Origin of the sequence: Leifsonia aquatica, from assembly GCF_014190775.1 — a bacterium.
In the GTDB taxonomy this organism is placed as follows: Bacteria; Actinomycetota; Actinomycetes; order Actinomycetales; family Microbacteriaceae; genus Leifsonia; species Leifsonia aquatica.
On sequence record NZ_JACHVP010000004.1, the window covers coordinates 1 to 55,138 of the forward strand.

At 69.2% G+C, this 55,138-nt stretch carries 57 protein-coding genes, 1 tRNA gene and 1 pseudogene (1 of these 59 cut by a window edge); 20 read left to right on the forward strand and 39 right to left on the reverse strand.

What is annotated here, in order from left to right; all coding sequences use genetic code 11:
• From FHX33_RS16005 to FHX33_RS22290, 8 genes and pseudogenes are all read right to left on the reverse strand, one after another.
• On the reverse strand, positions 1–421 hold a 421-nt coding region (locus tag FHX33_RS16005; RefSeq protein WP_183428725.1), incomplete at its 3' end, for a class I SAM-dependent methyltransferase.
• A gap of 310 nt (positions 422–731) precedes the next feature.
• On the reverse strand, positions 732–1,286 hold the full coding sequence (locus FHX33_RS16010; protein WP_155829034.1) for a hypothetical protein: 555 nt from the start codon (positions 1,284–1,286) through the stop codon (positions 732–734).
• 40 nt (positions 1,287–1,326) lie between these two features.
• On the reverse strand, positions 1,327–3,180 hold the full coding sequence (locus FHX33_RS16015; RefSeq protein WP_155829033.1) for an alpha/beta fold hydrolase: 1,854 nt from the start codon (positions 3,178–3,180) through the stop codon (positions 1,327–1,329).
• 213 nt (positions 3,181–3,393) lie between these two features.
• Positions 3,394–3,561 (reverse strand): hypothetical protein, encoded by a 168-nt coding sequence (locus tag FHX33_RS16020; RefSeq protein WP_155829032.1) that lies wholly within the window; start codon positions 3,559–3,561, stop codon positions 3,394–3,396.
• A gap of 156 nt (positions 3,562–3,717) precedes the next feature.
• The gene (locus tag FHX33_RS16025; RefSeq protein ID WP_021763232.1) at positions 3,718–4,914 is read right to left on the reverse strand and encodes an ABC transporter permease; all 1,197 of its coding nucleotides are present in this window, start codon (positions 4,912–4,914) and stop codon (positions 3,718–3,720) included.
• On the reverse strand, positions 4,911–5,789 hold the full coding sequence (locus FHX33_RS16030; RefSeq protein WP_021763231.1) for an ABC transporter ATP-binding protein: 879 nt from the start codon (positions 5,787–5,789) through the stop codon (positions 4,911–4,913). The genes FHX33_RS16025 and FHX33_RS16030 overlap by 4 nt, the downstream gene beginning before the upstream one ends.
• A gap of 285 nt (positions 5,790–6,074) precedes the next feature.
• A complete protein-coding gene (locus FHX33_RS21735) occupies positions 6,075–6,416 on the reverse strand; it encodes a hypothetical protein (RefSeq protein ID WP_021763230.1) in 342 nt (113 codons plus the stop codon).
• A gap of 306 nt (positions 6,417–6,722) precedes the next feature.
• Positions 6,723–7,508, reverse strand: a pseudogene (locus FHX33_RS22290) (phytoene desaturase family protein); the annotation flags it as partial.
• Between the two features lie 38 nt (positions 7,509–7,546).
• Between FHX33_RS22290 and FHX33_RS16040 the strand changes: the two are divergent.
• A complete protein-coding gene (locus tag FHX33_RS16040) occupies positions 7,547–7,777 on the forward strand; it encodes a hypothetical protein (RefSeq protein WP_021763228.1) in 231 nt (76 codons plus the stop codon).
• A 24-nt stretch (positions 7,778–7,801) separates the two neighbouring features.
• Here the strand turns inward: FHX33_RS16040 and FHX33_RS16045 are convergent, their stop codons facing one another.
• Genes FHX33_RS16045 through FHX33_RS16065 form a run of 5 tightly spaced genes read right to left on the reverse strand, consistent with a single transcriptional unit; the run spans position 7,802 to position 12,443 of the window.
• The gene (locus tag FHX33_RS16045; protein ID WP_183428726.1) at positions 7,802–8,980 is read right to left on the reverse strand and encodes an NAD(P)/FAD-dependent oxidoreductase; all 1,179 of its coding nucleotides are present in this window, start codon (positions 8,978–8,980) and stop codon (positions 7,802–7,804) included.
• Between the two features lie 5 nt (positions 8,981–8,985).
• On the reverse strand, positions 8,986–10,005 hold the full coding sequence (locus FHX33_RS16050) for a Gfo/Idh/MocA family protein (RefSeq protein ID WP_183428727.1): 1,020 nt from the start codon (positions 10,003–10,005) through the stop codon (positions 8,986–8,988).
• Entirely contained in the window at positions 10,002–10,772 is a 771-nt protein-coding gene (locus FHX33_RS16055; protein WP_021757862.1) for an amino acid ABC transporter ATP-binding protein, read from the reverse strand. The genes FHX33_RS16050 and FHX33_RS16055 overlap by 4 nt, the downstream gene beginning before the upstream one ends.
• Positions 10,769–11,557 carry an amino acid ABC transporter permease gene (locus FHX33_RS16060; RefSeq protein ID WP_021757859.1) on the reverse strand — a complete coding sequence of 263 codons (789 nt, stop codon included), beginning with the start codon at positions 11,555–11,557 and terminating at the stop codon, positions 10,769–10,771. Before FHX33_RS16060 ends, FHX33_RS16055 begins: the two co-directional genes overlap by 4 nt.
• Positions 11,558–11,576: 19 nt before the next feature.
• Positions 11,577–12,443, reverse strand: coding sequence for an ABC transporter substrate-binding protein (locus FHX33_RS16065; RefSeq protein WP_021757857.1), 867 nt, complete (start codon positions 12,441–12,443; stop codon positions 11,577–11,579).
• Between the two features lie 208 nt (positions 12,444–12,651).
• Here FHX33_RS16065 and FHX33_RS16070 point away from each other — a divergent pair, with 208 nt between their 5' ends.
• Positions 12,652–13,719, forward strand: a complete 1,068-nt coding sequence (locus tag FHX33_RS16070) for a LacI family DNA-binding transcriptional regulator (protein ID WP_183428728.1) — start codon at positions 12,652–12,654, stop codon at positions 13,717–13,719.
• A 15-nt stretch (positions 13,720–13,734) separates the two neighbouring features.
• Here the strand turns inward: FHX33_RS16070 and FHX33_RS16075 are convergent, their stop codons facing one another.
• The gene (locus tag FHX33_RS16075) at positions 13,735–14,490 is read right to left on the reverse strand and encodes an Ig-like domain-containing protein (RefSeq protein ID WP_021757851.1); all 756 of its coding nucleotides are present in this window, start codon (positions 14,488–14,490) and stop codon (positions 13,735–13,737) included.
• A gap of 320 nt (positions 14,491–14,810) precedes the next feature.
• Between FHX33_RS16075 and FHX33_RS16080 the strand changes: the two genes are divergently transcribed.
• Both FHX33_RS16080 and FHX33_RS16085 read left to right on the forward strand, forming a co-directional pair.
• The gene (locus tag FHX33_RS16080; RefSeq protein ID WP_021757850.1) at positions 14,811–15,410 is read left to right on the forward strand and encodes a TetR/AcrR family transcriptional regulator; all 600 of its coding nucleotides are present in this window, start codon (positions 14,811–14,813) and stop codon (positions 15,408–15,410) included.
• A complete protein-coding gene (locus FHX33_RS16085) occupies positions 15,407–16,915 on the forward strand; it encodes a carboxylesterase/lipase family protein (protein ID WP_021757848.1) in 1,509 nt (502 codons plus the stop codon). The genes FHX33_RS16080 and FHX33_RS16085 overlap by 4 nt, the downstream gene beginning before the upstream one ends.
• A gap of 18 nt (positions 16,916–16,933) precedes the next feature.
• On the opposite strand, the gene FHX33_RS16090 is transcribed toward FHX33_RS16085, so the two are convergent.
• Complete coding sequence (locus FHX33_RS16090) at positions 16,934–17,374, reverse strand: MSMEG_6728 family protein (RefSeq protein ID WP_021757846.1); 441 nt, start codon at positions 17,372–17,374, stop codon at positions 16,934–16,936.
• A 34-nt stretch (positions 17,375–17,408) separates the two neighbouring features.
• Positions 17,409–18,059 carry a TetR/AcrR family transcriptional regulator gene (locus FHX33_RS16095; protein WP_021757844.1) on the reverse strand — a complete coding sequence of 217 codons (651 nt, stop codon included), beginning with the start codon at positions 18,057–18,059 and terminating at the stop codon, positions 17,409–17,411.
• 148 nt (positions 18,060–18,207) lie between these two features.
• On the opposite strand from FHX33_RS16095, the gene FHX33_RS16100 reads away from it, so the two are divergent.
• Both FHX33_RS16100 and FHX33_RS16105 read left to right on the forward strand, forming a co-directional pair.
• Entirely contained in the window at positions 18,208–19,860 is a 1,653-nt protein-coding gene (locus FHX33_RS16100) for an amidohydrolase (protein ID WP_039920995.1), read from the forward strand.
• A 65-nt stretch (positions 19,861–19,925) separates the two neighbouring features.
• Positions 19,926–20,573, forward strand: coding sequence for an alpha/beta hydrolase (locus FHX33_RS16105; protein ID WP_021757841.1), 648 nt, complete (start codon positions 19,926–19,928; stop codon positions 20,571–20,573).
• A 9-nt stretch (positions 20,574–20,582) separates the two neighbouring features.
• Here FHX33_RS16105 and FHX33_RS16110 read toward each other — a convergent pair whose 3' ends face one another.
• Genes FHX33_RS16110 through FHX33_RS22300 form a run of 3 tightly spaced genes read right to left on the reverse strand, consistent with a single transcriptional unit; the run spans position 20,583 to position 22,795 of the window.
• A complete protein-coding gene (locus tag FHX33_RS16110) occupies positions 20,583–22,259 on the reverse strand; it encodes an AMP-binding protein (RefSeq protein ID WP_039920997.1) in 1,677 nt (558 codons plus the stop codon).
• Positions 22,260–22,319: 60 nt separating this feature from the next.
• Entirely contained in the window at positions 22,320–22,514 is a 195-nt protein-coding gene (locus tag FHX33_RS22295; protein WP_021757838.1) for an MmyB family transcriptional regulator, read from the reverse strand.
• Positions 22,487–22,795: a helix-turn-helix domain-containing protein gene (locus FHX33_RS22300; protein WP_420870891.1), complete on the reverse strand. Its 309-nt coding sequence runs from the start codon at positions 22,793–22,795 to the stop codon at positions 22,487–22,489. Before FHX33_RS22300 ends, FHX33_RS22295 begins: the two co-directional genes overlap by 28 nt.
• A 103-nt stretch (positions 22,796–22,898) precedes the next feature.
• Between FHX33_RS22300 and FHX33_RS16120 the strand changes: the two genes are divergently transcribed.
• Positions 22,899–23,579, forward strand: coding sequence for an SDR family NAD(P)-dependent oxidoreductase (locus FHX33_RS16120; RefSeq protein ID WP_039922596.1), 681 nt, complete (start codon positions 22,899–22,901; stop codon positions 23,577–23,579).
• Positions 23,580–23,626: 47 nt separating this feature from the next.
• Here FHX33_RS16120 and FHX33_RS16125 read toward each other — a convergent pair whose 3' ends face one another.
• Both FHX33_RS16125 and FHX33_RS16130 read right to left on the reverse strand, forming a co-directional pair.
• Entirely contained in the window at positions 23,627–24,409 is a 783-nt protein-coding gene (locus FHX33_RS16125) for an IclR family transcriptional regulator (protein WP_021763482.1), read from the reverse strand.
• Between the two features lie 28 nt (positions 24,410–24,437).
• Positions 24,438–26,738 carry an FAD-dependent oxidoreductase gene (locus tag FHX33_RS16130; protein WP_021763481.1) on the reverse strand — a complete coding sequence of 767 codons (2,301 nt, stop codon included), beginning with the start codon at positions 26,736–26,738 and terminating at the stop codon, positions 24,438–24,440.
• Positions 26,739–26,844: 106 nt separating this feature from the next.
• On the opposite strand from FHX33_RS16130, the gene FHX33_RS16135 reads away from it, so the two are divergent.
• From FHX33_RS16135 to FHX33_RS16145, 3 genes are read left to right on the forward strand one after another with little or no spacing between them, the layout of a single operon-like run.
• A complete protein-coding gene (locus FHX33_RS16135; protein WP_021763480.1) occupies positions 26,845–28,197 on the forward strand; it encodes an MFS transporter in 1,353 nt (450 codons plus the stop codon).
• Positions 28,198–28,234: 37 nt separating this feature from the next.
• Entirely contained in the window at positions 28,235–29,215 is a 981-nt protein-coding gene (locus FHX33_RS16140; RefSeq protein ID WP_021763479.1) for an NAD-dependent epimerase/dehydratase family protein, read from the forward strand.
• A gap of 55 nt (positions 29,216–29,270) precedes the next feature.
• Complete coding sequence (locus FHX33_RS16145; RefSeq protein ID WP_021763478.1) at positions 29,271–29,867, forward strand: dihydrofolate reductase family protein; 597 nt, start codon at positions 29,271–29,273, stop codon at positions 29,865–29,867.
• On the opposite strand, the gene FHX33_RS16150 is transcribed toward FHX33_RS16145, so the two are convergent.
• The 7 genes from FHX33_RS16150 to FHX33_RS16180 form a co-directional block, all read right to left on the reverse strand.
• The gene (locus FHX33_RS16150; RefSeq protein ID WP_021763477.1) at positions 29,834–32,539 is read right to left on the reverse strand and encodes an excinuclease ABC subunit UvrA; all 2,706 of its coding nucleotides are present in this window, start codon (positions 32,537–32,539) and stop codon (positions 29,834–29,836) included. The genes FHX33_RS16145 and FHX33_RS16150 overlap by 34 nt on opposite strands.
• A 124-nt stretch (positions 32,540–32,663) precedes the next feature.
• Entirely contained in the window at positions 32,664–33,044 is a 381-nt protein-coding gene (locus FHX33_RS16155) for a hypothetical protein (protein WP_155829041.1), read from the reverse strand.
• Positions 33,041–33,325 (reverse strand): WXG100 family type VII secretion target, encoded by a 285-nt coding sequence (locus FHX33_RS16160; protein ID WP_021763475.1) that lies wholly within the window; start codon positions 33,323–33,325, stop codon positions 33,041–33,043. The genes FHX33_RS16155 and FHX33_RS16160 overlap by 4 nt, the downstream gene beginning before the upstream one ends.
• The gene (locus tag FHX33_RS16165) at positions 33,322–33,801 is read right to left on the reverse strand and encodes a hypothetical protein (RefSeq protein WP_021763474.1); all 480 of its coding nucleotides are present in this window, start codon (positions 33,799–33,801) and stop codon (positions 33,322–33,324) included. Before FHX33_RS16165 ends, FHX33_RS16160 begins: the two co-directional genes overlap by 4 nt.
• Positions 33,801–35,108: a putative T7SS-secreted protein gene (locus FHX33_RS16170; protein WP_183428729.1), complete on the reverse strand. Its 1,308-nt coding sequence runs from the start codon at positions 35,106–35,108 to the stop codon at positions 33,801–33,803. The genes FHX33_RS16165 and FHX33_RS16170 overlap by 1 nt, the downstream gene beginning before the upstream one ends.
• Positions 35,105–35,386 (reverse strand): hypothetical protein, encoded by a 282-nt coding sequence (locus tag FHX33_RS16175; RefSeq protein ID WP_155829082.1) that lies wholly within the window; start codon positions 35,384–35,386, stop codon positions 35,105–35,107. The genes FHX33_RS16170 and FHX33_RS16175 overlap by 4 nt, the downstream gene beginning before the upstream one ends.
• A gap of 268 nt (positions 35,387–35,654) precedes the next feature.
• Positions 35,655–35,744: transfer RNA gene (locus tag FHX33_RS16180), tRNA-Ser, on the reverse strand.
• A 108-nt stretch (positions 35,745–35,852) separates the two neighbouring features.
• On the opposite strand from FHX33_RS16180, the gene FHX33_RS16185 reads away from it, so the two are divergent.
• Positions 35,853–36,695, forward strand: a complete 843-nt coding sequence (locus FHX33_RS16185; protein WP_021764517.1) for an SGNH/GDSL hydrolase family protein — start codon at positions 35,853–35,855, stop codon at positions 36,693–36,695.
• Here FHX33_RS16185 and FHX33_RS16190 read toward each other — a convergent pair.
• Positions 36,637–37,560 (reverse strand): alpha/beta fold hydrolase, encoded by a 924-nt coding sequence (locus FHX33_RS16190; protein ID WP_039923372.1) that lies wholly within the window; start codon positions 37,558–37,560, stop codon positions 36,637–36,639. The genes FHX33_RS16185 and FHX33_RS16190 overlap by 59 nt on opposite strands.
• 176 nt (positions 37,561–37,736) lie before the next feature.
• On the opposite strand from FHX33_RS16190, the gene radA reads away from it, so the two are divergent.
• Positions 37,737–39,098, forward strand: a complete 1,362-nt coding sequence (gene radA, locus FHX33_RS16195) for a DNA repair protein RadA (protein WP_021764519.1) — start codon at positions 37,737–37,739, stop codon at positions 39,096–39,098.
• A 97-nt stretch (positions 39,099–39,195) separates the two neighbouring features.
• Here the strand turns inward: radA and FHX33_RS16200 are convergent, their stop codons facing one another.
• Positions 39,196–39,480 (reverse strand): helix-turn-helix domain-containing protein, encoded by a 285-nt coding sequence (locus tag FHX33_RS16200; RefSeq protein WP_021764520.1) that lies wholly within the window; start codon positions 39,478–39,480, stop codon positions 39,196–39,198.
• Between the two features lie 46 nt (positions 39,481–39,526).
• On the opposite strand from FHX33_RS16200, the gene map reads away from it, so the two are divergent.
• Positions 39,527–40,300 (forward strand): type I methionyl aminopeptidase, encoded by a 774-nt coding sequence (gene map, locus FHX33_RS16205; protein ID WP_021764521.1) that lies wholly within the window; start codon positions 39,527–39,529, stop codon positions 40,298–40,300.
• Between the two features lie 71 nt (positions 40,301–40,371).
• Here the strand turns inward: map and FHX33_RS16210 are convergent, their stop codons facing one another.
• Together FHX33_RS16210 and FHX33_RS16215 are read right to left on the reverse strand one after the other, a co-directional pair.
• Complete coding sequence (locus FHX33_RS16210) at positions 40,372–41,004, reverse strand: hypothetical protein (RefSeq protein WP_021764522.1); 633 nt, start codon at positions 41,002–41,004, stop codon at positions 40,372–40,374.
• Between the two features lie 46 nt (positions 41,005–41,050).
• Positions 41,051–41,572, reverse strand: coding sequence for an amino-acid N-acetyltransferase (locus FHX33_RS16215; RefSeq protein WP_051337036.1), 522 nt, complete (start codon positions 41,570–41,572; stop codon positions 41,051–41,053).
• Positions 41,573–41,694: 122 nt separating this feature from the next.
• On the opposite strand from FHX33_RS16215, the gene FHX33_RS16220 reads away from it, so the two are divergent.
• Positions 41,695–42,843 (forward strand): diguanylate cyclase family protein, encoded by a 1,149-nt coding sequence (locus FHX33_RS16220; RefSeq protein WP_021764524.1) that lies wholly within the window; start codon positions 41,695–41,697, stop codon positions 42,841–42,843.
• Here the strand turns inward: FHX33_RS16220 and FHX33_RS16225 are convergent.
• The 3 genes from FHX33_RS16225 to FHX33_RS16235 all read right to left on the reverse strand — a co-directional run bounded on the left by FHX33_RS16225 (position 42,831) and on the right by FHX33_RS16235 (position 47,662).
• Positions 42,831–43,901: a glycosyltransferase gene (locus FHX33_RS16225; protein WP_021764525.1), complete on the reverse strand. Its 1,071-nt coding sequence runs from the start codon at positions 43,899–43,901 to the stop codon at positions 42,831–42,833. The genes FHX33_RS16220 and FHX33_RS16225 overlap by 13 nt on opposite strands.
• Entirely contained in the window at positions 43,898–45,037 is a 1,140-nt protein-coding gene (locus FHX33_RS16230) for a glycosyltransferase family protein (protein ID WP_021764526.1), read from the reverse strand. The genes FHX33_RS16225 and FHX33_RS16230 overlap by 4 nt, the downstream gene beginning before the upstream one ends.
• A 102-nt stretch (positions 45,038–45,139) precedes the next feature.
• Positions 45,140–47,662, reverse strand: a complete 2,523-nt coding sequence (locus tag FHX33_RS16235; RefSeq protein ID WP_021764527.1) for an ATP-dependent Clp protease ATP-binding subunit — start codon at positions 47,660–47,662, stop codon at positions 45,140–45,142.
• A 173-nt stretch (positions 47,663–47,835) separates the two neighbouring features.
• On the opposite strand from FHX33_RS16235, the gene FHX33_RS16240 reads away from it, so the two are divergent.
• The 3 genes from FHX33_RS16240 to FHX33_RS16250 are packed head-to-tail and all read left to right on the forward strand — an operon-like array spanning position 47,836 to position 49,144.
• Positions 47,836–48,453 (forward strand): hypothetical protein, encoded by a 618-nt coding sequence (locus FHX33_RS16240; protein WP_039923381.1) that lies wholly within the window; start codon positions 47,836–47,838, stop codon positions 48,451–48,453.
• Positions 48,453–48,683 (forward strand): helix-turn-helix domain-containing protein, encoded by a 231-nt coding sequence (locus FHX33_RS16245; RefSeq protein ID WP_021764529.1) that lies wholly within the window; start codon positions 48,453–48,455, stop codon positions 48,681–48,683. Before FHX33_RS16240 ends, FHX33_RS16245 begins: the two co-directional genes overlap by 1 nt.
• 23 nt (positions 48,684–48,706) lie before the next feature.
• Entirely contained in the window at positions 48,707–49,144 is a 438-nt protein-coding gene (locus FHX33_RS16250) for a VOC family protein (RefSeq protein ID WP_039923382.1), read from the forward strand.
• Positions 49,145–49,153: 9 nt separating this feature from the next.
• Here the strand turns inward: FHX33_RS16250 and FHX33_RS16255 are convergent, their stop codons facing one another.
• Positions 49,154–49,582, reverse strand: coding sequence for a hypothetical protein (locus FHX33_RS16255; protein ID WP_021764531.1), 429 nt, complete (start codon positions 49,580–49,582; stop codon positions 49,154–49,156).
• Between the two features lie 68 nt (positions 49,583–49,650).
• Between FHX33_RS16255 and FHX33_RS16260 the strand changes: the two genes are divergently transcribed.
• Together FHX33_RS16260 and FHX33_RS16265 are read left to right on the forward strand one after the other, a co-directional pair.
• Entirely contained in the window at positions 49,651–50,649 is a 999-nt protein-coding gene (locus FHX33_RS16260) for a pirin family protein (RefSeq protein ID WP_021764532.1), read from the forward strand.
• Positions 50,650–50,691: 42 nt separating this feature from the next.
• On the forward strand, positions 50,692–50,865 hold the full coding sequence (locus FHX33_RS16265) for a hypothetical protein (RefSeq protein ID WP_021764533.1): 174 nt from the start codon (positions 50,692–50,694) through the stop codon (positions 50,863–50,865).
• 100 nt (positions 50,866–50,965) lie between these two features.
• On the opposite strand, the gene cls is transcribed toward FHX33_RS16265, so the two are convergent.
• The gene (gene cls / locus FHX33_RS16270) at positions 50,966–52,429 is read right to left on the reverse strand and encodes a cardiolipin synthase (protein ID WP_021764534.1); all 1,464 of its coding nucleotides are present in this window, start codon (positions 52,427–52,429) and stop codon (positions 50,966–50,968) included.
• A 92-nt stretch (positions 52,430–52,521) separates the two neighbouring features.
• Between cls and FHX33_RS16275 the strand changes: the two genes are divergently transcribed.
• On the forward strand, positions 52,522–53,415 hold the full coding sequence (locus FHX33_RS16275; RefSeq protein WP_021764535.1) for a cytochrome c oxidase assembly protein: 894 nt from the start codon (positions 52,522–52,524) through the stop codon (positions 53,413–53,415).
• Between the two features lie 12 nt (positions 53,416–53,427).
• Here the strand turns inward: FHX33_RS16275 and lysS are convergent, their stop codons facing one another.
• Together lysS and panC are read right to left on the reverse strand one after the other, a co-directional pair.
• Complete coding sequence (gene lysS, locus FHX33_RS16280; protein ID WP_021764536.1) at positions 53,428–54,942, reverse strand: lysine--tRNA ligase; 1,515 nt, start codon at positions 54,940–54,942, stop codon at positions 53,428–53,430.
• 47 nt (positions 54,943–54,989) lie between these two features.
• Positions 54,990–55,138, reverse strand: the final stretch of a protein-coding gene (panC, locus tag FHX33_RS16285) for a pantoate--beta-alanine ligase (protein WP_183428730.1). It continues 727 nt past the right edge of the window; the window shows 149 of its 876 coding nt (coding positions 728–876); its start codon lies beyond the right edge, outside the window; the stop codon is at positions 54,990–54,992.

A 55,138-nucleotide genomic window follows, 5' to 3' on the forward strand; every position in this document is an offset into this window, starting at 1 on the left:
TCTTCGCGGCGTTGACGAAGACGCGAGCTTGATCGTCCGGTTTCGTGATCATCGAGATGGTGGCGCACACGCACAGGATGATGTCGTAGTCGACGCCGTAGTGGTCGTAGACGATGTCACCGCGCGTGCCAGTGACGCGGCCGGCGGTGTCGGCGTCCTCGAGTTGGGCGAGCATCTCGGTGCTGATGTCGATGCCGTGATACTCGACGGGTTGGCCGCCTTCTGCAAGTCGTTCCGCCAAGGGCAGGGCGACGCGGCCGGTACCCACGCCCAGCTCGAGCACGCGTTTCCCGCCGCCGACGTGTCCAGAGAGCCAGGCGAGTTCGCCTGGACCGATCGTCGTCCGGGGGAAGATCGTGTCGTAGATGTCGGCGAAGTCGGCGCCGTAGTGGAGGTACGAGGGCGTGGTGCTTGCGGTCATGAGTCTCCAATTTGAAGATAGAAGGAATTGAGTTGAATTCGGGGGTTACCGTCCGCGCGGCCCGCGGCACGTCGCTCCTGCGTACTTGCCCGAGGCTGATGGTGAGCGTTTGGCTCGATGTTTCTGGCATGCTCGAACGATCGCGCCTGCCGTGTATCCGACCAGCGCGGCGAGTCCCTCGCGCCATAGCGGGCCCGGCCATCCGATCAGGATCGAAGCGGTTATGGTGAGCAGACTGGCGGCGATGAAGGCAGCGAAGGGGTACTTGATACTTGCTGGGGTTCGAGCCCATTCGTCGCGTCGAATGAGGTCAGAGAAGTAGCCCATCGCGCCCCCTTTCGCTCGCCGGAGACTCGCCGGCAGTGGGAGGAGGCGTTGGCGATGTCTTATCCAGCTGATGAGCCTTCGAGATGAACAGAATCTCGGGATCGACCGACTCGTCGTAGCCGCCGTGGAGGGTCACGAGGAACTGGACGGCAGCGATTTCGGGGTCCTCTCGTTCGCGGGCCAACCGTAGGACATAGTCGCGTAGACCGGTGTAGGCGGGCACTGTTTCGATCGCATCGACGTCCCGCTCCTGGATGAGCGGGAGGAGGTCGCTGGTCATGTCGAAGATGGACTTCCTGAGTCTGCGCTGAGGAGCCCAGATGTTGTCGAGGAGGCCGCGCTTCTGTGGCTCGATCGTGTGCATCCAGGGTGTAGGTTGACCGTCGCAGCGGATGAATCGATGAAGCGGTTCGTAGTCGTGTATGGCCGGTCGTGGTGCGAAGAAGCTCCACATGGGTATCAAGGCTGCGGAGTCTTTTGCCCGGATCCGCGCGTATGCCCCTCCGGGCATTTGCTGGAGCACGGTGATGGTCAGCATGGATGCGGCAACCCCGACGACGGTCGCTAGCGTGATGCCCTTATGCCGCACCATGTACCGGCCTGCCCTTCAAGAAGTCGATGGTGATGTTGGCCAGGTCAGCTGCGAGGTGCGGCATGGCGATCATCGAGTCGTGCTTGCCGTCGACGACGACGAGATCCAGGTCCGCGTGAGAGGGATCGCGCGTGGCCTCGACGAGCTCCTCCTGGTGCTTTCGTTGATCGTCGAGTTCGACCGTCGCCTTGGACGCGACGACGAGGCAGGGGATCGGGGTCGTGAAGAGTGGGATCGGCTGGTCGGGCAGCGATCGGAGCAGCGCCGCGTACTCCCGCTGTGCGGCCCGCCACATGCGGTGGTTGCGCTCCTGAGCTACCGCTCTTTTCCTTGAGTGAGCGGGGAGGTAGCGGGTGGGGGGAGTGCCCGGATTGAGCGGGCCGATCCCGAACGACGTGATCCTTCGCTGTGTGGCGAACGCGTCAAGGAGCTTTCGTTGCTCCTTCATGGACAGTGAGCCGTCGGTGAACTGGTTAATGTTCGTGCTGTCAATGAAGACCAACGCATCGACGAAGCCGGGATACCGGTTTACGAGGAGGCGTGCGATTTCCCCGCCCATCGAGTGGGCGGCGATGACCAGGCGCTGGTCTGGTAGTCGCAGATGGTCGATGAGCGATTTGAGGTCGTCGACCGCGGCGTCTAAGGTCCACTCGGCTTCACGTTGTGGAGAGAGTGTGCTTGCGCCGTAGCCAGCGCGCTCATACGCGACGACGCTGAAGTCCGTCTTCTGCGTGAGCGAGTCGGCGTACCACTGGTACATCTCGATCGACGCGGCCAATCCTCCTTCGAAGACGACGAGCGTGTCACCGACGCCGGAGCGGCCCTGGTAGGCGAGGGTGTTGCCCGAAGAAGCGGTGATCTGTTCCCAGCCGAGAGGAAGCTCACGTAGCGAAAGTGATCGAGCGACGTTTGCCACCGCTAGCCCACCGATCGCTACTGCGCTCGTTGCGACCGCAGCGCGCGGGACGTCTCCCGCCGGCCTGTGGACCTGGAGGCCAGGGTGAGCAACGTAGTTGATGGCCGGGTGCACACCGGCGAATGCCCATGCGAACCGGCCCAGTCCCATCGCGTAGCCGTTCACCAGGTGGAAGGCGATTGCTGAGGCGGAGTAAAGACGCGTGATCGCGGGCGCCGGAAGGAGCGCGAGCGGATAGCTCACCTCCCAGGCAACGGTGCCCCATGTCGCGGATTTTGCGAGTTTCGGGTGTCGGTCGAAGAATTTCCAGAGTCGTTCATGGCCGTATCCCTGCGTGCGGAGGACGCCCGTGATGGCGGTTCCTTCGCGCCACTCCTTCCCGAAGAGCTTGGCCACGCCGGCGACTGCGTAGGAGAGGGTTCCCTGCAACGCCGTGTACCATAACGCGGCATCTTGAACGCGTGGGTTGGTCGAGAGACGCGCTATCGCGGCAGGAGCAAGGATCTGCGTTGTCGCTTGATCCGCCCCATCGGAGCCGTAGCGGTTGTAGAAGGCCAGAAGGCCCTCGGAGACCGCTAACTGCGCGCCCGCTATGCCTCGGATGATGTGGGCTGCGCGAGATTTTGGGGTGGGGGAGACGGTTAGGAGAGTTCCGGCCAGGACTCGGCTGGAGTGCAGGGCGACTAATGCCCACTTGCGATCGAGCGCCCGGAAGATCGCGCGCCCGATCACGGTCTTGCCGGGGTCCTGGCGGTTGATCTTTGACGCGCGTCGGACACCATCATCGTTGAGTTCTCGATGGTCGGCTAACGCCTCCAGGCTACTCACGGCACAGCTGAAGCCGGCGAACCGCTCACCAGTGGTGAGGGCTCGCCGGCGACGTACACCGGAGCTCATGTCGGCAGAATTACGGAAATACAACACGACTCCGATGCTCAGTGTTCAGCCACCGCGAATGACGTTCTTGACCATCTCGCCCACGAACCATCCTCCTTGGAGGGCGCCAAAGGCCATGGCAAGAGTCGGGGTAGCCAGGACCGCCGCGTCAGGCTTCCGCGTGATCGTCATTCGCTCCAGGGAGACACCCGCGCGCGACGTCTGGTCTTCGATTGCTTGTAGCAGCATGTCAGTCGTGTCCTAGCCGAAGCACTTGTTGAAGACCGTGTACATGCCGAAGCCGATCGCGGCAAACGCCACAACCGGACATGCGAGAACGGGGGCGCTTTCGCTGGGCATGACCTGAACTCGAGACCCTCCCGCGGTGCTTTTCGCGTTGGCGTTGACGTATCCGAGTACGTTGCTCATCTTGTAGCTCCTTTCATTCCGGTGCCGATCAGGCGGACGGCACCGGTTCGTATGACTTCGTTGTGATTCGTGGATGAAGGGCTAGCCATGGCCGAGGCGGACCACGGGGGCTGCCATCTGAGGTTGTGGCGGACACCGAATTCCTTTCGCTGTGGTCTACGCGGGGCGGGAGATGAGGTCTTTGACGCGGAGTCTTTGGTCGTACTGGATGACGCCGAGTTGGAACGCGGCGATCGCCAGTCGCAGGATCAGCGCGCCGATCACGAACAAGCCGATCGCGATAAGGGCCCCGGCCCAGGGGTTGAGCGCTCCGGTCGCGTTCAGGAGCAATGCGGTCATGGGTGCAGTGAACGGGAAATAGGTCAGGATCGCCACGACGGGGCTGTCAGGTGTCATGAGGATGGTGGTGATGAAGTAGAGCGGCGCGATGGTGACGATCACGACGGCGCTGTAGAACGGCGCGGCATCTTTGGCCGACGGCATGGCTGCCCCGATCAGGACCAAGACAGCGGCAAGGGTGAGCAGACCGCCCATGAGGAGTGCGAGCCCAAGCCCGACGCGCACGGGGTCCACGACGATCGTGTCGATCCCGAGGAAGCTGAGGTCTACGGTCGGTGCGGCGGCAGCGTAGAGCAGCACCCCGGTGATGACGAAGATCCCGATCTGTACCAGACCCAGCAGGGCGAGGGCGAGGATCTTGCCCTGGATGAGGGCGCGGGCGGGGAGGGAGACGAGGATCATCTCGCTGATCCGGTTTTCCTTCTCCTCAACGGCGGAGTTCAGCATCTGGTTGCCCAGCAGTGAGACGATCAGGATCAGCAGTACGGCGAGCAAGGCGGGCAGGATCATTGCGGAGATCCCTCCGGAGGGGGCACCGTCTGTGTAGGCGTGGATCGTCGTTGCCGGCGTCGTTCGAACCAGTTCTGCGGTGCTCGGGTCGAGGGTGCTGTCGATGCTGAGGGTGAATAGTTCACGGGCGAGGGTCGTGTAATCACTGTTGCCGAATGGGCCGCGGTCAGCCGCGTGGATCTCGACGAGCTCCGTGCTGGGGTTGGTTGGATAGTGGAGGTATGCGGTGAGCTTCCCGTCCTTCGTGCGCTGTTCCGCGTCGGAGCCCGCCGGGCGCCCTCCCAGACGCGCCGCTGCGGCCTCGGAGATGATTCCCGAGTCGTCTGAGTATTCGAAGCTGACGGGCTCCGACGTCTCGGGGGTGGAGGTGCCCGCCCAGGTCATCACGGCGATCATTGCCGCCATCAGAGCGGGAAGAAGGAGGGCGGCGATCCAGAACTGTGGCCGGCGGATTGTCCTGGTGAGTTCGAACCGGGTGACGATACGGACCTGATTGGCGCTCATGCGTAGACCTCCTCGTTGGCAGCGCCATAGAGGCTGACGAACACCTGATCCATCGACACTCGTTTCGGTTCGTAGGAGACCGGGCGTGCATCGCCGGCGACCAGGGCAGCAAGGATGTCCTCATCCGTCGCGCCAGCGGTCGGAAGCAGCTCGACGACATCGCCGACGCGGCGTGCCACGGTGTAGAGCGGCGATACTGGCAGTTCTCCCAGCAGGCGAGTCGCGATCGTTCGGGCGCCGTGGACGTCCTGGATCTCCTGGATCGTCCCGTACGCGGCGGCGTGCCCGTCCCGCAGCAGGAGTGCACGGTCACACAGCCGCTCGACTTCGTCCATGTTGTGGGTGACGAGGATCACGGTCGCTCCCGCCGCCTTGCGTTCGGCGATCAGATCCATCAGTAGCTGCCGATTGACCGGGTCCAACCCCTTCGCCGGCTCATCGAGGATCAGCAGGCCCGGGTCCCCCATAATGGCTACGCCCAGCTGGACCTTCTGTTGCTGACCGCCGGAGAGCTTCTCGAGTCGCATCCGTGCCCGGTCAGCGAGCCCGACGCGCTCCAGGTAGGTTTCCGACCAGGCGCGGGCCTCCTTGCGACCCAATCCCTTGATCTCGGCGAAGTACGCCATCACATCGAGAACGGTGTCCTTGCGATACAGACCGCGCTCCTCCGGGAGGTAACCCACCCGCGCGCGATCTCCTGGACGGAACGTCTGGCCATCGATGAGCAACTGGCCCCCGGTGGGCTGCAGCATTCCGAGTAGTGCGCGCAGCGTCGTGGTCTTGCCGGAGCCGTTGCTGCCGAGAAATCCGAAGGTTTCCCCGGACGCGACCGAGAACGAGAGATCATCTATGAGCACTCGGTCCCCGAAAACCATCCGGAAATTCGAGACGTCTACTCGCATACAGCCCCTCGCCTTTGATTGCCGTTCCACAGTCCAGACCGCGATCGTGTCGCGTGTGCCAGCATGTCCGGATCGCTTTTCGAGCGTATGAGCCTTCGGATCTCACACGGGGGCAGACTGGCGATTCTGCAGTACCGGTCAGCGTCCGGTTAAGCAGTTGAGGCACGGCCTGCGTAGTCACGGCCATGGTTTACGCGTCCCGCACATGGAAGGTGGAGCACAGCCTGGACCGAGCTCAGATGTGAGGTGACGCCGGCTTCAGGTCCGCGTCGATCCGAGTGCCGGCGCGGCCAGATTGAAGTGGGTGCGGAGCGCGTCGAGGGCGGCGAGGTGGCCGACCATGCCGTGGACACCGGGGCCTGGGGCTACGGCACTGGAGCAGTGGTAAACACCGCGGACGGGTGTGCGCCAGGGCGCGGGGTGGAGAGTAGGGCGCCTGGCGAACGCAAGCCCCCGGGTGGTGCCGGCGAGGATGTCTCCACCGATCAGGCTCGGGTTGAGCGCTTCGAGTTCGGCGGGGCGAGTGGCTGTGATGGACAGGATCACGTCGCGGGCACCAGGTGCGAACTCTTCGATCCGGTCGAGGATCTGCTCCGTCATGTCGAGGGGGCAACCCGCGGGGACGCGAGTGTACGCCCAGGCCGTGTGGCGGCCGCGTCCGCGGGACGGGTCTACGACGGTGGGTTGTGTGAGCATTACAAAGGGATTTGCGGGCAGGCGGCCGGCGGCCACCTCGCGTTCCGCGTGCCGGAGCTCAGCTGCTGGGCCGCCGAGGTGCACGGTCGGGGACTGCCTCACCTCCGGGTTCAACCACGGCAGCGGCTCCGACAGAAGCAGGTCGAGCTTGAACACGCCAGGTCCAGGGAAGAGCGTCCTGCGAGCTCGCGTTCGTCGACGGGGGCCTGTGGCGACTATTCGCTCGGCGTCTCGGGCGGAAGTCGCAAGGAGGACGACGTCCGCTGGCGGCAGATCGTCCCAGTGGCGGACGGGCCGCTGGAGGTGCAAGACGCCTCCGTGTGCGCGAAGGTCAGCGACGAGAGCATCGGCCAGGCGCCCCGCCCCACCGATCGGGAGCGGCCATCCGCTCGTGTGCGCGAGGACGCCGAGCACCAGACCTACGCTGGCGGAGCTCGCCCCGCCGAGTGGCGCACCGGAATGAGCGGCGACGCCGGCGAACAGTGCTGCCGCGCGACCATTCGATGGGCGGGGATGACCGAGCAGGGCCTGCACGATTCCCTGCGCCATGGGCAGCGCAGTCCACGGCTTGAGGGCGGTGCGTAGGACGGGCTGGGTTGCAACGGCACTGACTTGGATGGGGTGGTCGACAGCGATCGAGAAGAGTCGCCGCCACGCGTCTCCGTCAGCGCCGAGCGAGTCGATCGTGCGTTCAAGGTCGCGGTAGGCGATGGTGGCGGCGCCGCGCGGGAGCGGGTGGGCGTAGGAGATATCCGGTGTCACGTATGGGACCCGTTCGAGGGCCGCCCATTCTGTGAAGAAGGGCGAAGCGGCAACGAAAGGATGCACGGCAGACCCCAGGTCGATCACTGCTCCGGTCTCGCCGAACTCCGTCGACCGCAGAGCACCGCCGTAGTCGGCGGTCGCCTCGAATACCTCGACCGGGACTCCTGCTCGAGCGAGCGTCACGGCCGCAGCCAAACCATTCGGGCCGCTTCCAACCACCACAGCATTCATATCGTGCAGAGGTTACATTGAACATCTGCTCATACGATATGAGAATTACCGCTGGCACCTGCGCTTGCCCGCTGGGTCGACGGGCACTCGAGGACCTGGAAACGCTGATCCCCGCGATCGGCCTCACGTCGGTCGATGATGTCGAGGCCCTCTACGAGTCCTTCTACCCCGGCGACGAGCTGACAGCGCGGACGGCTGCCATCATCCAGGCCGTCCTCGACCAGGGCGCCCCGAAGCCGACTGCCCCGGCGCGCCCCGATCTCGGATAGCGGCGCCGGGGCAGCCCGGTGGAGCTACTTCTGCAGCACCGGCTTCCACGCGCCCGTCGCGACAGCGTCGTCCTGTGCGTCCGCGCCGAACCGGTCGAGGCGGAACGTCTCCAGGACGGGCGACGGTGTTCCGGTGAGGATCTCCTCCGCGGCGAGCTCGCCCAGCGCGAGGCCGAGGGTCGCGCCCGAGTGGGTGAACAGGGCGTACAGGCCCGGGATCGACGGCACCGGGCCGGCCACCGGCTCGCCGTCGCCGGGGATCGGCTTCAGACCGGCGCCGATGCGTGCAGCGCTGAGGGTCGGGTGCCCGGCAAGGACCTTCGACGCCTCCCGGAGCAGGCCCGCGACCGACTCCTCCGGCACGGTGATCGTGCCGTCGTCCGCGACGGAGGTCGACTGCTCGGCCCAGTCCGCGTCGAGCACGAGACGCCCATCCGGGGTCGGCCGCACGGCGACGCGCGGGGTGTTGAGCACCGTGGTCACCCCGGCATCCACGGGCTCGGTGAACACCACGAAGGCGGTCGGGGTCGCATCCGGGACGGTCACGCCCAGAGCGGCGAGCTGCGCGGGGACGCCCGGCCCCGTCGCGAGCACGACGTGGTCCGCGGCCAGCCGGGTGCCGTCCGCCAGGATCACTCCGGCCGCGGCTCCGTCGACGACATCGACCCGTGCCTGGCCGGCGCGCTCGACGACCGTCGCGCCGTCCGCCACGGCCTCCGCGATGAGGGCGGCGATGAGGTCGGGCAGGCTCACCCAGCCCTCCCCCGCGTTGAAGATGGCGCCCTCCTCGGCGACGGACGCGGGGTCGACATCCGGCGCGAACCGCGCGATCTCGCTGCGGTCGACCCAGATCGAGTCGTAGCCGTTGGCCCGCTCGAAGGCGAAGGTGTCGCGGAAGCTCTCGCCTTCCCCGGCCCACTTGAGCGCGCCGTCGAACCGGAGGTACCCCCGGCTGTCGGGGTGCTGCTCGCGCCAGGTGCGGTAGCGGTCGAGCGCGATCAGCCGCAGGTAGTGGTACTCGGGGGTGCGATCGCCGGAGGAGTTCAGCCACGCGATCGAACGACCGGAGGCGCCGTCGGCGAGGGACCCCGCCGTGACGAGCGTCACGTCGGCGCCGCCCCTGGCCAGCTGGGCGCACGTCGAGGCGCCGAGGATCCCGCCGCCGATGACGACGACGCGGGGACGGATGGAGGGGGTGGTCATGGTGCTCACTTTCGGTTCCAGGTGTGGATGGTGTCGATCAGTTCGAGGACGGCGAGGCTGTCCCGTGGGTCGACGGGGAGCGGCGAGCCGCCACGCAGCGACTCCGCGAGCCGGCGGTAGAAATCGGCGTAGTCGCCCGGTTCGAGCGGCAGGCCGTCGTGGTGGGCGTCCGTGCCGAGACGGGCGGTCGTGCCGGCGACGCCGAGCCGCGGGTCGCCCGGCTGCATCCCGGCGCCGAGCTGATCCTCCTGCGGGTCGAGCCCCCACGAGAGGAATCCGCCGAGGGATCCCAGGGTGCGGAAACGCGGGCCCGAGAGCGGGGCCACCGCGCTCATCCAGAGATGACTCGTGGTCCCGCAGACGTGGTCGAGCACGACGAAGACGTCGTCCTCGGCCGCACCACCGCGGCGGTTCCGGACCTCGGCGTGCGCGACGGCGGCCGGCCCGAACAGCAGGAGGGCCTGGTCGATCAGGTGGGCGCCGAGGTCGAGCAGCACGCCACCGCCGTCCCCCGCCGCGGTGGTCGCCTTCCAGGAGTCGCCGGCGGAGGGCATCCACCACTCGAACCGCGACTCGAAGCGCCGGACGTCGCCCAGCGCACCCTCCGCGACCAGGCGGCGCAGCGTCACGAAGTCGCCGTCCCAGCGGCGGTTCTGGAAGACGGTGAACGGGACTCCGGCCGCGTCGGCCCGCTCGATCAGGGCCCGGCCGGACGCGGCGTCGGGGCTGAACGGCTTGTCGACCACCGTCGCGATCCCGGCGTCGATCGCCGCGGTCGCGTGGGCGACGTGGAGCGGTGTCGGCGAGGCCACGACCACGAGGTCGAGTCCGGGATGCGCGAGCAGCGCCTCCACGTCGGCGACGGCGATCGCGCCCGGGTGGTCGGCCGCGAGGCGGTCGGCCTGCGACGTCACGACGGCCGCCAGCTCGAAGGCGGGGTCCGCCGCGAGGAACGGGGCGTGGAACACCCGGCCGGCGACACCGTAGCCGATCAGCCCGACGCGGATCGCGTGCCCGTCGCTCACAGCACCTCCGACAGGAAGCGCTGGAGCCGGGGGCTCTGCGGCCGGTCGAACAGGTCGTCGGGGCGGCCGGCCTCCACGACGCGTCCCTCGTCCATGAAGACCACCTGGTCGGCGACCTTGCGGGCGAAGTTCATCTCGTGGGTGACGACGACCATAGTCATGCCGCGGCGGCCGAGGTCGGCCATGAGGTTGAGGACACCCTTCACGAGCTCGGGGTCGAGCGCGCTGGTGACCTCGTCGAACAGCATGACCTCCGGCTCCATCGCGAGCGCGCGGGCGATGGCGACGCGCTGCTGCTGGCCGCCGGAGAGGTCGCGGGGCCGGTGGTCCATCCGCTCGCCGAGTCCGACCTCGGTCAGACGCTCCTCCGCGACGCGCTGGGCCTGCTCCCGGGGGAGCTTCTTGACCGATCGCAGGGCCAGAGTGACGTTCTGGAGGGCGGTGTGATCGGGGAAGAGGTTGAAGTGCTGGAAGACCAGTCCGATCCGGCGCCGCAGGGTGTCCGGCTTGGTCGCCAGGATGCTCTCGCCCCCGAGCAGCACGTCGCCGCTCTTCGGCTCGTGCAGCCGGTTGACGCCGCGGAGCATGGTCGACTTGCCCGAGCCCGACGGGCCGATGACGCAGGTCGTGGTGCCGGGGGCGACGGCGATGGAGACGCCGCGGAGCACCTCGATGTCGCCGTACGCCATGGTCAGGTCGACGAGCTCGAGCGACGAGCCGCGCAGGTCCGCGCGGGTCTGCGCGGGCAGAGGAGAGGTGTAGGTCATGTGTTGCTCCCGAGGGTGATCGGCGCAGGGGTCTGCACCTCGTCCAGCTCATCCAGTCCGCTCTTGGGCGGGGCCGGCCGGCGGCGCCCGGTGCGGAACCGGTTGTCGAAGTGGTTCACGACATGGGTCAGTGGAACCGTGATGACCAGGTAGAACAGGCCGGCCAGCACCAGTGGGGAGAGGTTGCCCGTCAGCACGGCGGCATCCTGTCCGACACGGAAGAGCTCGCGCTCCCCGACCAGCAGGCCGAGGAAGTAGACGAGGCTGGAGTCCTTGACGATGGCGATGAACTGGTTGACCAGGGCAGGCAGCACGCGGCGGATGCCCTGGGGCACCACCACGAGGCGCATCGCCTTGCCGTAGCTCAGGCCGAGGGCCCGGCAGGCCTCCAGCTGGCCGCGCTCCACGCTCTGGATGCCGGCGCGGAAGATCTCGCCGATATACGCGGCGGCGATCAGCGAGAGCGCCAGGATCCCCAGCGGGTAGGGCGACGGTCCGAAGATCGACTGCGAGAAGCGCGCGAAGCCCTGCCCGATCAGCAGGATGGTGAGGATCGCGGGCAGCCCGCGGAACACATCGGTGTAGATGCGCGCCGGGATGCGCAGCCAGCGCGACGTGGAGATCCCCATGACCGCGAGGACCATGCCGAGCACGACGCCGAGGACGGTCGCCGCGGCGGAGATGATCAGCGTGTTCACCAATCCGACGGTCAGCAGCTGCGGGAAGACCTGCAGCATCGACGGGATGTCGAAGAAGGTGTGCGAGATGGTGTTGAGCCAGTCCATGGGGATTCTCCCTGTCGGCCTACTTGGTGGGGGTGGGGGTCGAGGTCTGCTCGGCCGTCGGCAGGTACTGCTCGGGCATCGGCGAGCCCGGGAACCACTTCTGGTAGAGCGTCTTCCAGGTGCCGTCCTCCATCGCCGCGTGCAGGGCGGTGTCGAGCGCCTTCTTCAGCGCCGGGTTGCCCTTGGCGATGGCGAAGCCGGCGGGGGCGTCGAACGACGGGATGTCCTCCGCGTCCTTCAGGTCGGGGTACTGGGCGATGTAGCTCTTCAGCGCCTCGTAGTCGAGGAAGTGCGCGTCGATCGAGCCGCTGTTGAGCGCCGAGACGGCCGCGTTGTTGTCCGGGAAACGCACCAGGTCGGCCTTCGGGAAGTGCTTGACCGCGTACGACTCCTGCAGGGTCCCCTGCACGACGCCGAGGCGCTTGCCCGCGAGGTCGGCGGACGAGTCGATGCCCGAGCTCTTCGTGGTGAGGACGCTGAGGTAGCCGGCGAGGTAGCCGTCGGAGAAGTCGACCGTCTTCTTGCGCTCGTCGGTGATGCCGATGGCGGCGACGCCGACGTCGAACTGGTGGTTGGCGACGGCGGAGAGGAGGCCGGAGAAGTCCTGGCCCGTGAAGACCGCCTTCCCGAGGTGGGCGCGCTTGGCGACGTCGGTGAACAGCTCGACGTCGAAGCCGGTGAAGTTGCCACTGGCGTCGGTGAACGTGTACGGCTTGGCGTCGCCGAGGCTGGCGACCCTGACCGTTCCCGCCTCGATCAATCCGTACGGGTTGTCCTTCGTGGCGGTGCCCGAGGCCCCGCCCGAACTGCAGGCGGCGAGGACGAGGGCGGCGGTGGCGGCGGCCGCCAGGAGTCCGGCGGGCCGGAGGAGAGTGCGTCGTTTCACTGCGGGGTCCAATCGTGCGTTGGGCGGTTCGGCGGGGACGCGAAAGGAGCGATCCTCATCGATCTGTGTGGTTGCAGAGACCGGTCTCAGTAACTTACGCTGAGACCGGTCTCAGTTGGTTTTCTGGGACTGTACCCGACACTTCGCGGGTTCGTCAATACGATGATGTTTGCGATACGCGGCGAGATGGAAACGGAAGGCGGCGTCGATGAGCCCCCAGCACCCGGCGAGACGTGCGGCGACAGTGGCGGACATCGCCCGGGTCGCGAAGGTGTCCAAGGCGACGGCGGCGAGAGCGCTCGGTGAGTACGGCCAGGTGAGCCAGGCGGTCCGCGACCGCGTGCTGGCGGCCGCAGAGGAACTCGACTACCGCCCGAACGCGCTCGCGAAGTCGATGAACACCGGCCGCTCGAACACCATCGGGGTCGTCGTGGGCGACATCGAGAACCCGTTCTTCGCCGTGGCGATGCGCGGTATCTCCGACGTGGCCAGCGAGGCCGGTTACTCCGTCATCCTCATCAACTCCGACGAGACGGTGGAGGCCGAGGAGGCTGCGCTGGACGTCCTGCTCGACAACCAGGTCGACGCGGTCATCGTGGCTCCCGCCTCCTCCGCGCACGTCGAGCACCTCGGCAACGCCGCCCGGGCCGGGCGCCCCCTGGTGCTGCTGGACCGCCGGGCGAACGGCGAGGGCTACGACTCCGTCACCGTCGACAACCGGTCGGCCGCACGTGCCGCGACCGAGGAGCTCCTGCGTCACGGCCACCGGCGGATCGCGTTCGTCTCGACCCACGAGTACCCGCAGCCGACCTACCAGCGGGGCCACGAGATCACGATGTCCTCGGTCGCCGACCGCGTCACCGGCTTCCTGGAGACGCTCGACGCCGCTGGGATCGATGACCCGGAGCGCTACATTCAGCTGGATGCCCGGAGGCGCGGCGTGGACGTCGTGACCCGCGAGCTCCTCCAGGAGGATCCCCCCGTCACCGCCATCATCGCCTCCGACAGCCTCATCGCCATGTCCGTCTTCAGCACCGTGCGCTCGGACGGTCTCCGCATCCCGGATGACGTCTCACTGATCGCGTTCGACAACCCCGCGTGGACGGCCATCACCACCCCGCCGCTGACGGTGGTGGAGCAGCCCATCTACGAGCTCGGCGCCGCAGCGGCCCGGCGCGCCCTGCAGCGCGTGCGCGACGAACGCGTCGCCGACGCCGCCCTCGTCTTCGAGACCCGGCTTCTCAGCAGGGAGTCGGTGGGGGCGGCGCCGGCGTAGGAGATGCCGTGCGTCCTAGACGCTGGTGCTCAGACTGCGGCGGCGGAGGAAGACCGCACCGGCTGCGGCCACGGCCAGGGCGAGGGCTCCGCCCGCGATGGCCGGATCGACCAGCGGAGAGGACTCCGTCTCCGCGGCGATCACGAAGTCGACATCGATGGTCTTGGCGCCCTGGGTGAACGTGACGTCCAGCGGACCCTGGGCGACATCGGTCATGGTCAGCGTCCACGTGCCGTCGTCCGCCACCACGGCGCTGCCGAGCGGCTTGCCGTTGTCGTCCATGGCGTTCACCGTGGAGCCGGGGCTACCGACTCCGGAGACGGTCGCATCGTCGACACGGAGGGTGTTCCCGTCGGCGGGCGCGGTCAAGGTGAACGGGTTGTCGAGCGTGAGGATTCCGGGTGACGCGTTGCCCGTGTCGGTGCAGACCACGGGGACGACCTTGCCATCCCGGACGGTCTTTTCCATCGTGATCGCGAACGAGCCGTCCGATCCCACACGGGAGCTGCCGACCACCGACTCGGGAGCGCAGGCCTCCTCCGTCGGGCTCGACATCGGGAAGACGTGCAGCCGGATCTCGTCGCCCGGCTGGGCCGCCGGCGGGAGGGCCTTGCCCGTGAACACCTGGCCGGGAGCGATCGTGGCACCGGCGCCGGGAGAGGTCAGAGTGAGCCCTTCGTTGCCGGCGGCCTGGGCGGCGGAGGGGACCGCGAGAGCCGCGGTGATGGCGACAGCGGCCGCGACGAGGGAGATGCGCAGGGCGCGGGACATGTGTGTTCCAATCGGGAGGGCGCAGTGCGCCTGAGCGGCGCGGGCGGGTCGGGAAACGGGATCGGGATCCGGTGAAGGGGTGGGCCTCCGGAACGAGGGGTACGTATGTGGATGGCCCGCGTTCCCACCGGACTAACTAAAATGTTGGGCCGCGCGCACCCCATCTCAGCAGCCGAGGGATGGACCTCCGTAGTCACGGCGAACGTTTCCGAAATCGTGCTCGGCTCATGACCGTGGTCGGCCCGGCTCGATTACGCAATTCCTCGGCGACAACGAACCGTCGATTGAAAAGCAAGCGCCATTCGGTTTATGGTCGACCCATGGCACGACGGGGTTCATACGCGAAGGGCGTCGCCAAGCGCGAAGAGATCCTCTCGACGGCGCTCGAGGTGATCGCCCGGGAGGGATACCGCGGCGCGTCCGTCAAGGAGCTCGCCGACGCCGCCGGGCTGAGCCAGGCCGGTCTGCTGCACTACTTCGACAGCAAGGACGAGCTCTTCACCGAGATCCTGCGCAAGCGCGACGACCTCGATCTCGAGACGTACCGCTCCGCGTCCGGCGACCCGTTCCGCGTCTTCCTGCGCGTGATGCGCCACAACGCCGAGGTCCCCGGACTCGTCGAGCTGTACACCCGCCTCGCCGCCGAGGCGAGCGACCACGCCCATCCCGCGCACCGCTTCTTCGTCGCACGACGCGCCGCGATGCACGCCCTCTTCGATGGGATGGTCGACGACGGCAAACGCGCGGGGCGGTACCCCGCCGACCTCGACACGGCGGCGTTCGGCACCATCCTGAACGCCACAGCCGACGGCCTGCAGACGATGTGGCTGCAGGATCCCACCATCGACATGGCGTCGGAGCTCGAGCGACTGCTCGTGGCCCTCGGCGTCCTCACCCCGGAACGGAGCACCACCCCATGAGCGATCCCGCCATCGACGTCGACGCGACCGATCCCGCAACGACAGGTCCGGTCGTCCGGATCGACGCCGGCGATGTCCGGGGCGTGTGGCGCGAGTCGTCCGCCGCGTTCCTCGGCATCCCGTTCGCCGAGCCGCCCGTCGGCCCGCTGCGGTTCGAGGCACCTGTCCCGGTCGCCCCGTGGGAGGGCGTTCGGGAGGCGACGCGGCTCGGCGCGACGCCGCAACGCAAGCAGCTCGCCGAGATCACCCTCATCCCCGAGCCCTCCATCCCGGGCGACTCGACGCTGAACGTCAATGTGTCCACGCCTGCACCCGGGGAGCCCGGGGCGTCGCTGCCCGTGCTCGTCTACATCCACGGCGGCGGCTACACGGCCGGCTCGCCCGCGAGCCCCTGGTACGACGGACGGGCGTTCAACCGCGACGGCGTCGTCACCGTCTCCCTCTCCTACCGGCTCGGCTTCGACGGCTTCGGCTACATCGAGGGCGCCCCCAGCAACCGCGGGGTCCGCGACTGGCTGCTCGCCCTCGACTGGGTGCAGCGCAACATCGCGGCGTTCGGCGGCGACCCGGCGCAGGTCACGATCGCCGGGCAGTCCGCCGGCGGGGGCGCCGTGCTGACGCTGCTCGGGATGCCCGCCGCGCAGCATCTCTTCCGGGCCGTGTGGAGCCTCTCCGGCGCCCTCGGCGACGTCACCGAGGCACGGGCGAAGGGTATCGCGCAGAACCTCGCGCGCCTCGCCGGCGTCGAGGCGGACCGGGGCGGCTTCGCCACGGTGCCCGAGGCGCGCATCCTCGAGCTCCAGGACAAGGCGACCAATCCCGACGACCTGGATCCCATGGCCGGCGTCAACGCGATGCTCTCGGAGGGGCTGCCCTGGGGTCCGATGATCGACGGCGACCTGCTCGCGCAGTCCACCCTCGACTCCCTCCGCAGTGGGGTCGGCAGCGACAAGCCCCTGGTGCTCGGTTCCAACGACGACGAGTTCACGATGGCCACCGACTCCGCGAAGAACAAGCTCCGCTTCGTCCCGGCCGGGATCGCCCTCGCCAAGCTGCTCGCCGACAAGGCGCGCCGCAAGGCCTACCTCGCCGCCAACGCGCCGCAGCGCCGCAAGGGCACCGCGGCCGTGCTCGGCCGGTTCGTGACCGACAGCGTGTTCCGGGCGCCGGTCGTCCGCATCGCCGATGCCCGCGCGGCGCACCCGACCTGGGTCTACCGCTTCTCATGGGTGTCGCCCAAGCTCGGCTGGGCGGCCCACTGCCTCGACGTGCCGTTCTGGTTCGACTGCCTCGACGCGGAGAAGGTCGACTTCATCGCCGGTGACAACCCGCCGCAGTCACTCGCGACCGCCCTGCACGCGGCGGCGGTCGCCTTCGTCCGGGAGGGTGCACCGGGATGGCGGCCCTGGTCGGAGGCCGAGGGCGCGACGCGCGTGTTCGGCGGGGACCCGGCCTCCCCCGACCTCCTGCCCGACGGCTACGCCTCGGTGCGCGCGCTGGTCTGAGCGATGCGGCGCGGGCGTTCAGTCCCGCGTCGCGCCCGGCCAGAGGTAGGGGAGGTCGTCCGGCACCTCCGGGAAGAACGGCCGGTAGAACTCCGGGTCCTTCCGCACGAGGTTCGACTGGTGGCTGCGGTGGAAGCCGGCGTCGCCGATCCACGGCGGCAGCTCGAGATCGTCCTGGGCGAGGTCGGCGACCTCCGGGGCGAACGCGAGCACCTGCGGGCGCACCGTGTCCGCATGCCCCTGCTCGATCCAGGCGTCCGCCGACTCGAGCGCGTATTTCGTCAGCGCTGGGAGGTATCCCCGCCACATCAGTGCGACCGGGTGGTGGCGCCATCCATACCCGGGCACGGTGATCGCCCGCAGCACCTGCAACGCCTCCACGCGCTGCTTGCCCATCCGGGCGCGGTCGAGGACGCGCACGCTCTCGGCGAAGGACGGATACGGGAGGAAGGTCTGCACGCGGCACACGGTACGCCGGGCCGCGCCGTCGCCCTCAGGGCGCGGCGTGCCGTTCGGCGGCCTCCAGGATGGACTCGACGCCGAACAGGAAGATCTCCCGGTCCCGCAACGCTACGAGCTCGCTCGCGTTGGCGGCGACGTGGGGATGCTCGGTCGGGTCGACGCGCAGCGGACCCTCCAGCCACAGGCCGTCGCTGCTGCGCGCGCGTGCGATCCCGGCCGCGCCGGAGAGGACGAGCGACGAGAACAGCGCGTAGTGGCGGACCATCGGCGCACTGTCGAGCCCCGCCTCGGCGAACGCGGCGAGGATGAGCTCGATCGTCCGCGTCTCCGCCGGCCCGTTGGTCGTCAGGACGGTGGCCTCCACTGCGATCGCGGGATACAGCGTGAAGACGTCGAGGGTGGCGACGGCCACGGAGCGGAGCCGCGAGCGCCAGTCGGCCGCGAGGTCGACGCGGGCGAGCACCCGCGTCAGCAGCTCGTCGAGGAGCGCCTGCATGAGCGCGTGCTTGTTCGGGAAGTGGCGGTACGCGGCGGTGGGATCCACGCCGAGCGCCGAGCCGATGCTCCGCACCGAGATCGCGGACGCGTCGGCACCCTGCGCGAGCATCATCCCGGCCTCGATGATGCGCTCGCGGGACAAGCGCGCACGGGGAGCTCCGAGCGTCTCGCGCGCGTGCGCCATCGATTCTCACCCTCCTCGGCGGCCCGGGATGGCCGCCGCTCACCCCACGATAGATCCTGAGGTAACCATGTCAACACTGTTGACACCGGTGTTGCGCGGCCCGTAGCATCCCGCTCATCCCGCGTTCGATGAAGACAGGAGCGATCGAGTGGCAGCAGCAGACGTCATCTTCACCGGAGGTCCCGTCTTCACCGGGGCCGGGGCTCCCGTGACCGGACTCGCCGTCGTCGTGAGCGGCGGCCGCATCGCCGCCGTCGTTCCCGAGGCCGAGGCGGAGTCGCACCGCGGCGGCGGCACCCGGTTCGTCCAGCTCGACGGGGCGCTGCTCTCGCCGGGGTTCCAGGACGCGCACATCCATCCCGTCGGCGGCGGCCTGGAACTGCTGCTGTGCAACCTCGCCGAGTCCGAGGACGCCGCGGACGCGCTGCGCCTCGTCGCTGGATACGCGGACGCCCACCCGGAGGGCTGGATCCTGGGCGGCGGCTGGGCCATGGACCACTTCCCCGGGGGAGCTCCGACGCGGCAGGCACTCGATGCCGTCGTCGGCGATCGGCCGGTGCTGCTGAGCAGCCGCGACCACCACAGCACGTGGGCGAGCACGGCGGCGATCCGGCTCGCCGGGCTGGACGCGTCGACCCCCGACCCGGCGGACGGCCGGATCGAACGGGAGGCGGACGGCTTCCCGGCCGGCACCTTCCACGAGGGCGCCGGCGACGCGTTCGACCCGGTGCTGCCGCCCGTCGACGAGGAGCTCGTCTATGCGGGCCTGCTCCGCGCCCAGTCCGAGCTGCTCGCACTCGGTGTCACCGGCTGGCAGGACGCCCTCATCGGCAGCGCCGCCGGCATCCCGGAGAACCTCGCCGTCTACCGTCGAGCGGTCGACGAGGGCGCGCTCGTCGCCCACGTCGTGGGCGCTCAGTGGTGGTCGCGCAGCGGAGGGGCCGAGCAGGTGGCCGAGATGGTCGCGCGCCGCGACGAGATCGCGGCCGTCGACCCCGACCGGTTCCAGCTGGGAACGGTGAAGATCATGGTCGACGGCGTGGCCGAGAACCACACCGCCGCCATGAAGACCCCGTACCGCGATGGCCACGGTCACGACACCGACAACGCGGGGCTCTCGTTCATCGACCCGGAGCTGCTGCGCGACTACGTCACCGCCCTCGACCGCGAGGGCTTCCAGGTGCATTTCCACGCCCTCGGCGACCGGGCGGTCCAGGAGGCGCTCGACGCGGTCGAAGCGGCTCGCGCGGCCAACGGCGCGACCGACGGCCGCCACCACCTCGCGCACCTGCAGGTGGTCGCCGAGGAGGACGCACCGCGGTTCGCCGAGCTGGACGCGATCGCCAACCTCCAGGCCCTCTGGGCATGCCACGAACCGCAGCTCGACGAGCTCACGCTGCCCTTCCTCCAAGAGGAGGCGGAGGCCCGGCAGTATCCGTTCGGCGACCTCCACCGCTATGGCGCACGCCTCGCCGCGGGGAGCGACTGGCCTGTGTCGAGCGCGAACCCGATCGAGGCCATCCACATCGCGGTGAACCGGGTCTCACCGGGCCGCGACGACGAGCCGCTCGGCGGCCCGCACCAGCGCCTCGACCTCGAGACGGCCTTCGCGGCGTACACCTCGGGCTCCGCCTACGCGAACCACCGCGACCACGACACGGGGAGCATCGCCCCCGGCTACCTGGCCAACCTCGTCGTCATCGAGCCGAACCCGTTCGACGCCCCGGCGGACGCCATCCACCTCTCCGGAGTGACGTCCACCTGGGTCGAAGGGCGGGTCGTCCACACGCAGGTCGACTGACCGTTTCGGGAGGCTCCGCGTCGCGAGCGGATAGCCTGGGGCGTCCCCCAGGCGAAGGAGAACCCGTGAACGACGTGGTGCCTGTCGACGACGCCGCCGTCCTCTGGTCCGCGCCGGAGGGGCGACGAGCCGGGCGTCCGCTCATCGTGCTCCTGCACGGCTTCGGCCACGACGAGACCGACTGGGCCCAGCACTTCAGTGCGCTGCCGCCGGGGACCGTCGGCGCGTCCCTGCGCGGTCCGGCCGCCGCAGGCCGGGGCTGGGCGTGGGTGAACTTCAGCGGCCAGAAACTGCGCATGGCCCAGGGCAACAGCGCGATGTCCGCCGTGGCGCGCGGCGTCGCCGAGTGGATCGACCGGCAAGAGGCGAGCGAGGTCTCCCTGGTCGGGTGGTCGCAAGGTGCCGCGATGGCCCTCCACCTCCTGCGGAAGCGCCCGGCCGCGTACGTGTCGTGCGCGGTCGTCGCCGGATACGTGTGGGACCGGAGGCCTCATCCCGGTGTCAGGCGAGCGCGCCCCGAGGTCTGGTACGGGCTCGGTGACCGCGACGATGTGATCACCCCTCGCCTGGCGGCCTCATCGCGACGGTGGCTGACCGAGCACACCACTGCCGTAACGGTCGACCTGGAGGGCGAGGACCACGGATTATCGGCCACGTTCGCTCAGCAGGCACTCCTCTACACGGGCGAGCGCCTCCGCAGATCGCCCGCATAGGCGGCTCGCCTACACGCTCTCGGCGCGCCACTCGCTGTCGATCGCCTCGCCGCGGTCGAAGGCGGCCTCCTCCCGCTCGCGCAGTTCGACGCGGCGGATCTTGCCGGAGATCGTCTTGGGCAGCTCGAAGAACTCGATGCGGCGCACGCGCTCGAAAGCCGAGAGCTCCGTGCGGGCGTGCGCGAAGATCGCTGCAGCGGTCTCGGCGTCGGGCGCCCATCCTTCGGCGAGCGCGACGTACGCCTTCACGACGCTGTGCCGAGTCGCATCCGGGGCCGGCACGACGGCCGATTCGGCGACCGCCGGGTGCCGCAGCAACACGCTCTCGACCTCGAACGGCGAGATCTTGTAGTCCGAGGACTTGAAGATGTCGTCCGTACGGCCGACGAAGGTGATCGTGCCGTCGTCGGCCTGCTCGGCCACGTCACCGGTGTGGAAGTAGCCGTCGGCGCGTGCCGCCGCCGTCTTCTCGTCGTCGCCGAGGTAGCCCGACATCAGGTTGACGGGCTCCACGGTCAGGTCGAGGCAGATCTCCCCGACGTTCGCCCGTTCGCCGGTGAGCGGGTCCACGATCGCGATCGCGACTCCCGGCAGCGCCCGCCCCATCGAGCCGGGGACGAGCGCGGCTCCGGGCGGGTTCGCGATCAGGGCCGTTGTCTCGGTCTGGCCGTAACCGTCCCGGATGGTCAGCCCCCAGGCCTGCTCGACGGCGGCGATCACGCCGGGGTTGAGCGGTTCGCCGGCCGACAGGATCTCGCGGAGCGCGCGCGGCTTCGGGCCGAGAGCGGACTGGATGAGCATCCGCCACACGGTGGGCGGCGCGCAGAAGGTCGAGACCTCGGCCTCGTCCAGGCGGGCGAGCAACGCCGCGGGGTCGAACCGGCGGTAGTTGTACACGTACACCGTCGCCTCGGCGATCCACGGTGCGAAGAAGCAGCTCCAGGCGTGCTTGCCCCAGCCGGGCGAGCTGATGGCCAGGTGGATGTCGCCGGGCTCGACGCCGAGCCAGTACATGGTCGAGAGATGCCCGACCGGGTACGAGGAGTGCGTGTGCACCACCATCTTCGGCTTGGAGGTCGTGCCCGAGGTGAAGTAGACGAGGCACGGGTCGTCGGTGCTCACGGTGACCTGGGGCCGCGCGTCGCGCTCGGCGTACGACTCGGCGTAGTCCCGCCAACCCGCTCCCCCGTCGACCGCGATGCGCCCGAAGTCGCCCTGGATACCGTCGAACTTGTCGAGTTCCGCCGCGTCGGCGATGACGTGGCGCACCTGACCCCGCTCGAGCCGATCGGCGAGGTCGGTGCTCGACAGGAGCGTCGTGGTCGGCAGGATCACTGCGCCCAGCTTCATGATCGCCAGCATCGACTCCCACAGCTCGACGCGGTTGCCGAGCATGAGCATCACGTGATCGCCCTGCCGGACGCCGGTGGAGGCGAGCCAGGCGGCGACCTGGTCGGAGCGCTGCCGCATCGCGTCGTAGGTGACCGTCGTCTCGCGGCCGTCCTCCTCCACGATCCAGAGGGCGAGCCGCTCGTTGCCGAGGGCGATCGTGTCGAACCAGTCGACGGCCCAGTTGAAGTGGGGGCCGACATCCGGCCACTCGAAGGTGGCGGCTGCGGCGCGTTCGTCGGTGCGGTGCTCGAGCAGGGTGTCGCGAGCCGCCCCGAAGCTCTCCATGGAGGTCATCACCACAGTGTGCCGCATGTCGCGGGGCGGGAGGCTACGGGAGCGTCGTGTAAGCGCCGGTCACGCCGGCGCCCCCGCGAATCGCTGGGTGCCGGTCACCCGGAGCAGGTCGAGTTTCGCGGCGTCCTCACTGCCCGGCACGGCCGTGTAGACGACGATGCGAAGGTCGCCGTCGGGGACGGTCAGCACGTCGCAGTCGACGGTGATCGGGCCGGCCGCCGTGCGCGTCAGCGTCTTCCTGCTCGACTTGTGCACCGCGATCCCGGCCTCGCTCCAGAGCCCGGCGAACTCCGGCGATCCCGCTCCTCCTCCGTCAGGCGCAGGGCCCGCGCCAGCGCGCCGAGCAGCTGCGGCGACGGGTTCGCGGCCCGGCCCTGCTCGAGCCGGACGATGTAGTCGACGCTCACTCCGGCGAGCGCCGCGAGCTCCTCCCGTCGCAGCCCGGGTGTGCGGCGGCCCGGACCGGCGGGGAGGCCGGCCTCGACCGGGTCGACGCGGTCGCGCCACGATCGCAGGACCTGCGCGAATTCGCTCACGTCGTCCAGGCTACGTCTGGTCGCGACGTGCTGGGTGGTACTCACGGTCCCACCGACGACCGGAGCCTGGGGGATGCGCGCGGTGCGGCGGAGGATCGTCAGTATGACCACCACATTGATCACCGGAGCCAACCGCAGCCTCGGACTCGAGACCACCCGCCGCCTCCTCGAGGCCGGCCACACCGTCTACGCCGGGATGCGCGACCTCGCCTCCGCCACCGAGGTGCGCGACCTCGGCGCCAGCCCCGTCCAGCTCGACGTCACCGACCAGGCGAGCGTCGACGCCGCGATCGCCTCCCTCCCCCGGCTCGACGTCCTCGTCAACAACGCCGGCATCCTCGGCCGCTCGTTCGGCGTCGACGACCTCGACGCCGCCGCGATCCGGGAGGTGCTGGAGACCAACGTCGTCGGCCTCGTCCGCGTGACCCAGGCCGCCCTCCCGCTGCTGCGGGACTCGGAGCAGCCCGTCATCGTCAACGTCGCCTCCGGCGTCGGCTGGCCGCGCTGGCTCTCCACGGACGGCCACGACGAGTTCCCGGTCACCGCGATCCCCTACGCCGCCTCCAAGGCCGCGGTCATCGCCCTCACCGTGCAGTACGCGAAGAACCTGCCCGGCTTCCGCGTGAACGCGAGCGACCCGGGCTACACCGCCACCGACTTCAACCGCCACAACGGTCACCAGACCGTCACCGAGGGCACCGATGCGACCGTGGCGCTCGCGACCATCGACGCCGACGGGCCCACCGGGGAGTTCCACAACAGGGAGGGGCGGATCGACTACTAGGGGCGACGCGCGGGAGGCCGATACCGCACGCCGCGGCGGTCCCCGTGTCAGACGTGGTGCGGAACGGCCGTGATGAGTCCGAGACCGACGCTGATCCTGTCCGCCGTCTCGATGAGCTGCTCGACGAGCGCGCTCCGATCCCGGTCGCGCATCACCGAGACCCGGCCGGAGACGGAGATCGCTGCGACCACGTCACCGGTCGCATCCCGGATCGGCGCGGCGAGACCCGATCGGCCGAGAGCCAGCTCCTGGTCCTCGACGCAGTACCCGCGGATCCCCGCGGCAGCGAGGTCGGCCGCGAGCGCCCCATGGTCGGTGATCGTGTTCGCCGTGTAAGCGGCCAAGTCGTCGCCGAGCTGCGCGCGACGCTCATCCAGCGTGAGATCGAGGAGCAGGCATTTGCCCAGGGCCGACGCGTGCAGGGGCTGGCGCATCCCGATCATCGTGTGCGACTTGGGCGCGAGCGCCCCCTCGAAGTGGCACAGGTACACGACGCTCGCCCCGTCCCGCACGCCGACGTTCACGCTGAGTCCGATGCGTTGCGCCAGCTCCTGGGCGGCCGCGCGGGACTCCCTGTGCACGGCGTTCTGGTTGAGGCCGTGGCTGGCGAGTTCCAGGATGGCCGTGCCGATCGAATAGAAGCCCGTCGCCGGGTCGCGGCGCACGTAACCGAGTTCCTCCAGAGAGGCGAGGAGGCGTGCCGTCGTCGAAGCGCCCAGGCCGATCGCTCGGGCGACGTCCGACGCGCGGACCGTCTCCGATGTGGAGTCGCCGATCGCCGTCAGCGCCGCGGCAGCGCGTCCGATGCCCTGTTGGATTTCGGCAGGCACGGGCGGTTCCTCTCTGTCGGTCCGGTCGTCACGTCCACGGGTGCACCCGACCGCTCGGTTCAGAATATGCCTTGATCGCCGAGACGGTGACCTCCCGAGAGCCCGCGGTGGCGAGGGCCGACAAGCGCACGGCGGATGCCATCAGCGGTGCGATGTCGTGGATCCGGTGGCGGTGCCTGTTTCCCGTCACCTCGGCGACCGGAACCCAGACGCCGTCGACCAGCGCGTCGATCCGGTAGTCGGTCACCAGTTCGGGGACGACGTCGAAGTCGGTGCGGTGGTGATGCAGGTTCACGAGATCCTCGTCCACGTCGTCGTTGAAGACGACCCGTACGGAACCGAGACGCACGGGCTCCGGCCAGTCCAAGCGGATGCGCTCCGGATCGTCGCGCAGGTCTCTGCCCTCCGCGACTGTGGCGGACGACCAGAGGTGCGGGCCGCCGAACGGGCGCTGATAGCCGTCGGTGACGAGCTCTGCGCGGTAGGCGGCCGTCGCGGGCGACGCCGAGAAGGCGAAGCTCCTCCGGCGGAGCTTGCGGGCGACCCAATCGGTCACGGGCTGGTCGCTCTCCTCGGCGATGTGGTGATCGAACGCAGCATCCGCCGCCAGGCGGCGCTCCAGCGCGAGCACGCCGTAGGGCCGGTCGGCAGTGAGCAGGAGGCTCGCGTCCGCGGCCGCCCGGACCACGATCACCGCATTGCAGGGGCCCGCAGGCACCCAATCGAACTGCGCCTCGGCCGTCAGCGACCCGTCCGCAGCGGCGGCGACGAGAGCCGTCGTGCTGGCGACGTGAGCGATGGGCGCGTAGTTCTGGGGCTTGCCGGTGGTCCACAGTTCGACCGCGAGCTCGGTGCCGACCGGCGCGTCGACCAGGAAGGTGATCGAATCCAGCCGGGGGTCGACGGGGAGCACGACGGCGACATCCCGGTCGAGGGGATAGCGCTCACCGGTCACCGAAGCCCGCGTGGTCAGCGTGTCGAGCGTGCTCGTCGCCGAGACCGCCGCACGTGTCGCGAGGTCCTCCGGGTCCGCAGCGTGCAACCCCACCACGGGCGCGTCCTCCCGGGACAGCGTGGCGAGCAGCATATCCAGGTGATCGCGACCGAGGTCCCGCGGGGTGATGCCGAGCCGTGAGACGAGCGACGCCGCCGTGCCGGCCGCCTGCCCCTGGGTCGAGCAGGTGGCCATCACCCTCGTCGAACCGAAGGCGACGTGGGATGCCGAGATGTCGCGGCCGGCGAACAGCAGGTTGTCGACGTTGCGCGAGTAGAGGCTGCGGAACGGGATGTCGTAGGTGCCCGCGCTGTAGCGCTGCTGCGCACCGGCGCGATCGGCATAGACGCCTTCGACGGGGTGCAGGTCGATCGACCAGCCTCCGAACGCCACGGCGTCGTCGAACGCCACCTGGTCGAGGATGTCGTTCTGCGTCAGGGTGTGGTCACCGACGAACCGGCGGTACTCGCGCTTGCCCGGCAGGGAACCGACCCATTCGAGGGTGAGGTTCTCCGCCTCGAACGCTCCCGAGTTCTTGATGTGGTCCCAGATGCCGAAGACGACGCCCCAGAGTTCGTCCCGGATCCGCTCGTTCTCGGTCACGGTGTCGAGTTCGCCGCCCCACTCGATCCACCAGTAGTCGCAGCCGTTGTCGCCGGTGCGGATGATGCGGTTGGCGAGGATGGGCGTCCCGCCGATGTCCTTCGCGATGCTCGGGGGGACGAAGCGGGACGGTCGCCCCGCGTCCTTCGTGTAGAAGAAGAGGGAGCTGCCGAGCAGTTCGTCGTCCGGCTCCTCCGGTGCCCACTCCTCGCCGTACTCCGCGCGCGACTCGCGCCCGATGCGGTACTCGGCACCGGCGAGGTGACCGATCAGTCCGTCTCCCGTGCAGTCGAGGAAAACCGGGGCCACGAACGTCGTCAGCAACTCGCTGCCCATCGTCCATCCCGTCACCGAGCGGATCGCGGTGCCCCCCTCGTGCATGTCGACCGCGCGCACATCCGTGTTGAGGTGGAGTGTCAGGTTCGGCTCGGCTCGGACGAGGTCGAGGACGACCTGGTCCCAGTAGTGCGGATTCCCTTCCGCGTTGCGGTACTGGTTCTCGAGGAACAATTCGCCCATGATCCCGGTCTCACGGGAGAACCGCTGGGTTCCGTGCGCCGTGGCGCCGACCACCCAGACGCGCACCTCGCTCGAGGAGTTGCCGCCGAGCACCGGCCGGTTGGTGATCAGGGCGACCGAGGACCCCAGGCGGGCGGCCGCGACCGCCGCCGAGACTCCGGCGAGCCCGCCTCCGACGACGACGACGTCTGTGGAACTGGTGCGCTCATGCATGGCCCCACCGTATCATTCAGCGGTACTTGATTATCATTCAGTGGAAATTGAGTACCGCGCGATGGTACATTTGCGCCACCCGTCCGACAATGATGTAGGAGCCCCCATGATTCCGCACCCGCAGAACATCGAATCGCCCACCGACGCCGCCGCCGCGGCGTCGGCCGCGACCCCACTCGACGACGCCGCCCGATCCCAGCGGATTCGGAAGGTGATCTTCGCCGCCGGTGCCGGCCATTTCGTCGAGTGGTTCGACTTCGGCCTGTACGGCACGCTCGCCACCGTCATCAGTGTCAACTTCTTCCAGCAGGGCAACGCGCAGGCCGCACTCCTCTCCGCCTTCGCCGTCTTCGGCGCCGGCTTCATCATGCGACCGCTCGGCGGCCTGTTCTGGGGATCGCTGGGAGACCGGATCGGACGCCGCACGACGCTTGCGACCGTCATCCTGGTCACCTCGGGTGCGACCGTGGTGATGGGCCTGCTCCCCACCTACGACATGGTCGGCTTGTGGGCTCCCCTCCTGCTCGTGATCGTGCGCCTGGTGCAAGGGTTCGCCGCCGGCGGAGAGAGCTCGGGAGCGACGACGCTGCTCGCCGAGTACGCGCCGTCCAACAGGCGAGGGTTCGTCTCCAGTTTCGTGGACGTGTTCGGCTTCGCCGCGTTCGTGGTCGGCGCCGGGCTCGTGCTCGTGTTCACCTCCACGCTGGGCGCGGACGCGCTGAACGCCTGGGGCTGGCGCGTGCTGTTCATCCTCGCCCTCCCCCTCGGCGTCGCGGGACTCTACCTGCGCAGGCGGCTCGAAGACACCCCGGAGTTCCGTGCCGTGCAGGCGAAAGGGGATGTCAGCGCCTCCCCGCTGCGCACCTCGCTGAAGACCTCCTGGCGCGCGCTGCTGTTCTGCGTCGGCTTCGTCGTGATCAAGGCCGTCGGGCACTGGATCCTGCAGACCTTCATGCCCTCGTATCTGCAGACCGACCTGCACTACTCCCAGCCGCTCAGCTACGGCGTCACCGTGATCGGGCTTCTCGCGATCGCGATCCTGGTGCCCTTCATGGGTCTGCTCAGCGACAAGATCGGCCGCAAACCCGTGATGATCGCCGGCTGTCTCGGGTTCCTGGTGCTCACCTATCCCACGCTCATGCTGATGAGCGTCGGCAACTTCTTCGCGGCGACCATCGCGATGATCCTCTTGGGCGTGTTCATGGCAGCGTTCGACGGAGCCTCCAGCGCCGCGATGGCGGAGTTGTTCCCCACCAACATCCGCTACGGCAGCATGGCGATCGCCTACAACTTCTCCGTCGCGATCTTCGGCGGGATCACGCCCTATTTCGCCACCTGGCTCATCGCGTCCACCGGAAACACGTTCGCGCCGGCCTTCTACGTCATGGCGGCGGCCCTGATCACTCTCATCACGGTGCTCCGGGCACGGGAGACGTTCAAGACGCCGCTGCAAGCCTGACCGGCCCCCACCCGCCTCACCCCCACAGGAGCATTCCATGCAGATCGCCGTCACCGGCGCCTCCGGCCGCGTCGGCCGCGCCGTCACCGCTCAGCTCGTCGAACGCGGGCACCACGTCATCGGCCTCGATCTCGTCGCGCCACGCGACCCGGTCTCCGGCGCCGACTACCTCGTCGGCGACCTCGTCGACCTCCCCCGGCTCGATCCACGCCTCGCGGAGGTGGAGGCGGTCGCTCACCTCGGCGCGTACATGTCGTGGAACCCGGCGGAGGCGGAGAAGGTGTTCGCCGCCAACGTGACGGCCACGCAACGGCTGATCCGCGCGCTCGGCCCGTCCACGAGGCGGTTCGTGCTCGCATCCACCGGTGAGGTCTACCCGGAGAACGCGCCCGCCTACCAGCCGCTCGACGAGGACCACCCGCGCAGTCCCACGACGTGGTACGGGGTCAGCAAGGTGCTCGCCGAGGAGCTCGTGGCCTTCGCGGGCCGCGACAACCACTGGGATACCGTCGTTCTCCGCTTCTCGCACACGCAGGACCCCGCGGAGATCCTCGACCCCGACTCCTTCTTCTCCGGACCGCGGTTCTTCGCGAGCCGCCGCATCGAGCGGGAGGGGGCGGCGGGCAACAGCGACGTCGTCGCCACCCTGGAGCCGTACGCGGGTGACGACGAAACGTTGCTCGTCGCCTCGCGAGCCGACGGCGCCCCGGTGCAGATGGGCATCCTGGCGACGCCGGACCTGGCCGCGGGGGTGGTCCTCGCGCTCGAAGTCAGCACGAAGGGTCATCAGGTGATCGGGCTCGGTCCCGACGAGTCCACCGATCTGGGCCTCTTCGCGCGCGAACTCGCCGAAGCCGCCGGCCTCCGGACGGTCGAGGTGACCCTGCCCGTCACCGCGCCGAGCTACACAACCTCGAACGCCCGCGCCCGAGAGCTCCTCGGCTTCCGTCCGGCGATCGACCGGGCCGAGTTCGTCCGTCGAGCCGTCGAAGCGCGTCGTTCCCTTCGACCGCGATGAGGGCGAGGATGGCACCGACGGGCGCGCGGCCCGCATCCGCTGAGAGGAGCACACGATGAGACTCACCGTCAGCCTGCAGGTCACCCTCGACGGGGTCGCCCAAGCCAACGGCGGCAACAACGAGGAGATGGATCCGGGGTTCACCCGAGGCGGCTGGGCGATCCCGCACAACGACGGCGACGCCGTCCAGTACATCCTCGAGACCTGGCAGCGACCGGACGCCTTCCTCCTGGGCCGCAAGACGTTCGGCCTCTTCGAGACGTTCTGGGGCGCCCGCAGCACCGACGGCAGCTTCGGCGAGGCCATCAGCTCGAAGCCGAAGTACTTGGTCTCCACCACCACGACCGAGCCGACGTGGGAGGGGACCACGGTCATCGCCGAGGATGTCGCCGACCGCATCCGCGAGCTCAAAGCCGGGCCGGACGGCGAGCTGCTCGTGGTCGGCAGCGTCTCGCTCGCCCGATGGCTACTCGAGAACGAGTTGGTGGACGAACTGAACCTGGTCCAGTTCCCCGTGATCGTCGGCGAGGGCGAGCGCGTCTTCCCTCAGCGGGGCCTCGACTTCGCTCTCGACCTGGTCGACTCCCGCGTGTTCGGCACCGGGATCGTCGCCCTCACCTACCGGGTGGGCGGCCGTCCCGCGTACGCCTGATCGCGCCCACCGGCGTTGCTTCCGGCCGCCAGCGCTGCCTCGTCGAGAGCTGTCGCCAGATACGGGGCGGAGGCGCTGCCGGCCGCACGAGCGACCTCCTGGGGTGTTCCCGCGGCGACGACCGTCCCGCCTTTCTCGCCGGCGCCGGGGCCGAGGTCGACGACGTAGTCGGCGGTGGCGACGACCCGCATGTCGAGTTCGACCACGACGACGGTGTTTCCGGCATCCACCAGGCTCTGCAGGTGTTCGATGAGGCGGTCGGCGTCGGCGCAGTGGAGCCCGGAGGTCGGTTCGTCCAGCACGTACAGGGTGTCGGCGCGTTGGGCGCGCTGCAGTTCGGAGGCGAGCTTCACCCGTTGCGCCTCACCGCCGGACAGTTCGGTCGCCGGCTGGCCGAGCCTCAGGTATCCGAGTCCGACATCCATGAGCGCGGTCAGGGAGCGCATGATCTCGTTCTCGCCGCCGAAGAAGGCCTGAGCCTCCTCGACGGACATCGCGAGGATCTCGGCGATGTTCCGGTCGCGCCAGCTGATCTCGAGCGTGTCGTCGTTGTACCGGGTGCCGTGGCATTCGGGGCAGACGGTGTAGACCGACGGCAGGAACAACAGCTCGACCATGACGGCGCCCTCGCCCTCGCAGGTGGGGCAGCGGCCGCCGGCCACATTGAAGGAGAAGCGGCCGGGCCGGTATCCGCGCGACCGCGCCTCCGGAGTCTCCGCGAAGCGCCGTCGGACATGATCGAACAGGCCCGTGTAGGTGGCGACGTTGGAGCGCGGGGTGCGGCCGATGGGCTTCTGGTCGATGTTGACCACCCGGCGGACGCCGCCGAGATCTCCGGAGATGGTCCCCTCGAGCTGCTCCGGCCCGTCCGCGAGGAGCAGGTCGTCGGTCTCCGGAGCGTCGTCGTCCAGGTCGACCGGTCGGCCGAGATGGTCCCCGAGCAGCGCGGGAAGCACCTGGCTGACCAGGCTCGATTTTCCCGCGCCGGATACTCCGGTCACCGCCGTGAAGGCGCCGAGCGGGAAGGAGACGGACGCGTCGCGCAGGTTGTTGCGGGTGATCTGCTCGAGCCTCAGCCATCCCGTCGGCTCGCGCGGAGTCCGCGCATCGAGTCCGCGTCGGCCGAACAGGTAGTCCCTGGTGACCGACTCCTGCACGTCGGCGAGACCGTCCGGCACTCCGCTGTAGACGACGCGACCGCCCCGTTCACCGGCTCCGGGCCCGATGTCCACCAGCCAGTCCGCGTGCCGCATCACCTCCACCGAGTGCTCGACGACGAACAGGCTGTTGCCCCTCTTCTTGAGCCCCTCCAGGATGCTCAGGAGGGCGTTCACGTCCTGCGGGTGCAGGCCCGCCGACGGTTCGTCGAGCACGTAGACGACGCCGAACAGCTCGGAACTCAGCTGGGTGGCGAGCCGCAGCCGCTGCAGCTCACCTCCGGACAGCGTCGGTGTCGTGCGGTGCAGGGACAGGTACCCCAGCCCGAGATCGATGATGGGGCGCAGGCGTTCCAGCAGCTCGGCGGCCAGGCGGGCGGCCGCTGCGCGCTTCTCCGCCGACTGGTTCGGGGTCCGCCGCACGTCCGGAGCGGCGGCGTGCGACGCTCCACCCGCGGCGACCCTCTGCTGCGTCGCCTCGCGGCGGGCTCCCTCGTCGAGTGCCATTCCGGAGGTCGCGAGCTCCTCCCTGGCCGCGTCCACCAGCGCTGCGAGCCGTCCGGAGAGCTCGCGGAGCGGGAGTCGCGAGAATTCGGCGATGTCGATCCCCTCGAAGGTCACCGAGAGCGCCTCCGGCTTGAGACGCTTCCCGTGGCACACCGGACACACGGCGGAGGTGAGGAACTCCGCGACCCGCCGCTTCATCGACGCACTCTTGGTCGTCGCGAAGGTGTCGAGCACGTAGCGGCGGGCACCCACGAACGTCCCCTGATAGCTCGGCTCCATCCCCGTGGAGATCGCACGTCGCGTCTGCGCCGGCGTGAACCCCGCGTATACCGGGGCGGTCGGCCGTTCCTCGGTGAAGAGGATCCAGTCGCGGTCCGCGCGCGGCAGGTCCTGCCAGGGCGTGTCGACGTCGTAGCCCAGGGACACCAGGATGTCCCGCTGGTTCTGCCCGTGCCACGCCGTCGGCCACGATGCGATCGCCCGCTCCCGGATCGTGAGCGAGGGGTCGGGGACCATCTGCCGCTCGGTGACCTCGTACACCCGGCCGATGCCGTGGCATTCCGGGCACGCGCCCTGCACCGTGTTGGCCGAGAAGTCCTCCGCGTAGAGCATGGGCTGACCGTCGGGATAGTCCCCAGCCCGGGAGTACAGCATCCGCACCAGGCTCGACAGTGTCGTGATGCTGCCCACCGTCGAGCGTGCGCTGCGCCCGCCGCGCTGCTGCTGCAGCGCCACCGCCGGCGGCATCCCGGTGATCGAGTCGACGTCGGGGACCCCGGCCTGGTCGATCAAACGCCGGGCATACGGGGCGACCGACTCCAGATACCTGCGCTGCGACTCCGCGAAGAGTGTCCCGAACGCGAGCGACGACTTCCCCGAGCCGGACACCCCGGTGAACACCACCATGGCGTCGCGGGGGACGGTGAGGTCCACGTTCCGCAGGTTGTGCTCCCGCGCCCCTCGCACCTGGACATCCGGCTGGATCGCAGGTGGGGTTTCGTTCGTCATGGCTTCGCGCCCTCTTTCATCGCCGGATGCCGACAGTCTCGATGACGGGGCACGGTACGTCACACCCTTACACCCGTCTCCGGCGAAACAACGGTGCACGCCTCGACGGCGATCCGGGCGAGGATCACCAGGAAGCGAGCGGACGAGTCAGTATCACCGCGGCCACGAGCAGGGCGACCACCGTGACGACGACCCCGGCGAGCACGACCAACCACACTCGTTGATGGGCCGCTCGTGCTGCGAACCCGGCGCCGATCGATGCGCCGGTCAGGACGATGAGCATCAGGATGCCCCAGAACGTGGCTTTCCAGATCGTCTCGTCGGCGTTCCACTCGGCGATGTCACTTCGGTAGGGTCCAGGCCAACCGTAACGCAGGGCGTTCTGCCAGTCGCCGTACACCGACGCGGCCGGAATGACGAGGACGATCGCCGCAGCGATGAAGATGATCGCGGCGGCGTGAGCGCGGTTCCGTTCCGCGGTCGAGTGGCTTCCCTTGTCTCTCACGACCACAGGGCAGCAGCCGCCCTCTCGGCGTCGCTGGCGGCCGTGTTCGCCGCTTGGAGTGCGCCGATGGCCTGCTCGAGGATCTCGGCCATGGCGGTGATCTCGTTCCGCCACTGGGCATGTGCGCGGTCGAAGGCGCGTTGGGCGTCGCCGGACCACCGATCGCGGAGCAGCCCTGCAGCGTCAGCGAGATATTCGAGCTCGTGTTCGATCGCCGCCTGCGCGTGCCGCAGCTGCTGCGCGGAGGCGTCGATGACGGCACCATCGCCGGAGATCGTCATTCGTACGCCGAGAAGTCGAGCCGGCGCAGCGGGTACTCATCGGGAACGCGGTCGTTCTGGAAGTAGCCGTAGAAGACGTCGGTGGCCTCGTCGGCGGTGAAGACCTCGTTCGGGTAGACGTGGAACTCTCGGCCACCGGTCCAGCTGACAGTCTCGCTCGGTTCACCGAGGTAGTCGCCGCCGGGGCGGCCGACGACGTACTGTCGCTGCGCTCCGTCATCTTCGATGTAGCGGACTTCGAGCATCATGCGGTCGGCGGCGCCGCCGGACTGCAGGAACGATTTCGGCCACTGGCTGTGGTCGATGTCCCAGAAGTCCACGTCGAGTGGGGCACGCCAGAGGGCGTAGCTCCAGCGCTTCTGACCGTCGAGGAGCCCGAGGTCGCGCTGAATCTGATCGTGGTGTGACCGGACAGCGTCGACCAGGGGCATGTGGCTCGCCCAGTTTATCGACGTGATGTGAGTGTCGCGGGTCATCAAGGCACTTCCTTCGGTATGACTCTGGTGATCTCGATCAGCTTGCCATGAAGCATCGCCCGGGCGGGGTTGTCCGCCGAGACCAAGCCGTCGAACTCACGTTGCGATGCGGTAGGGGAGGCCCCACCGCTCTTGACTTCAATGGCGGTGTAGGTTCCGTCGGCGTTCTTGAACAGGCCGTCGTAGAACCGGCCCTTGTCGGTGCCGTCTACGCTCGCCCGGACCTTGTCCCGAATGACTTCGACGCCGAAACGATCCTCGACGTCTTTGAGCCCGATCTCTTCCTTGTTGGCGGCGATGCGGTCGCCACCGTTACCGCTGGCGTACTTGCCGTAGTCGTCGCGTCCGTCGCCGCGGTCGATGCCTTCCTGCTTTTGGACCGGGTTGACGGCGCTGTCGCCGGACGCAGCCGCGACGGCGCGGAAGATGCCGTGTCCGACGGCGGTGGTGCCGGCGCCGATCGCTCCGGCCGCGGCGATGTTCAGCGGGACGCCGCCGAGCGCGCCGACGCCGGTGGCGTCGAGGGCGAAGCCGCCGGCCTCGCCGCCGGTACCGATGGAGATCAGCCCGATGCCGCCGAGGATCTCCCACAGGATGTCGGGATGCTGGGCGAGCGCGTTGAAGAACGACGCGGTGGAGTTGGCGGCGATGGCGAAGGTGTTCTGCGCCTGCAGTGCCTGGAGGTCCCAGGCGAGGCTGATCGCTTCGCCCGCGAGCGCCCAGAAGTCAGGCTGGGCAGGGGCGGCGTCGGCGGCCGTGTCGAGCGCTGCGGCGCTTCGCTCGGCAGCGGCCCCGAGTTGCCCGCGCGCGTCCGAGAGCACCGCTCGTGCTTGGGCACGGAGCGCGTCGCCGGGGTCGACGAACGGGATCTCGGGCGAGTATGCGTTCGCGGTGCTCGGCAGCTGGTATGCCCGGGCGAACTCCGTACGGGCGGCCGCGATGTCGGCGGCGTGCTGCTGCTTCGCCGCGGCTGTGGCCGCGACGGCCTGGTCCCAGAGCGCGATCGCTTCGCCTGCTTGGGCTTGCGCCCATTCGAGGTAGTCGGCGAACGTGTCCAGCGCGTTCGCCGCCGCGCTGAGGTGCTTCGACGCGTCCGACCACTTCGTGGGGATCCCGGAGTACTTCTCGCGGAACGCGTCTGCCGCCGAGCCGCTCCAGGCGTCGTCGACGTTCACCCGAGCGAGCGCCGTGGCGACCTCACCGCTTTCGACGGACTTCTGGCGCCAGTCGGTCGCGGCAGCCCGGGCACTGCTGACCGATCCGGGGATCAGCGCGACCGGGTCACGGGTCTGTCCGAGCTCCGTCACCTACTCGGCATCCCGCCACCGACTTTGTCCGCAGCGTCCTTGCCCTCGGTGTCGCCCTCCTCGTACACCTTCGCTGTCGCCTTCAGTCGCGCGACGACCTCACCGATGTCGGTGTGCAGGTGATCGAGACCGTTCGACCAGTTCGACACGACCCGGGCCGCCGCCTGCTCGACCAAACCGTCGCCCAGGCCAGTGGCCGACTTCAGGCTGCCCCGCGACGCAGACGCAGCCCCTCTGCTCGCAACGCCGGCCGCGGTACGCAGCAGCTCAGGATCCACCCTGAAACGGTGTGACATCCTCTACCCCCAACATCCATTCCCCTGCCCGAGAAGACGTCGCGAACGTCGTTCTCCGACGCGGGATTCGCCTGACGGGCTTTTCAGTATCTCCGGGAGAGCGCGCCTCGCGCAGTGCCGGGGAGCGAGATGTGTCTTCGGTCGTAGGCGCGGTCGTCAGCAGGGCTCGAGGTGTGGCCGCCCGCATCGCACGCCCGACCCGCGACACGACAAAACCCCCGGATCCCTGAGGATCGCGGGGGCTTGCACGTGGCGGTACCGGTGGGATTTGAACCCACGGTGGGCTTTCACCCACACAACTTTTCGAGAGTTGCACCTTCGGCCGCTCGGACACGGTACCGCGGACAATCTTAGGCGAAGATTCCACGGCCCGCCAATCAGCGTCCGTCCAGCGAGCGCACAGCCTCCACCGATCCGTCCCTCACGGTCCGCGGAGTACGCTGCACGCATGAACACCACGGGTCGCGTCGTCACGACGGTCGGAGTCGCGGGCGCCATCGCCGGCGGCGCCGCCTATGCCTGGAGCCGCGTGCAGCAGAAACGGGCTGCCGTCGCCGCGGGCAAGGTGAAGCTGAACGAGTCGCTCCCGGTGAACTCCAAATGGTGGCGGGATGCGGCGAAGGTGGAGGGCGAGATCCTCTACGTCGCGATCGGGGACAGTGCCGCACAGGGCATCGGGGCGTCCCAGCCGAAGAACAGCTACGTGGGCGTGATCGCCGACCACCTCCGCTCCGCGACGGGCCGCACCGTGCGCACCGTGAACCTCAGCGTGTCGGGCGCGACGGTCGCCCTCGCGGTGGCCGATCAGCTGCCGCGGTTCGAGACGCTGCAGCCCGACATCGTGACGGTGTCGATCGGGGCGAACGACATCGGGGCGTTCGACCCGGCGACGTTCCGGGAGGGCATCCGCCGCGTGTTCGCGGCGCTGCCCCGGGATGCGGTGGTCGCCGATCTGCCGTACTTCTACCTCCCGTGGAACGAGAAGAAGGTCGCGGTCGCCAACGCCATCCTGCGCGAGGAGGCGGCCGACGCCGGGCTCACCGTCGCCTCCCTGCACCGCGCGATGAAGCAGGAGGGGCTGCGCGGCGCGTTCACGCAGTTCGCCGAGGACCTCTTCCACCCCAACGACCACGGCTACCGGGTGTGGGCGTCGGCGTTCCTGCCCGCCGTGACGCGGCTGGCGGTGACGAAGTTCCCGCGGCGACCGGCGACGACAGCGACCTCCGCCTCCGTCACCGCGTCGAGTTCGGCGCCAGATGCGCCAGCACCCTCCCCCACGCCGGCACGATGACGAGGTGCCCGACGCCCGGGACCATCTCCATCCGGGAGTCCGGCACGGCCTTCTGATACCAGGCTGCGTGCGCGTTGCCGGCGATCGCGTCGCCCTGCCCGCCCACGATGAGCGTCTTGGCCTGCACGTCGCCGGGGTCGAAACCCCACGGCCGCGCCGTGTACGAGAGGATGTCGGCCGCGGTCCCGGCCGCCCCCTGACGGAACGCATCCTGCAACATCCGGCCGAGCCGATCCCGCACGCCGGGCTGCGCCAAGACGGTGGCATCGACGGCGGTGGCGCCGACCGCTTCCGGGGGTACATCGCCCGGGTCAGAGGCCGAGAGAACGGCGTCGGCCTGCGACCCCAATTGCTCGCTGAGCTGCTGGACGGCCTCCGCCGGGGCGAGGGTGCCCAGGCGGTCGGACTCGGCCTGCAGCTGCGGCGGGATCCACGGAACGGCCTCGTTCGGAGCGGGCGTGGCGACGATCGCGACCCGCTCGGTGAGATCGGGATGCCGCGCGGCGAACGCGAGCGCGACCCGGCCCCCAGCCGACCAGCCGGCGATGCCGACGGTGCGCACCCTCCTCACCCCCATCGAGCGCTCGGCCAGCACGACCGACCGCAGATACTCGGCGATGTCGTCGGCGGCGCGCACGATGCTCGGCCACTCGCCGTACGGCACGGGGTCGCTCGAGCCGTACCCGGGGCGGTCGATCGCGACGATGTGGACATTGCGGGTGGCGGAGGCGTCGGGATCCGGATCGAAGACGGAGGTGCCCGGCGCCGGGTGGCAGAAGACGACGATGCGTTCCGCATCCGCGTCGCCGAGGGTGGTGACGCCGACGCGCCGGCCGGACCGCAGGGTGTACGTGAGGTTCGCCATGGGGCCCATTGTGCTCCGGGGGCGCCGGGCACATAACCCTCTACGGCGGAGCACCCTCTTGGTGCACGGCACCCTCCACAGGTCCCGCACTCCGTGAGCTTCTCCCCCGATCGCCGCGATCCTCCCTCCAGTGACGGTGGCCGCCCGTAGTGTGGGTCCCGGATCGAGGAGGTGTCGTGGCGAAGGCTCACGTCAACTACCGCTGCACGGAGTGCGGCTGGACGGCGGCCAAGTGGGTCGGCCGCTGCGGCGAGTGCCAGGCCTGGGGCACCGTGGAGGAGTCGGCGGCGCCCACGGGCGTGCTGCGGGCACTCACTCCCGTGACCATCGGCGCCGCGCGCACCGCCCGGGCGATCACCGACATCGAGACGGAGGCCGCCGGGCGACGACCGAGCGGCATCGGCGAGTTCGACCGGGTTCTCGGCGGCGGCATCGTGCCGGGCGCGGCCATCCTGCTGAGCGGCGAGCCCGGCGTCGGCAAGTCCACCCTCCTGCTGGAGGTCGCCTCCCGGGCAGCGGCGCGGAACGCGCGCGTCCTCTATGTGAGCGCCGAGGAGTCGGTCGGGCAGGTGCGGATGCGCGCCGAACGCACCGGCGCCGTCCACGACGAGCTGTACCTCGCATCGGAGACCGACCTCGCGACCATCATCGGCCAGATCGACGCGGTGAAGCCTTCGCTCGTGATCATCGACTCCGTGCAGACGGTCTCCAGCGGCAGCATCGACGGCATCGCCGGCGGCCCGAGCCAGGTGCGGGAGGTCGCGAGCACGCTCGTGCGCATCGCCAAGGAGCGCGAGCTGCCCATCCTGATCGTCGGGCACGTCACGAAGGACGGCTCGATCGCCGGCCCGCGCCTCCTCGAGCACCTGGTCGACGTGGTGTGCCAGTTCGAGGGCGACCGGCAGACGGCGCTCCGCTTCGTGCGCGCGCTGAAGAACCGCTTCGGCCCGACCGACGAGGTCGGCTGCTTCGAGATGACCGGAGACGGCATCGCCGAGGTCCCCGACCCGAGCGGTCTGTTCCTCAGCCGCACCTCCACCCCCGTCTCCGGCACCTGCGTGACGGTGGCGATGGAGGGCCGGCGCCCGCTGCCGGTGGAGGTGCAGGCGCTCGTCGTGAGCACCGCCGCCCCCAACCCGCGCCGCGTCACCAACGGCGTCGACAGCTCCCGCGTCGCCATGCTGCTCGCGGTCCTCGAACGCCGGGCCGGCATCAAGCTCGGCGACAAGGACGTCTACGTCTCGACCGTCGGCGGCGTGCGGCTCACCGAGCCCGGGGCCGACCTGGCCATCGCCCTGGCCGTCGCGTCCGCGGCCTCCGACCGCGCCATCCCCCACAACCTGGTCGCCTTCGGCGAGATCAGCCTCGCCGGGGAGATTCGCCCGGTCAGCAGCGGCAAGCAGCGCACGGCCGAAGCGTCACGCCTCGGCTTCGCCACGCGCATCGACGACCGCAGCGCCTCCATCCGCGAAGCCCTGCGGCTCGCGTTCACCGCAGCTTCCACCCCGCGCGAACGAGAACTCGACGCGGCATTCTGACCCGCACTACCGCACCCACTGCACCCGCCGAGTACGCAAAATCTCGGCCCGAAACCGCTGAGTACGCAGAGAATCCGCGTACTCGGCGACGCGGCGGTCAGGAGGCCAAGGACCGCGCGACCTCCGCGCCGACGTCGTCCGCCTCGCTGATCTCGGCCCACACCGCATCCAGCGACAACCCGAGCACCGCCGCGATGGCCGCGATCGTCGGGAACGCGGGCGTCGCCACCCGGCCCGACTCGATCTTGCGCAGCGTCTCCGGCGACACCCCCGCGTCGAGCGCGACGGTCAGCATCGAACGCTCCCCGCGCGCCCGGCGCATCAGCGCACCGAGACGCTGACCGCGTTCGATCTCGTCCGGGGTGAGAGGGAGCCTGACCATGGCCCCATACTAATACCGGGATAGTCATACCGGTATAGTTATCCGAATGATCGAGATCCTGAACCCCGACGAACTGAACCGGGCCCGAGCGACCGGCGCCCTCGTCGGCCGCATCCTGCAGACGCTGAAGGACCGCGTGGCCGTCGGCACCAACCTCCTCGACATCGACCGCTGGACCGCCGCCCTCATCACGGAGGCCGGTGCCGAGTCCTGCTACGTCGACTACGCGCCCTCCTTCGGGCGCGGCCCGTTCGGCCACTACATCTGCACGGCGGTCAACGACGCCGTGCTGCACGGGATGCCGCACGACTACGCCCTCGCCGACGGCGACCTCCTCACCCTCGACCTCGCCGTCTCGCTGGACGGCATCGCCGCCGACTCCGCGGTCAGCTTCATCGTCGGCGAGACGCAGCGGCCGGAGGACGTCGCCATGATCGAGGCGACCGAGCGCGCACTGCGAGCCGGCATCGCCGCCGCCCGCCCGGGCGCCCGCACCGGCGACCTCGCGCACGCGATCGGCACCGTGCTGGACGAGGCGGGGTACCCGATCAACCTCGAGTTCGGCGGCCACGGCATCGGATCGACGATGCACCAGGACCCCCACATCTCGAACGACGGCCGTCCCGGCCGCGGCTACAAGCTGCGCCCCGGCCTCCTCCTCGCGCTGGAACCGTGGGTGATGGCCGACACCGACGAGCTCGTCACCGACGCCGACGGCTGGACTCTGCGCAGCGCGACCGGCGCCCGCACGGCGCACAGCGAGCACACGATCGCCATCACGGCCGACGGCGCCGAGATCCTCACCCTCCGCGCGCCCTGATCACCCCATCGAAGCGGCGAATTCTTCGCCGTCTCGGCGGATTCGCGTGCACTTCGTGCCGCCTCGGCGGGCTACTGCAGGATGAACTGCTTGGTCTCGGGGGACTCGATCCCCGCGACGGTCGTCGTCAGGTGGTACGACGCTCCCGCCGCCGGGACCTGCTCGCGGCTCGCCTGGCAGGTGGAGGGGTCGGAGCGGGTGCGGTCCCAGGTGATCGGCGTCTGCGACGAGATCGTCTTGCCGGGCTGGAGCAGGACCTCCGCGTCGACCTTGTCGGTCTGGCAGTCGGTCGACTTCCAGTAGACCTCGGCGCCGCTGGTGATGGTGAACAGTTGCTGCGCCGTCCCGGCGTCGATCTTGCACGCGGCCGAGCCGGTGTTGGTGATCGCGACCGACAGCTGCGGCAGCTCGCCGGCGGCGTAGGTTGCCTTGTCCGTGACCGCCTCGACGCGGACGTTCGCCGTGTCGCACGCGGCGCCGCTGGCCGAGGCGCTGGACGTCGGGATGCTGGTCGCGGGAGGCGTCGTCGTCTTCGGCGCGCTCGTGGTGGAGGCGGGAGCGGGGGCACCGTCCGACGCGCCGGGGCGCACGATGATCAGCACGACGACGAGGATGACGGCGAGCAGGCCGATCCCGAGGATGAGCCGGCGTCGCCAATAGACCTTGCTCGGCTGGGGGCCGACAGGATGCTTGAACGTCGACATGCCCGCAGCATAACCGCGCGCCGCCCGATTGCCGGTCGCAACGCGCTCAGAGGAGCTTCAACATCCTTGTATTTCCCAGGGTGTTGGGCTTCACGCGCGCCAGATCGAGGAACTCGGCGACGCCCTCGTCGTTGGAGCGGACGAGCTCGGCGTAGAGGGCCGGGTCGACCGACTCCTCCCCCATGTCCTCGAAGCCGTTGCGCTCGAAGAAGCCGACCTCGAACGTCAGGCAGAACAGGCGGCTGAGCCCGAGCTCGCGGGCGTCCGTCTCGAGCCGCTCCAGCAGCGCACGGCCGACGCCGCGCCCGAGCCACTCCTCCGAGACCGCGAGAGTGCGCACCTCGCCGAGGTCGCTCCACATCACGTGGAGGGCGCCGCAGCCGATCAGGTTGCCGTCCGCGTCCTCCGCGACCCGGAACTCCTGCACGGCCTCGTAGAACGTCACCGTCTCTTTGCCGAGCAGGATGCGTCGTCGGACCAGCGGCTCCACCAGTTGCTGGATGCGCGCCACGTCTCCCGTGCGCGCGCGCCGAACACTGATCCCGGAGGTGCGCGCTGAGTCCACCAGACAAGCCTACTGTCGCGCCCGCCCGGCATCGAAAGAAGAGGCACATGTTAGCTTTGACTGCCCGTCCCGACGCGTCGCGGGAGGGGTCTGACGCCCGAGAACGAAGGAAACGTGAGAACGCAGTGGGTCCATTCAAGGCAGCGGTCGACTGGATCAACCGCAACCGGGCCGACGTCCTCGTCTGGCTGATCGCCGCCGTGACCTGGGTGCTCGGCTATCTCTCGTACATCCGCAACCTGGGCCTCTACTTCTACGACTCGCGCTACTACATGGCGTACGCCTTCTGGTTCAGCGGCGACTCCCAGCAGGTCGCGCGTGACAAGACCGCCGCGTTCTTCGCCGCGCACAACATCGTGATGCCGAGCACCGACGTGACCTTCGGCTGGGGGCTCGTGCAGCCGCGCGTCGTGCTCCCGTTGCTCTCCGCGCCGTTCATGGGCCTCGGCCCGTACGGTCTGGCGGTGATCCCTGCGCTCGCGTCGATCGCATTCACCATCGTCGCGCTCATCCTGATGAAGCGGCGATACGGGAACCTGGCGGCGATCGCCACGATCGTCCTCGCTCTCGCGAGCTTCCACATCATGATCTACATGACCGCGATGCTGACCGAGTCCCTGTCCGCCCTGTGGAGCGCCCTCGCGCTCCTGGTCGCGTGGCGGTACATGCGCACGAGGCAGTGGTGGCTCCTCGTCATCGTCGGCGGAATCACCCTGTTGTCCGCGTTCACCCGCCAAGCGACGCTGATCATGGCGGGTGCTTTCGTCGCTGCCTGGCTGCTCGGGATGCTCGTCTCGCTGCGCTGGCGCTCGCCCTGGATGTGGCCCGCGATCGTCGTCGGTGCGACGGCCGTCGGAGCCCAGATCGTCCAAACGCTCGTCTTCCCGTTCTCGCAGGCGAGCCAGTTCATGCGCATCACCGGGAGTTCCACACTCACCGAAGCGATCGGACACGTGCCGGGTCTCGCGAAACTCCTGCTCGTCACCGACATCAAGGACTTCATGCAGAACGACAAGCCGCTGCTGTTCATCCTCTTCTTGAGCGTCGGCGCGATGATCCTGTTCTGGCGGCACGAAGAGGCCCACCTGCTTTTCGGAGCGATCCTCGCGGTCGCGCTCTACAACATCACCAACGGCACCTCAACGACGTTCCGCTATGCGATCCCCGGCGTCATCTTCTACCTGCTCCCCCTCGCACTGATGCTGCAGGCGACCGTCAAGCGACGACAGCCAGGGACGGCTCCGGAACTGACCGCTCCGCCTCAGCGCCTGTAGCGCGCCAGCACCGACGCGCCGAGGTAGCGCACAGGCGCGTCGCGGCGCACGCTGTCCAGGATCCCGGGCGTCACCAGACCGCCGACGGAGAGGTGCCGGGATGCCCGAGACGCCAGCCGCGTGATGCGGCTTTCGTCCCTCGCACCCGTTAGGACCTCCCGGAACAACGTCGCCTCGTCGCGCGAGAGAACGCGACCCACGCGGGGAGCGAGTGCGACGAGAGCGCGCGCAGCGGTCCCTGCGAACGCGACCTCCGACGCGGTCAGGTGCCGGTCGGCACGCCCGGCGAGGGCGCCGATCACCTGCACCCGCAGCAGCTTGGCGACGATCCCGACGCGTGCGTCCTGATCGAGACGCGCCCAGAACGGCTCGCGCACCAGGGGCTCGACGAACGCGAGGTCGTCGGCGAGCGGCCTCTGCTCCAGAGTGACCCGATCGCCGGCGTCGGGGGCGACCATATAGGCGTACCGGGGGTCGGCCGCGACGATCCGGGCGTCAGAGAACCACAAGCGCAGTCCGGGCGCGAGGTCTTCGGCCGTCCGCAGCCCGGGCTCGGGATAGGCGTCGCGGGCGAGCTCCGCGCGGATGAGACCCATCGTGCTCGTCCGGTAGGCGAGCCGGTCTCGCACGGGGTCGAGCCGCGTGCGGAAGGGGCGGCGCGGCGGAGTCGGGAAGTCACGGCGGGTCCCGACCATCCGCATCGACGGCAGCACGATGTCCGCGTCGTATCGGCGCTGCGTCCGCATCCAGGATTCGATCGCCCCGTCCGCGAGGAAGTCGTCGGAGTCGATCTTCATGAAGAACGGCGATTCGAGCCGTTCCAGAGCGAATCGGAGAGGCCCCGCGGGCGACCGCACTCCGTCCTGGAACGCGAGGACCTGCACGCGCGGGTCCTCCGCGTGCTCGCCCAGGGCAGTCCGGATGTCGGAGGCGTCGACGTCGTGCGCCACGACCACCAGCCGGATCGGCACGGACGTTCCGAGCACCGACGCCGCCAGGCGCGCGATCGGGCGCTGCGCCGAATGGACGGGGACGAGGACGTCGACCGAGCTCGTCATCTCACGGGTCCTGGCGCAGCGATCCGTGCGATCGCGTCACCCCAGACGGGGGTCTGCGTCTCGGCGGAGAGCAGCGGGGCGGCGACATCGGAGCGCGCCTTCCAGGTGGCCACCGTTTCGCGGTCGAGTCCGCGCAGCACGTCCGCCAGGGCCTCGGCGGTGAAGTCCGTCGTCACGGCACCGAAGCCCTTCTCCTCGAGGATCCGCTTCATCTCGGGCGACGGCCCGATGATGAGCCCCAGTCGGGCCTGCACGTACTCGAAGAACTTGTTGGGCAACGCGAAGGCGTTGTTGAAGTTGGTCGGAGCGAGGATGTGCAGGCCGACGTCGTAGCCGTTCAGCGTCGAGACGAGCTCGTCGAAGGGGACCGGGTCGTGGAACGCGATGTTCGCGTTGCCCGCCGCTCGCGCCTTCAAGGAGTCGAGGTAGCCAGGATCGTTCGGCGCGAGATAGAAGTCGAGCGAGACGGCGGCGTCCGACTGCGCGACGGCGTCGATGAGGATCTCGAGCCGCCGGTTGCGCAGCGCCGCGCCTGCGTGCACCAGGCGCACGGGGTCGGCGACTTCGATCGGCGAGAACGCCGCGTAGGGAGGTGCGTTCATGACCACCGAGGGCTGGAGGCCGAACGTCTCGTGGTACTTGTCGGCGAGGCTCTGACACACCGTCGAGGTGGATGCCGCCTGGCTGACGAACGTCCGGATCTGCCACGACAGGAACGGGGCGACGAAGAGCCGGAAGCGGAGGAGCTCGGAGTTCTGCAGCGGGGCGTACTCGTGCAGGTCCGCATGGAATCCCAAGCGCGGCCGCAATCCGACCGCGACACCCGCCGCGTCGACGTCATTGGCGATGATCACATCCATGCTCCCCGGCTGGATGTGCTCGAGCGCCCAGGTGACGGCACGGTTCTGGCGATACGCACGCCGGTACTGGCGCAGGACGACGGCCAGTCGCGGGTACTGCCAGTAGACGTGGTCGTCGGGCACCTGGAAGTGCTCGACGGCACCCTCGGGCGCCGGCCCGTAGCCGCAGGTGATGAGGTCGTAGTCCGGCGCGAACAGTGCGATCTGCTTCTGGACCCGCGGATCCGAGACGAGGGTCGAGAACGACAGGAGCAGAAGTCGTGGGCGGGTCGTCATAGCGCACACAGCATATCGAACGCACCTCTCCGAACACGTGAGAGTGCGCCGACCCCGGAGGATCGGCGCACTCGTCGCGGACGCGCCTTGCGGCGGTGTGGATCAGCCGTTGGCGGCGAGGTCCGGCGTGGCCGGGCCGGTGCCGATGGCGGCCGCAGCGTTGACGCCGGCGCCGATCGAGTCGGCACGCGCCGTCGTGGTGAACACGAACTCCCCGTCGCGGAAGTCGACGTGGACGTGGTCGCCCGCGTTCAGCTCGCCGTGCAGGATCTTCTCGCTCAGCCGGTCCTCGATCTCGTGCTGCACAGCGCGGCGCAGCGGGCGGGCACCGAGTGTCGGGTCGAACCCGACCTCGATCAGCCGCTCCTTGGCCGGCACCTCCAGCTCGATCGTCATGTCGCGGTCGAGCAGGCGGTCGGACAGGCGCTTGATGAACAGGTCGACGATCTGCAGCAGCTCGGCCTTGTTCAGCTGCGGGAAGACGATGATCTCGTCGACTCGGTTCAGGAACTCGGGCTTGAAGTTCTTCTTCAGCTCCTCGTAGACCTTGCCGCGCATCCGCTCGTAGCCGGTGGTCGGGTCGCCCTCGATCTGGAAGCCGACGGGGCCGCCGGAGATGTCCTTCGTGCCGAGGTTGGTCGTCATGATGATGACCGTGTTCTTGAAGTCGACGACACGACCCTGACCGTCCGTCAGACGTCCCTCTTCCAGGATCTGGAGGAGCGAGTTGAAGATGTCGGGGTGCGCCTTCTCGATCTCGTCGAAGAGCACGACGCTGAACGGCTTGCGGCGGACCTTCTCGGTGAGCTGGCCACCCTCTTCGAAGCCGACGAATCCGGGAGGGGCGCCGAACAGTCGCGAGACCGTGTGCTTCTCGCCGTACTCCGACATGTCGAGGGAGATCATGGCCGACTCGTCGTCGAACAGGAACTCGGCGAGCGCCTTGGCGAGCTCGGTCTTACCGACACCGGTGGGGCCGGCGAAGATGAACGAGCCGGAGGGGCGCTTCGGGTCCTTGAGGCCGGCACGCGTGCGTCGGATGGTCTTGGAGAGCGCCGCGATGGCCTCCTCCTGACCGATGACGCGCTGGTGCAGCGCCTTCTCCATGAACACGAGGCGAGCGGACTCCTCCTCGGTGAGCTTGAACACCGGGATGCCCGTGGCCTGCGCCAGCACCTCGGCGATCAGGCCCTCGTCGACCTCGGCGGTGGTCTTCACGTCGCCGGAGCGCCACTGCTTCTCGAGGCGCAGCCGCTCGCCGAGGAGGTTCTTCTCCTCGTCGCGCAGGCCGGCGGCCTTCTCGAAGTCCTGCTCCTCGATCGCGGCTTCCTTCTGCGAGCGCACGGCCGAGATCTTGTCGTCGAACTCGCGCAGCTCCGGCGGGGCCGAGAGGATCGACAGGCGCAGGCGGGCGCCGGCCTCGTCGATCAGGTCGATGGCCTTGTCGGGGAGGAAGCGGTCCTGGATGTAGCGGTCCGCCAGGTTCGCGGCCGAGACGATCGCGCCGTCGGTGATGGACACCTTGTGGTGCGCCTCGTAGCGGTCGCGGAGGCCCTTGAGGATGTTGATCGTGTGGGGCAGCGACGGCTCGTTGACCTGGATGGGCTGGAAGCGGCGCTCGAGCGCGGCGTCCTTCTCGAAGTGCTTGCGGTACTCGTCGAGCGTGGTCGCGCCGATGGTCTGCAGCTCGCCGCGGGCCAGCAGCGGCTTCAGGATGCTGGCGGCGTCGATCGCGCCCTCGGCGGCACCCGCACCCACCAGGGTGTGGATCTCGTCGATGAAGGTGATGATGTCGCCGCGCGTGCGGATCTCCTTGGTGACCTTCTTCAGGCGCTCCTCGAAGTCGCCGCGGTAGCGGGAGCCGGCGATGAGCGAGCCGAGGTCGAGCGTGTAGAGCTGCTTGTCCTTCAGCGTCTCGGGCACGTCGCCGCGCACGATCGCCTGGGCCAGGCCCTCGACGACGGCGGTCTTGCCGACGCCGGGCTCACCGATGAGGACGGGGTTGTTCTTGGAGCGGCGCGACAGGATCTGCATGACGCGCTCGATCTCCTTCTCGCGTCCGATCACCGGGTCGAGCTTGTTGTCGCGAGCGGCCTGCGTGAGGTTGCGGCCGAACTGGTCGAGGATCTGGCTACCGGCCTGCGCGGTGTTCTGATCGTTGCCCCCGACCTGGACCTGCTCCTTGCCCTGGTATCCCGAGAGGAGCTGGATGACCTGCTGGCGCACGCGGTTGAGGTCGGCGCCGAGCTTCACGAGCACCTGGGCGGCGACGCCCTCGCCCTCGCGGATCAGGCCGAGGAGGATGTGCTCCGTGCCGATGTAGTTGTGGCCGAGCTGGAGCGCCTCGCGGAGGCTGAGCTCGAGCACCTTCTTGGCGCGCGGGGTGAAGGGGATGTGGCCGGTCGGCTGCTGCTGGCCCTGGCCGATGATGTCCTGGACCTGCTCGCGGACGGCGTCCAGCGAGATGCCGAGCGACTCGAGCGCCTTGGCGGCGACTCCCTCACCCTCGTGGATCAGGCCGAGCAGGATGTGCTCCGTCCCGATGTAGTTGTGGTTGAGCATCTTGGCCTCTTCTTGGGCCAGGACGACGACGCGGCGGGCGCGGTCGGTGAATCTCTCGAACATGTCTACTCCTCGCGACGCCTTGCAGGGTCGGCATCGATACAAAGAGAGTAACCACCGCACCCGGCATCCCGGGCCCCTGTTCGCCGTGGGCGTGACGGGGCTTGCGTCCGACGACGGGCTGTGCAATCGTATCGATAGTCGTTATTAACGAATGTCGATATGTGGAGGAGAGCATGAGCACCGTCGAGGGTTACCGCCAGTCGAAGGGCGATCGGGCGTCGATCGTGGCGTTCATCGTGGCGGGCGTCGTGCTCGCGGGGTGGTCGATCGTCCAGGCCGTCCGCACGATCGTGGAGGCCGCATCCAATCGCGATGTGCGCGTCCTCGCCGACTTCGCGGGCACGACCGCCCAGGCGCCGATCGGTCCGGGCGGGTCCATGCGCGAGGTCGAGCTCGCCACCGCCTATGTGACGGCTCCGCAGCTGCCGGCCGCATCCTTCGTTGCGCTGATCCTGCGGGAGATCCTGACGGCGGCCACCGTCGTCGGCGTCATCGTCTGCCTCGTCTGGCTCGCGATCAACGTGCTCCGCGGGCGCATCTTCTCCCGGGCGAACACCGCGCTCGTCGCGATCGCGAGCGTCTACGGCCTGGTCGCCTGGGCCGGGATCGCCTTGCTGAACACGATGGTCGCGAACGGCGCGATCGCCCGCATCAGCGATCGGGACTTCGACAATCCGGTCATGTCGATCCCCCTCCAGCCGCTGCTGCTCCTGGCCTTCGCCGCTGCCATCGTCGCCACCGCGTTCACCGTCGGCGACCGGATGCGGCGCGACACCGAAGGCCTCGTCTGATGGGAGACGAGGAGTCCGGGGTCCACTGCCGGCTCGACGAGCTCCTCGCCGAGCGCGGGATGACCGTCGTGCGGCTCTCGGAACTGGTCGGGGTCAGCGTGGTCAACCTCTCCATCCTGAAGAACGACCGCGCCAAGGCGATCCGCTACTCCACCCTCGTGGCGATCTGCCGCGCGCTGGACTGCGAGATCGGCGACCTGCTCGTCCTGACGGCGCCGCCGGTTGCCTGAGCGGTGGGGCTAGCATGCAGCGCATGAGCATCGCACTGGAGAACGTGGGCATCGCCGTCCGCGATCTGGATGAGACCATCGCCTTCTTCACCGACCTCGGCCTGACCGTGGTCGGGCGAGACGAAGTAAGCGGCGAGTGGGCCGACACCGCGGTCGGGCTCGACGGCAACCACGCCAGGATCGCGATGCTCCAGACGCCGGACGGCCACGGCCGCCTCGAGCTCTTCGAGTACATCCACCCCGACGCGATCGAGACCGAGCCGACCCTCCCGAACGAGATCGGCATGCACCGCGTCGCGTTCTCGGTCGACGACATCGACGAGGCGCTCGCGATCGCCGCGAAGCACGGCGTCCACCCCCTGCGGGGCGTCGCGAACTACCAGGATGTCTACAAGCTGTCGTATCTGCGCGGGCCCAGCGGGATCATCGTGATGCTCGCGCAGGACCTGACCAAGGGCTGAGCCCGGGTCTCAGCCCTGCAGGCCCGGGATGGTGAGCGTGCCGTCGGGGACGGTGATCGTCACGTCCGACGTGGTCGTGACGCCCTTCGGGGTCGCGAAGACCGTCGTGTGCGGCACGTAGTCGCGGGTGCAGACGCCGCCCGGAGCGGGCGAGAGCGTCGCCTTCAGCTGGTTGTCGCCGGTGACGCTGATGGAGGCGACGGTCGGCGGGCAGGTCGAGCTGCCGTAGAGCACGATGCCGAACTGGCGGCCGTCGTCGAGCCACGCGGCCCAGGAGGCTCCCCCGGCGCTGCTGGCCGGCGCCTCCACGCCCGTCGGCTCGCCGGCGTAGTCCTTCACGGGCTGCTGCTGGGACTTGATCCCGCAGCCCGCGAGCGCGACCAGCACGAGCACCCCTCCGGCGAGGGAGGTCAGGGGGCGGGTCGCGGTCCGGGGCACGGGTCCATTCTAGGAACGGGAGGCTGGGAAGCGGCGCCGCTCCGCCGTCGGAAGCCTAGGATGCCGCTATGAGCAACCTGGAGCGCGACCCGGCCGAGGTGCTCGCGGTCGGCACGGCGCTGGCGGAGCCGGCCCCCGCGACCGGCGGCGAAGTGGAGATCCTGGAGCCGCGGGACGTGCCGCTCGGCGGCCCGCGCGCCATGAACGTGCGCCGCACCCTTCCCCAGCGCCGCCGCTCGCTCATCGGCGGCTGGTGCTTCATCGACCACTACGGGCCGGATGACGTGTCCGCGACGGGCGGGATGCGGGTGCCGCCGCACCCGCACACCGGACTCCAGACGGTCAGCTGGCTCTTCGAGGGCGAGATCGAGCACCGCGACAGCGTGGGCAGTCACGCGCTCGTGCGACCCGGCGAGCTCAACCTGATGACCGCCGGGCACGGGATCAGCCACTCCGAGGTGTCGACGCCGGAGGCTCGGGTGCTGCACGGCGTCCAGCTCTGGGTCGCCCTGCCCGCGGCCTCCCGTGACGTCGCCCCGTTCTTCGAGCACCACGTTCCCGTACCGTCGGCGCTGGGCGATGCCACGGTGCGCACGTTCGTCGGCTCGCTCGCCGGGAGCGGTACCGCGGCGACCGTCTTCTCCCCGCTCGTCGGCGCCGAGATCACGGCGCCCGCCGGTGCGACCGTACGCATCCCGCTCGACACTGCGTTCGAGCACGGCATCCTCGTCGACGCCGGATCGGTCTCCGTCGCCGGTACCGCCGTCCCGGTCGCGCATCTGGGGTACCTCGCTCCCGGACGCGACGCGGTGGAGGTCGTCGTCGGCGCCGACGGACCGGCCCGGCTCGTGCTCCTCGGCGGCGAGCCGCTCGGCGAGCAGATCGTCATGTGGTGGAACTTCATCGGCCGCACCCACGACGACGTCGTCGCGGCGCGCGGCCAGTGGCAGGGCGAGGTGATCGCCGGCGAGCAGCCGCACGGCCGGTTCGGCACGGTCGCGGGCTACGACGGCGCTCCCCTCCCGGCCCCCGAGCTCCCCACCGTCCGCCTCAAGCCCCGCGGCTGACCCGGGCGTCCGCACAGGCGGGCGCGGTACGATGAGCGCGTTATGAACGACATCATCGGCGGTATCGTGTGGTCGCTGGCTCCGACCGTCCTGGTCGGGCTGCTCTTCTGGCTCATCATGCGCAAGATCGTGCACGCCGACCGCACGGAGCGGAAGGTCTACGCCCGCATGGAGGCCGAAGAGCGCGCACGCCGCGGCCTCGCCCCCAAGCCGTAGCCTCCACCGCCCCGACACATTCGGCACGAATGTACGTTGAGGGGCGCGCTTTCACGACATTCGGCACGAATGTCGCCGCGGTACGACGGCGCCGCTCCCGCTACTGCAGCGCCGAGGTCAGCCGCGCGAGGTTGTCGAGCACCGTCGAGCGCAGCGGCTGCTTCATCCACTCCTCGAGCGTGAGCTCGCGGCTCTCGCGCCGGTAGCCGTCTTCGACCTTGCGCATCTCCTCCACGAACGAGCGGCCGCGCACCATGAGCGAGACCTCCATGTTCAGCAGGAACGAGCGCATGTCCATGTTGCTCGAGCCGATCACGGCGACGTCGTCGTCGATGGTGAAGTGCTTGGCGTGGAGGATGTACGGAGCCTTGTACATCCAGATCTTCACGCCCGCACGCAGCAGCGCCTCGTAGTACGACCGCTGCGCGTGGTACACCAGCGCCTGGTCGCCGATCTCGGAGACGAACAGCTCCACCGAGATGCCGCGCTGAGTGGCGGTGGTGATCGCGGTGAGCATCGACTCGTCTGGCACGAAGTACGGCGACGTGATGACGATGCGCTCCTGCGCGTAGTAGAGCAGCGCCAGGAAGAGCCGGAGGTTGTTCTCGCCCGCGAATCCCGGTCCGGAGGGGACGACCTGGGCATCCAACTCCTCGGGCTGGATGTCGTCGGTGATCGGCTCCGTCTCGCGGCGGAGCAGCTCGTCGGTCTCGCTGTACCAGTCGGTGATGAAGATGGCGTTGAGACCGGCGACGATCGGCCCCTCCAGCCGCACGATGAGCTCTTTCCATTTGAGCCCGCGGCGGATATTGGACTTCTTGTTGTAGCTGCGGTCGATGATGTTCTGAGAACCCATGAAGGCGACGCGGCCGTCGACGATGAGCAGCTTGCGGTGGTTGCGCAGGTCGGGCCGCTGGTACTTGCCCTTGAAGGGCTGGACCGGCAGCATCAGCTGCCAGCGCGCCCCCATCTCGGTGAGCCGCTTGATGGTCCGCTTGTAGTCGCGCGTTCGCACGGAGGCGATGTGGTCGAGCAGCACCCGGACCATGACGCCGCGCTTCACCGCGTCGGCGAGCGCGTCGAAGAACGGCTCCGTGGTGTCGTCGAGCGACAGGATGTAGAACTCGACGTGCACGTACTTGCGGGCGGCCTTGATCTCGGTCGTCATCGCGTCGAGGGAGCCCTGGTAGTCCCCGTTCAGGCTGGCCCGGTTGCCGCCCACGAGCGGCATCGCCCCCAGGTTGCGGTTGAGTTCCACGACCGACTCGAGCCACGGCGGCCACGGGTGATCGCGGCGCACGCGCTCGATGCCCTCGGTCGACTCGATGATGAAGTTGTTGATCTCGATCTGCTTGTCACGGCGCCGCTTCGGCAGCTTGTAGCTGCCGATCAGCAGGAAGAACAGCACGCCGATGTACGGGATGAGGAAGATCGCGAGCAGCCACGCGGTCGCCGACGTCGGCTTGCGGTTGCGCGGGACGACGATGATCGCGATCACGCGGATGATGAAGTCGATGAGCAGCGCCACTACGACGATGACGGTGCTCAGGAAGCCTGCGTCCATCCGGTCCTCTCGGTCGCAGGCGCGCTCGGAGCGATGCACCTACAGGGATACCGTAGCGAAGCGGAGGGACAATGGTGCGCCACCACCCGTGAATGGAGCCCGACACGCCTCCCGTCAACGTCTTCCTGACCACCTGGTCGTTCGACCCGGCCGCCGCCGTGCTGCTCGTCGCGGCCACGGCGCTGTACGTCGGAGGGGTGCTCCGGCTGCGCCGCCACGGTCACCGCTGGCCGGCGCGTCTCACGCTGTGGTTCCTGCTGCTCGGCCTCGGGTCGTACGCGTGGATCTCCTTCGGCTTCCTGGGCGCGTACAGCAGCGAGCTGCGCTGGGCGTTCACGACCCGGATCGCCCTGCTGCTGTTCGTCGTGCCCGCGCTGATGAGCCTCGGCCGGCCGATCGCGCTCGCACGGGTCGCGCTGTCCACGACCGGACGGCGGCGCGCCGACCGCGTCCTGCGGTCCCGTCCGGTGCGGGTGCTCGGCAACGCGATGTTCGCGCCCGTGTTCGCGTGCGCCGTGTTCCTGGTGTTCCTCACCCCGGTGGCCGCCGTACTGCGCGACTCGGTGTGGTCGGAGTGGACGATCTCGGTGCTCGTCCCGCTGGCCGGGATGCTGCTGGTGCTGCCGATCGCGGCGCACTCGATCGTCCGCACCGGCTTCTTCATCACGGTCGAGTTCCTGCTGGCGTTCGTCGAGCTGCTGCTGGACGCCGTCCCGGGCCTGCTGCTGCGCCTGAACGACAGCGTGCTCGACGGCGCGGCGCGGATCACGGGGAGGCTGCCGCTCTGGTTCCCGAACGCGCTGCACGATCAGCACCTGTCGGGCGACTTCCTGTGGTTCATCGCCGAGTTCGCCGACGTGCCGATCCTCGTCATCCTGTTCGTGCGATGGATGCGGCTGGACCGCCGCGAGGCGAAGAAGGTCGACGACCTGACCGACGAGCAGCTGGAGGAGCTCACCCGCGCCCACCTGCAGCGGCGCGGCTGAGCCCCCCGGCGGCTACTTGACCAGGGGGAAGAGGATGGTCTCGCGGATGCCGAGGCCGGTGATCGCCATGAGCAGGCGGTCGATGCCCATGCCCATGCCACCGGTCGGCGGCATCCCGAACTCGAGCGCCCGCAGGAACTCCTCGTCGAGGCGCATGGCCTCGTTGTCGCCGGCCGCGGCGAGCTTGGCCTGCTCGACGAAGCGCTCACGCTGCACGACGGGGTCGATCAGCTCGGAGTAGCCGGTGGCCAGCTCGAAGCCGCGGGTGTAGAGGTCCCACTTCTCGACGACGCCCTCGCGCGAGCGGTGCGCGCGCACGAGCGGGCTGGTGTCGACGGGGAAGTCCATCACGAACGTCGGGCGCACGAGGTCGCCCTTCACGTGGTGCTCCCACAGCTCCTCGACGTACTTGCCGGCGAGCGGGTGCTCGATCTCGATCCCGGCGTCGGCCGCCAGCTCGCGCAGGCGGGCGATCGGGGTCTCGGGCGTGATCTCCTCGCCGATCGCCTCGGAGAGGCTGTCGTACATCCGGATGCGCTCCCACTGGCCGCCGAGGTCGTACTCGGTGCCGTCGGCCCAGGTGACGACGTGCGAGCCGGAGACGGCCTGCGCGGCGTTCTGGATGAGCGTCTGCGTGAGGTCGGCGATCGAGTTGTAGTCGCCGTACGCCTGGTAGGCCTCGAGCATCGCGAACTCGGGCGAGTGCGTGGAGTCGGCGCCCTCGTTGCGGAAGTTGCGGTTGATCTCGAAGACGTGGTCGATGCCGCCGACGACCGCGCGCTTGAGGTAGAGCTCCGGCGCGATGCGCAAGTAGAGATCGGTGTCGAACGCGTTGGAGTGGGTCACGAACGGGCGCGCGGAGGCGCCGCCGTGGATGACCTGCAGCATCGGGGTCTCGACCTCGACGAAGCCGCGGTCGGCGAACGTCGAGCGCAGGCTCGCCATGGTCGCCGCGCGGTCGAGGACGGTCTGGCGGGCCTGGTCGCGCGCGATGAGGTCGAGGTAGCGCGAGCGCACCCGCGTCTCCTCGCTGAGCTCGTTGTGGAGGTTCGGGAGGGGCAGCAGCGCCTTGGACGCGATCTCCCACGCCGTCACCATGATCGACAGCTCGCCGCGGCGGCTGGAGGCCACCTCGCCCGAGACGAACACGTGGTCGCCGAGGTCGACGAGCTCCTTCCAGGCGATCAGCGACTCCTCGCCGACGGCCGCGAGCGACACCATGGCCTGGATGCGCGAGCCGTCGCCCGACTGGAGCACGGCGAAGCACAGCTTGCCCGTGTTGCGCAGGTGCACGACGCGGCCGGCGACGCCGACCGTCTCGCCCGAGGCCTCGTCGGCGGCCAGGTGCCCCCAGGCCGCGCGGACCTCCGGGATGGTCGTGGTGACCGGCACCTGCACCGGGTACGCCCCGCCCGCGGCCGTCTCGGCCTGGGCGATGAGGCGCTCGCGCTTGCCGAGCCGGACGGCCTTCTGCTCGCTGATCTCGTCGTCCGTGAGGTCGGCCTGGGGGGTGGGCGCGTCGGTCATCGGTGTGTCTTCCGTTCGGCGGTGGTCGTCGTGTCGTCGGTGCGTGCTCAGGGGATCGTGATGCGCCGGTTGTCGATGAGGCGCGTCGTGCCCACGCGGGCCGCGACGAGCATCAGCGCCGGACCGTGCTGCCCGGGAGCCGCCTCGCGGAACGAGGGCTGGTCGACGATCACGAGATAGTCCAGCTTAACGGCTG

What these genes read in the sequence shown, in the direction of transcription:
- FHX33_RS16010 (WP_155829034.1), bottom strand. Translation starts at nt 1,286, where the DNA reads ATGCTGACCATCACCGTGCTCCAGCAAATGCCCGGAGGGGCATACGCG.
- FHX33_RS16020 (WP_155829032.1), bottom strand. Translation starts at nt 3,561, where the DNA reads ATGAGCAACGTACTCGGATACGTCAACGCCAACGCGAAAAGCACCGCG.
- FHX33_RS16025 (WP_021763232.1), bottom strand. Translation starts at nt 4,914, where the DNA reads ATGAGCGCCAATCAGGTCCGTATCGTCACCCGGTTCGAACTCACCAGG.
- FHX33_RS16030 (WP_021763231.1), bottom strand. Translation starts at nt 5,789, where the DNA reads ATGGTTTTCGGGGACCGAGTGCTCATAGATGATCTCTCGTTCTCGGTC.
- FHX33_RS21735 (WP_021763230.1), bottom strand. Translation starts at nt 6,416, where the DNA reads ATGACGGAGCAGATCCTCGACCGGATCGAAGAGTTCGCACCTGGTGCC.
- FHX33_RS16040 (WP_021763228.1), top strand. Translation starts at nt 7,547, where the DNA reads ATGAGAATTACCGCTGGCACCTGCGCTTGCCCGCTGGGTCGACGGGCA.
- FHX33_RS16045 (WP_183428726.1), bottom strand. Translation starts at nt 8,980, where the DNA reads ATGACCACCCCCTCCATCCGTCCCCGCGTCGTCGTCATCGGCGGCGGG.
- FHX33_RS16055 (WP_021757862.1), bottom strand. Translation starts at nt 10,772, where the DNA reads ATGACCTACACCTCTCCTCTGCCCGCGCAGACCCGCGCGGACCTGCGC.
- FHX33_RS16060 (WP_021757859.1), bottom strand. Translation starts at nt 11,557, where the DNA reads ATGGACTGGCTCAACACCATCTCGCACACCTTCTTCGACATCCCGTCG.
- FHX33_RS16070 (WP_183428728.1), top strand. Translation starts at nt 12,652, where the DNA reads ATGAGCCCCCAGCACCCGGCGAGACGTGCGGCGACAGTGGCGGACATC.
- FHX33_RS16075 (WP_021757851.1), bottom strand. Translation starts at nt 14,490, where the DNA reads ATGTCCCGCGCCCTGCGCATCTCCCTCGTCGCGGCCGCTGTCGCCATC.
- FHX33_RS16080 (WP_021757850.1), top strand. Translation starts at nt 14,811, where the DNA reads ATGGCACGACGGGGTTCATACGCGAAGGGCGTCGCCAAGCGCGAAGAG.
- FHX33_RS16085 (WP_021757848.1), top strand. Translation starts at nt 15,407, where the DNA reads ATGAGCGATCCCGCCATCGACGTCGACGCGACCGATCCCGCAACGACA.
- FHX33_RS16095 (WP_021757844.1), bottom strand. Translation starts at nt 18,059, where the DNA reads ATGGCGCACGCGCGCGAGACGCTCGGAGCTCCCCGTGCGCGCTTGTCC.
- FHX33_RS16110 (WP_039920997.1), bottom strand. Translation starts at nt 22,259, where the DNA reads ATGACCTCCATGGAGAGCTTCGGGGCGGCTCGCGACACCCTGCTCGAG.
- FHX33_RS16120 (WP_039922596.1), top strand. Translation starts at nt 22,899, where the DNA reads ATGACCACCACATTGATCACCGGAGCCAACCGCAGCCTCGGACTCGAG.
- FHX33_RS16130 (WP_021763481.1), bottom strand. Translation starts at nt 26,738, where the DNA reads ATGCATGAGCGCACCAGTTCCACAGACGTCGTCGTCGTCGGAGGCGGG.
- FHX33_RS16135 (WP_021763480.1), top strand. Translation starts at nt 26,845, where the DNA reads ATGATTCCGCACCCGCAGAACATCGAATCGCCCACCGACGCCGCCGCC.
- FHX33_RS16140 (WP_021763479.1), top strand. Translation starts at nt 28,235, where the DNA reads ATGCAGATCGCCGTCACCGGCGCCTCCGGCCGCGTCGGCCGCGCCGTC.
- FHX33_RS16145 (WP_021763478.1), top strand. Translation starts at nt 29,271, where the DNA reads ATGAGACTCACCGTCAGCCTGCAGGTCACCCTCGACGGGGTCGCCCAA.
- FHX33_RS16150 (WP_021763477.1), bottom strand. Translation starts at nt 32,539, where the DNA reads ATGACGAACGAAACCCCACCTGCGATCCAGCCGGATGTCCAGGTGCGA.
- FHX33_RS16160 (WP_021763475.1), bottom strand. Translation starts at nt 33,325, where the DNA reads ATGACGATCTCCGGCGATGGTGCCGTCATCGACGCCTCCGCGCAGCAG.
- FHX33_RS16165 (WP_021763474.1), bottom strand. Translation starts at nt 33,801, where the DNA reads ATGACCCGCGACACTCACATCACGTCGATAAACTGGGCGAGCCACATG.
- FHX33_RS16185 (WP_021764517.1), top strand. Translation starts at nt 35,853, where the DNA reads ATGAACACCACGGGTCGCGTCGTCACGACGGTCGGAGTCGCGGGCGCC.
- FHX33_RS16190 (WP_039923372.1), bottom strand. Translation starts at nt 37,560, where the DNA reads ATGGCGAACCTCACGTACACCCTGCGGTCCGGCCGGCGCGTCGGCGTC.
- FHX33_RS16200 (WP_021764520.1), bottom strand. Translation starts at nt 39,480, where the DNA reads ATGGTCAGGCTCCCTCTCACCCCGGACGAGATCGAACGCGGTCAGCGT.
- map (WP_021764521.1), top strand. Translation starts at nt 39,527, where the DNA reads ATGATCGAGATCCTGAACCCCGACGAACTGAACCGGGCCCGAGCGACC.
- FHX33_RS16210 (WP_021764522.1), bottom strand. Translation starts at nt 41,004, where the DNA reads ATGTCGACGTTCAAGCATCCTGTCGGCCCCCAGCCGAGCAAGGTCTAT.
- FHX33_RS16225 (WP_021764525.1), bottom strand. Translation starts at nt 43,901, where the DNA reads ATGACGAGCTCGGTCGACGTCCTCGTCCCCGTCCATTCGGCGCAGCGC.
- FHX33_RS16230 (WP_021764526.1), bottom strand. Translation starts at nt 45,037, where the DNA reads ATGACGACCCGCCCACGACTTCTGCTCCTGTCGTTCTCGACCCTCGTC.
- FHX33_RS16235 (WP_021764527.1), bottom strand. Translation starts at nt 47,662, where the DNA reads ATGTTCGAGAGATTCACCGACCGCGCCCGCCGCGTCGTCGTCCTGGCC.
- FHX33_RS16240 (WP_039923381.1), top strand. Translation starts at nt 47,836, where the DNA reads ATGAGCACCGTCGAGGGTTACCGCCAGTCGAAGGGCGATCGGGCGTCG.
- FHX33_RS16245 (WP_021764529.1), top strand. Translation starts at nt 48,453, where the DNA reads ATGGGAGACGAGGAGTCCGGGGTCCACTGCCGGCTCGACGAGCTCCTC.
- FHX33_RS16250 (WP_039923382.1), top strand. Translation starts at nt 48,707, where the DNA reads ATGAGCATCGCACTGGAGAACGTGGGCATCGCCGTCCGCGATCTGGAT.
- FHX33_RS16260 (WP_021764532.1), top strand. Translation starts at nt 49,651, where the DNA reads ATGAGCAACCTGGAGCGCGACCCGGCCGAGGTGCTCGCGGTCGGCACG.
- FHX33_RS16265 (WP_021764533.1), top strand. Translation starts at nt 50,692, where the DNA reads ATGAACGACATCATCGGCGGTATCGTGTGGTCGCTGGCTCCGACCGTC.
- cls (WP_021764534.1), bottom strand. Translation starts at nt 52,429, where the DNA reads ATGGACGCAGGCTTCCTGAGCACCGTCATCGTCGTAGTGGCGCTGCTC.
- FHX33_RS16275 (WP_021764535.1), top strand. Translation starts at nt 52,522, where the DNA reads ATGGAGCCCGACACGCCTCCCGTCAACGTCTTCCTGACCACCTGGTCG.
- lysS (WP_021764536.1), bottom strand. Translation starts at nt 54,942, where the DNA reads ATGACCGACGCGCCCACCCCCCAGGCCGACCTCACGGACGACGAGATC.